56 protein-coding genes, 3 pseudogenes and 1 riboswitch are annotated in these 54,478 nt (G+C 62.9%); of the genes and pseudogenes, 20 read left to right on the top strand and 39 right to left on the bottom strand.

Annotated elements, in window-relative coordinates:
- Nucleotides 1-62: 62 nt before the first annotated feature.
- Entirely contained in the window at nt 63-650 is a 588-nt protein-coding gene (locus ACQ4MM_RS10540) for a YcbK family protein (protein WP_431477344.1), read from the top strand.
- A 107-nt stretch (nt 651-757) separates the two neighbouring features.
- On the opposite strand, the gene ACQ4MM_RS10535 is transcribed toward ACQ4MM_RS10540, so the two are convergent.
- On the bottom strand, nt 758-943 hold the full coding sequence (locus ACQ4MM_RS10535) for a DUF3460 family protein (protein ID WP_431477319.1): 186 nt from the start codon (nt 941-943) through the stop codon (nt 758-760).
- A 35-nt stretch (nt 944-978) separates the two neighbouring features.
- On the opposite strand from ACQ4MM_RS10535, the gene ACQ4MM_RS10530 reads away from it, so the two are divergent.
- From ACQ4MM_RS10530 to ACQ4MM_RS10515, 4 genes are read left to right on the top strand one after another with little or no spacing between them, the layout of a single operon-like run.
- Nucleotides 979-1,383: a hypothetical protein gene (locus tag ACQ4MM_RS10530; protein WP_431477345.1), complete on the top strand. Its 405-nt coding sequence runs from the start codon at nt 979-981 to the stop codon at nt 1,381-1,383.
- 10 nt (nt 1,384-1,393) lie between these two features.
- Entirely contained in the window at nt 1,394-2,164 is a 771-nt protein-coding gene (locus tag ACQ4MM_RS10525; protein WP_431477318.1) for a transporter substrate-binding domain-containing protein, read from the top strand.
- A 2-nt stretch (nt 2,165-2,166) separates the two neighbouring features.
- Nucleotides 2,167-2,829, top strand: a complete 663-nt coding sequence (locus tag ACQ4MM_RS10520; protein WP_431477317.1) for an amino acid ABC transporter permease — start codon at nt 2,167-2,169, stop codon at nt 2,827-2,829.
- 42 nt (nt 2,830-2,871) lie between these two features.
- Complete coding sequence (locus ACQ4MM_RS10515) at nt 2,872-5,088, top strand: putative bifunctional diguanylate cyclase/phosphodiesterase (protein ID WP_431477316.1); 2,217 nt, start codon at nt 2,872-2,874, stop codon at nt 5,086-5,088.
- 12 nt (nt 5,089-5,100) lie between these two features.
- Here ACQ4MM_RS10515 and ACQ4MM_RS10510 read toward each other — a convergent pair whose 3' ends face one another.
- The 14 genes and pseudogenes from ACQ4MM_RS10510 to flgB form a co-directional block, all read right to left on the bottom strand.
- A complete protein-coding gene (locus ACQ4MM_RS10510; RefSeq protein WP_431477315.1) occupies nt 5,101-5,943 on the bottom strand; it encodes a transposase in 843 nt (280 codons plus the stop codon).
- A gap of 93 nt (nt 5,944-6,036) precedes the next feature.
- Nucleotides 6,037-7,071: a hypothetical protein gene (locus tag ACQ4MM_RS10505; protein ID WP_431477314.1), complete on the bottom strand. Its 1,035-nt coding sequence runs from the start codon at nt 7,069-7,071 to the stop codon at nt 6,037-6,039.
- 5 nt (nt 7,072-7,076) lie between these two features.
- Nucleotides 7,077-7,661, bottom strand: a complete 585-nt coding sequence (locus ACQ4MM_RS10500) for a hypothetical protein (RefSeq protein WP_431477313.1) — start codon at nt 7,659-7,661, stop codon at nt 7,077-7,079.
- Nucleotides 7,591-7,989, bottom strand: coding sequence for a hypothetical protein (locus ACQ4MM_RS10495; protein ID WP_431477312.1), 399 nt, complete (start codon nt 7,987-7,989; stop codon nt 7,591-7,593). The genes ACQ4MM_RS10500 and ACQ4MM_RS10495 overlap by 71 nt, the downstream gene beginning before the upstream one ends.
- 11 nt (nt 7,990-8,000) lie before the next feature.
- Complete coding sequence (flgK, locus tag ACQ4MM_RS10490) at nt 8,001-9,383, bottom strand: flagellar hook-associated protein FlgK (protein ID WP_431477311.1); 1,383 nt, start codon at nt 9,381-9,383, stop codon at nt 8,001-8,003.
- 82 nt (nt 9,384-9,465) lie between these two features.
- The gene (locus ACQ4MM_RS10485; protein WP_431477310.1) at nt 9,466-9,630 is read right to left on the bottom strand and encodes a hypothetical protein; all 165 of its coding nucleotides are present in this window, start codon (nt 9,628-9,630) and stop codon (nt 9,466-9,468) included.
- Nucleotides 9,631-9,891: 261 nt separating this feature from the next.
- Nucleotides 9,892-11,000 (bottom strand): annotated as a pseudogene (locus ACQ4MM_RS10480) (flagellar basal body P-ring protein FlgI).
- 110 nt (nt 11,001-11,110) lie between these two features.
- A complete protein-coding gene (gene flgH / locus ACQ4MM_RS10475) occupies nt 11,111-11,677 on the bottom strand; it encodes a flagellar basal body L-ring protein FlgH (RefSeq protein WP_431477343.1) in 567 nt (188 codons plus the stop codon).
- A 94-nt stretch (nt 11,678-11,771) separates the two neighbouring features.
- A pseudogene (gene flgG / locus ACQ4MM_RS10470) lies at nt 11,772-12,568 on the bottom strand (flagellar basal-body rod protein FlgG).
- Between the two features lie 13 nt (nt 12,569-12,581).
- A complete protein-coding gene (locus tag ACQ4MM_RS10465) occupies nt 12,582-13,310 on the bottom strand; it encodes a flagellar basal body rod protein FlgF (protein ID WP_431477309.1) in 729 nt (242 codons plus the stop codon).
- 13 nt (nt 13,311-13,323) lie between these two features.
- Complete coding sequence (locus ACQ4MM_RS10460; RefSeq protein WP_431477308.1) at nt 13,324-14,571, bottom strand: flagellar hook protein FlgE; 1,248 nt, start codon at nt 14,569-14,571, stop codon at nt 13,324-13,326.
- A gap of 15 nt (nt 14,572-14,586) precedes the next feature.
- Nucleotides 14,587-15,255, bottom strand: coding sequence for a flagellar hook capping FlgD N-terminal domain-containing protein (locus tag ACQ4MM_RS10455; RefSeq protein ID WP_431477307.1), 669 nt, complete (start codon nt 15,253-15,255; stop codon nt 14,587-14,589).
- Entirely contained in the window at nt 15,255-15,671 is a 417-nt protein-coding gene (gene flgC, locus ACQ4MM_RS10450; RefSeq protein ID WP_090436448.1) for a flagellar basal body rod protein FlgC, read from the bottom strand. The genes ACQ4MM_RS10455 and flgC overlap by 1 nt, the downstream gene beginning before the upstream one ends.
- A gap of 11 nt (nt 15,672-15,682) precedes the next feature.
- Nucleotides 15,683-16,045, bottom strand: coding sequence for a flagellar basal body rod protein FlgB (gene flgB / locus ACQ4MM_RS10445; RefSeq protein ID WP_431477306.1), 363 nt, complete (start codon nt 16,043-16,045; stop codon nt 15,683-15,685).
- A 60-nt stretch (nt 16,046-16,105) separates the two neighbouring features.
- On the opposite strand from flgB, the gene flgA reads away from it, so the two are divergent.
- Nucleotides 16,106-16,822, top strand: a complete 717-nt coding sequence (gene flgA, locus ACQ4MM_RS10440) for a flagellar basal body P-ring formation chaperone FlgA (protein WP_431477305.1) — start codon at nt 16,106-16,108, stop codon at nt 16,820-16,822.
- Here the strand turns inward: flgA and ACQ4MM_RS10435 are convergent.
- From ACQ4MM_RS10435 to ACQ4MM_RS10355, 17 genes are all read right to left on the bottom strand, one after another.
- On the bottom strand, nt 16,782-17,615 hold the full coding sequence (locus ACQ4MM_RS10435; RefSeq protein ID WP_431477304.1) for a glycoside hydrolase family 73 protein: 834 nt from the start codon (nt 17,613-17,615) through the stop codon (nt 16,782-16,784). The two genes, flgA and ACQ4MM_RS10435, sit on opposite strands and share 41 nt — an antisense overlap.
- Nucleotides 17,602-18,030 (bottom strand): flagellar export chaperone FlgN, encoded by a 429-nt coding sequence (gene flgN, locus ACQ4MM_RS10430; RefSeq protein ID WP_431477303.1) that lies wholly within the window; start codon nt 18,028-18,030, stop codon nt 17,602-17,604. Before flgN ends, ACQ4MM_RS10435 begins: the two co-directional genes overlap by 14 nt.
- Nucleotides 18,027-18,299, bottom strand: coding sequence for a flagellar biosynthesis anti-sigma factor FlgM (gene flgM / locus ACQ4MM_RS10425; RefSeq protein ID WP_431477302.1), 273 nt, complete (start codon nt 18,297-18,299; stop codon nt 18,027-18,029). The genes flgN and flgM overlap by 4 nt, the downstream gene beginning before the upstream one ends.
- Nucleotides 18,300-18,321: 22 nt before the next feature.
- Complete coding sequence (locus ACQ4MM_RS10420; protein ID WP_431477301.1) at nt 18,322-19,308, bottom strand: flagellar motor protein MotB; 987 nt, start codon at nt 19,306-19,308, stop codon at nt 18,322-18,324.
- Entirely contained in the window at nt 19,292-20,206 is a 915-nt protein-coding gene (motA, locus tag ACQ4MM_RS10415) for a flagellar motor stator protein MotA (RefSeq protein WP_431477300.1), read from the bottom strand. Before motA ends, ACQ4MM_RS10420 begins: the two co-directional genes overlap by 17 nt.
- A gap of 40 nt (nt 20,207-20,246) precedes the next feature.
- On the bottom strand, nt 20,247-20,963 hold the full coding sequence (locus ACQ4MM_RS10410) for a FliA/WhiG family RNA polymerase sigma factor (protein WP_431477299.1): 717 nt from the start codon (nt 20,961-20,963) through the stop codon (nt 20,247-20,249).
- A 5-nt stretch (nt 20,964-20,968) separates the two neighbouring features.
- On the bottom strand, nt 20,969-21,424 hold the full coding sequence (locus tag ACQ4MM_RS10405; protein WP_431477298.1) for a flagellar basal body-associated FliL family protein: 456 nt from the start codon (nt 21,422-21,424) through the stop codon (nt 20,969-20,971).
- A 7-nt stretch (nt 21,425-21,431) separates the two neighbouring features.
- Nucleotides 21,432-22,691, bottom strand: a complete 1,260-nt coding sequence (locus ACQ4MM_RS10400; protein ID WP_431477297.1) for a flagellar hook-length control protein FliK — start codon at nt 22,689-22,691, stop codon at nt 21,432-21,434.
- A gap of 2 nt (nt 22,692-22,693) precedes the next feature.
- Nucleotides 22,694-23,005, bottom strand: coding sequence for a hypothetical protein (locus ACQ4MM_RS10395; protein ID WP_431477296.1), 312 nt, complete (start codon nt 23,003-23,005; stop codon nt 22,694-22,696).
- Entirely contained in the window at nt 22,998-23,384 is a 387-nt protein-coding gene (gene fliS, locus ACQ4MM_RS10390) for a flagellar export chaperone FliS (protein ID WP_090436437.1), read from the bottom strand. The genes ACQ4MM_RS10395 and fliS overlap by 8 nt, the downstream gene beginning before the upstream one ends.
- A 13-nt stretch (nt 23,385-23,397) precedes the next feature.
- On the bottom strand, nt 23,398-24,789 hold the full coding sequence (gene fliD / locus ACQ4MM_RS10385; protein WP_431477295.1) for a flagellar filament capping protein FliD: 1,392 nt from the start codon (nt 24,787-24,789) through the stop codon (nt 23,398-23,400).
- Nucleotides 24,790-24,876: 87 nt separating this feature from the next.
- The gene (locus tag ACQ4MM_RS10380) at nt 24,877-25,308 is read right to left on the bottom strand and encodes a flagellar FliJ family protein (RefSeq protein ID WP_431477294.1); all 432 of its coding nucleotides are present in this window, start codon (nt 25,306-25,308) and stop codon (nt 24,877-24,879) included.
- Nucleotides 25,305-26,615 (bottom strand): flagellar protein export ATPase FliI, encoded by a 1,311-nt coding sequence (gene fliI / locus ACQ4MM_RS10375; RefSeq protein ID WP_431477293.1) that lies wholly within the window; start codon nt 26,613-26,615, stop codon nt 25,305-25,307. Before fliI ends, ACQ4MM_RS10380 begins: the two co-directional genes overlap by 4 nt.
- Nucleotides 26,612-27,322, bottom strand: a complete 711-nt coding sequence (fliH, locus tag ACQ4MM_RS10370; RefSeq protein WP_431477342.1) for a flagellar assembly protein FliH — start codon at nt 27,320-27,322, stop codon at nt 26,612-26,614. The genes fliI and fliH overlap by 4 nt, the downstream gene beginning before the upstream one ends.
- On the bottom strand, nt 27,322-28,350 hold the full coding sequence (locus ACQ4MM_RS10365; RefSeq protein WP_431477292.1) for a flagellar motor switch protein FliG: 1,029 nt from the start codon (nt 28,348-28,350) through the stop codon (nt 27,322-27,324). Before ACQ4MM_RS10365 ends, fliH begins: the two co-directional genes overlap by 1 nt.
- Nucleotides 28,331-30,097: a flagellar basal-body MS-ring/collar protein FliF gene (fliF, locus tag ACQ4MM_RS10360; protein WP_431477291.1), complete on the bottom strand. Its 1,767-nt coding sequence runs from the start codon at nt 30,095-30,097 to the stop codon at nt 28,331-28,333. Before fliF ends, ACQ4MM_RS10365 begins: the two co-directional genes overlap by 20 nt.
- A 36-nt stretch (nt 30,098-30,133) precedes the next feature.
- Entirely contained in the window at nt 30,134-30,484 is a 351-nt protein-coding gene (locus ACQ4MM_RS10355) for a flagellar hook-basal body complex protein FliE (protein ID WP_431477290.1), read from the bottom strand.
- A gap of 386 nt (nt 30,485-30,870) precedes the next feature.
- Here ACQ4MM_RS10355 and ACQ4MM_RS10350 point away from each other — a divergent pair, with 386 nt between their 5' ends.
- The 10 genes from ACQ4MM_RS10350 (at nt 30,871) to ACQ4MM_RS10305 (ending at nt 40,584) form a co-directional block, all read left to right on the top strand.
- Nucleotides 30,871-31,725: a FliM/FliN family flagellar motor switch protein gene (locus tag ACQ4MM_RS10350; RefSeq protein ID WP_431477289.1), complete on the top strand. Its 855-nt coding sequence runs from the start codon at nt 30,871-30,873 to the stop codon at nt 31,723-31,725.
- Between the two features lie 2 nt (nt 31,726-31,727).
- On the top strand, nt 31,728-32,102 hold the full coding sequence (locus tag ACQ4MM_RS10345; protein WP_431477341.1) for a FliM/FliN family flagellar motor switch protein: 375 nt from the start codon (nt 31,728-31,730) through the stop codon (nt 32,100-32,102).
- A complete protein-coding gene (fliP, locus tag ACQ4MM_RS10340; protein WP_431477288.1) occupies nt 32,099-32,845 on the top strand; it encodes a flagellar type III secretion system pore protein FliP in 747 nt (248 codons plus the stop codon). The genes ACQ4MM_RS10345 and fliP overlap by 4 nt, the downstream gene beginning before the upstream one ends.
- A gap of 11 nt (nt 32,846-32,856) precedes the next feature.
- Nucleotides 32,857-33,129: a flagellar biosynthesis protein FliQ gene (gene fliQ / locus ACQ4MM_RS10335; RefSeq protein ID WP_057262806.1), complete on the top strand. Its 273-nt coding sequence runs from the start codon at nt 32,857-32,859 to the stop codon at nt 33,127-33,129.
- 6 nt (nt 33,130-33,135) lie between these two features.
- Nucleotides 33,136-33,918 (top strand): flagellar biosynthetic protein FliR, encoded by a 783-nt coding sequence (locus ACQ4MM_RS10330; RefSeq protein WP_431477287.1) that lies wholly within the window; start codon nt 33,136-33,138, stop codon nt 33,916-33,918.
- Nucleotides 33,911-35,056 (top strand): flagellar type III secretion system protein FlhB, encoded by a 1,146-nt coding sequence (flhB, locus tag ACQ4MM_RS10325; protein ID WP_431477286.1) that lies wholly within the window; start codon nt 33,911-33,913, stop codon nt 35,054-35,056. Before ACQ4MM_RS10330 ends, flhB begins: the two co-directional genes overlap by 8 nt.
- Nucleotides 35,053-37,146 carry a flagellar biosynthesis protein FlhA gene (locus ACQ4MM_RS10320; protein ID WP_431477285.1) on the top strand — a complete coding sequence of 698 codons (2,094 nt, stop codon included), beginning with the start codon at nt 35,053-35,055 and terminating at the stop codon, nt 37,144-37,146. The genes flhB and ACQ4MM_RS10320 overlap by 4 nt, the downstream gene beginning before the upstream one ends.
- A gap of 176 nt (nt 37,147-37,322) precedes the next feature.
- Nucleotides 37,323-37,473, top strand: a riboswitch (FMN riboswitch).
- A gap of 102 nt (nt 37,474-37,575) precedes the next feature.
- The gene (gene ribB, locus ACQ4MM_RS10315; protein ID WP_431477284.1) at nt 37,576-38,217 is read left to right on the top strand and encodes a 3,4-dihydroxy-2-butanone-4-phosphate synthase; all 642 of its coding nucleotides are present in this window, start codon (nt 37,576-37,578) and stop codon (nt 38,215-38,217) included.
- Nucleotides 38,218-38,496: 279 nt separating this feature from the next.
- Nucleotides 38,497-39,564: an NAD-dependent epimerase/dehydratase family protein gene (locus ACQ4MM_RS10310; protein ID WP_431477283.1), complete on the top strand. Its 1,068-nt coding sequence runs from the start codon at nt 38,497-38,499 to the stop codon at nt 39,562-39,564.
- 60 nt (nt 39,565-39,624) lie between these two features.
- Complete coding sequence (locus ACQ4MM_RS10305; protein ID WP_431477282.1) at nt 39,625-40,584, top strand: AraC family transcriptional regulator ligand-binding domain-containing protein; 960 nt, start codon at nt 39,625-39,627, stop codon at nt 40,582-40,584.
- Here the strand turns inward: ACQ4MM_RS10305 and ACQ4MM_RS10300 are convergent.
- From ACQ4MM_RS10300 to ACQ4MM_RS10275, 6 genes are all read right to left on the bottom strand, one after another.
- Nucleotides 40,514-41,215: an aquaporin gene (locus tag ACQ4MM_RS10300; protein ID WP_431477281.1), complete on the bottom strand. Its 702-nt coding sequence runs from the start codon at nt 41,213-41,215 to the stop codon at nt 40,514-40,516. The genes ACQ4MM_RS10305 and ACQ4MM_RS10300 overlap by 71 nt on opposite strands.
- A complete protein-coding gene (xdhB, locus tag ACQ4MM_RS10295; protein WP_431477280.1) occupies nt 41,212-43,557 on the bottom strand; it encodes a xanthine dehydrogenase molybdopterin binding subunit in 2,346 nt (781 codons plus the stop codon). Before xdhB ends, ACQ4MM_RS10300 begins: the two co-directional genes overlap by 4 nt.
- The gene (gene xdhA, locus ACQ4MM_RS10290; RefSeq protein ID WP_431477279.1) at nt 43,554-45,041 is read right to left on the bottom strand and encodes a xanthine dehydrogenase small subunit; all 1,488 of its coding nucleotides are present in this window, start codon (nt 45,039-45,041) and stop codon (nt 43,554-43,556) included. Before xdhA ends, xdhB begins: the two co-directional genes overlap by 4 nt.
- An 18-nt stretch (nt 45,042-45,059) precedes the next feature.
- A complete protein-coding gene (locus ACQ4MM_RS10285) occupies nt 45,060-46,361 on the bottom strand; it encodes an NCS2 family permease (RefSeq protein ID WP_431477278.1) in 1,302 nt (433 codons plus the stop codon).
- A gap of 144 nt (nt 46,362-46,505) precedes the next feature.
- On the bottom strand, nt 46,506-48,257 hold the full coding sequence (locus ACQ4MM_RS10280; protein WP_431477277.1) for an allantoate amidohydrolase: 1,752 nt from the start codon (nt 48,255-48,257) through the stop codon (nt 46,506-46,508).
- 129 nt (nt 48,258-48,386) lie between these two features.
- Nucleotides 48,387-49,322, bottom strand: a complete 936-nt coding sequence (locus ACQ4MM_RS10275; protein ID WP_431477340.1) for a LysR family transcriptional regulator — start codon at nt 49,320-49,322, stop codon at nt 48,387-48,389.
- Nucleotides 49,323-49,554: 232 nt separating this feature from the next.
- Here ACQ4MM_RS10275 and ACQ4MM_RS10270 point away from each other — a divergent pair.
- The 4 genes and pseudogenes from ACQ4MM_RS10270 to ACQ4MM_RS10255 all read left to right on the top strand — a co-directional run bounded on the left by ACQ4MM_RS10270 (nt 49,555) and on the right by ACQ4MM_RS10255 (nt 54,256).
- A pseudogene (locus tag ACQ4MM_RS10270) lies at nt 49,555-50,812 on the top strand (urate hydroxylase PuuD).
- Nucleotides 50,813-50,823: 11 nt separating this feature from the next.
- Nucleotides 50,824-52,446 carry an HAL/PAL/TAL family ammonia-lyase gene (locus ACQ4MM_RS10265; RefSeq protein WP_431477276.1) on the top strand — a complete coding sequence of 541 codons (1,623 nt, stop codon included), beginning with the start codon at nt 50,824-50,826 and terminating at the stop codon, nt 52,444-52,446.
- 78 nt (nt 52,447-52,524) lie between these two features.
- Entirely contained in the window at nt 52,525-53,760 is a 1,236-nt protein-coding gene (locus ACQ4MM_RS10260) for a hypothetical protein (protein ID WP_431477275.1), read from the top strand.
- Between the two features lie 31 nt (nt 53,761-53,791).
- Nucleotides 53,792-54,256 (top strand): hypothetical protein, encoded by a 465-nt coding sequence (locus ACQ4MM_RS10255; RefSeq protein ID WP_431477274.1) that lies wholly within the window; start codon nt 53,792-53,794, stop codon nt 54,254-54,256.
- Here ACQ4MM_RS10255 and ACQ4MM_RS10250 read toward each other — a convergent pair.
- Nucleotides 54,249-54,478: hypothetical protein (locus ACQ4MM_RS10250; protein ID WP_431477273.1), on the bottom strand; the 230-nt coding region annotated here is incomplete at its 5' end. The genes ACQ4MM_RS10255 and ACQ4MM_RS10250 overlap by 8 nt on opposite strands.

Genomic DNA, 54,478 nt, shown 5'->3' with positions numbered 1-54,478 from the left:
TAGTAATCGTTATTGCAATTGCTGGAATCGCCATGACAACACGCAGAGACTTCCTCCATATGATGGCGGGCACCACACTGGCCGGCTTGCCGCTGATTGGCCAGGGTCGCCCGCAGTCGGAGCCGGAACCTCCGCCCGATATTTTCGATGCCCAGATGCTGGACCTGGAGTTCTGGATCAAGCCGCGCACCCTCAGTGTGATCCGGCCGCAGAGCGGGGAAAAAGCCCGGCTGACATACTGGAAGGATGGCGAGATCATCGATTCGGCTTATCAGGAACTGTGCCACTTGCTGCGCGACGTGAATGGCAAGGAGACCGCGCCGATCGACCCGAAATTGTTTGAAACCCTGTGGGGAGCGCAGGCCTTCGTGCAGCGTTTCGGGATCGAGAGCCCGCTGGAGATTCTGTCGGGGTATCGCACGCAGGCTTCCAACAAGCGCTTGATCGAACAGGGCATTCCCGCAGCGCGCCAGTCGTTGCACATGAGCGGCAAGGCGGCCGATATCCGGATTCCGAACTTGAATGCGGAGGTGCTCGGGAGCCTAGTGCAGAGTTTCCGCCAGGGCGGCGTTGGCTTCTATTACCGCCAGGGCCCGCGCGGGGGCTGGATTCATGCGGATACGAGTTTGCAGCGGAGCTGGAAGGGCTAAACCGGCAAATCTGGGTCAGACCCAAGGGTCTGACCCAGTCTGAGCTTGGGCCTGCGGCGTTGACCGGTCGGGTCTGACCCTTGGGTTAGACCCTGGTTTACCGGTTCTCAATGGTAGTAGTAAGCCGGCGTCGGCACCGCATCCGTCCGCGCCAGCCTTTCCGCCTCCAGGTCCACCCGATGATCCCACCAGATATTCCAGCCAACCCGCTGGTCTTCCACCATCTCCGGATGTTCATCGAGCAGCTTGCCGAAGAACGCATCAAACTCAGATACATATGCGATTACTTTCATACCGCCTCCCAACGTTTCGGTTACACTCCTGACCCATGTTTACTCACGATGACGATGCGGCCAAGCCGCGCTTTCGCCCGGTGCCATGGACCGCACTGGAAACGCCCCAGGATGTGGAACTGTGGATTGCCGAGCACGACCTGGCGCTGAAGGAACACGTCGCACCGCAGGAAACCGGCTACGGCGTGTGTTTCAGCCTGGCCGAGGGCGGCGACATTTACATGCAGACCACCGAGGGCGCCGTTATCCTCGATGTTACACCTGAAGGCGATTGGGTGGAGCCCTTGCTGTGCGCCATCGCCGGCTGCGAGCCGCCCAAAGGCCGCCTGTGGACCCTGCCCGAGGATAAGCTGGTGCAGCTCATCCTTGGCTTGTCCGTACTGATCGCCACCACCACCCTCGTAGTAGGCCACAATTTCGGCCGTCGCCGTTCTTACTAAAGGATTCCTGATGCGCAAACCGTTGATCGCCCTCCTGCTGGCCGTGGCCGCGCTGCACGCCAATGCCGCCGACCTGCTGCAAACCGTCAAGGCGCGCGGCACGCTGAAAGTGGCCATGGAAGGCGTCTACCCGCCATTCAACTTCAAGCAAAAGAACGGTGAGCTGGCGGGTTACGACGTGGACGTGGCGCGCCTGGTGGCCAGCAAACTGGGGCTGAAACCGGAATTCGTCACCACCGAATGGGCCTCGATCCTGGCCGGCCTGGCCAGCAATAAGTACGACGTCATCATTTCCCAGGTCGGCATCAATCCCAAACGCGAGCAAGCCTTCGATTTCAGCGCGCCCTATATCTACTCATCGCCGATGCTGATCGTGCGCAAGGACGACAAGCACGATTGGACCTCGCTTGAGCAGCTGAAGGGCAAGCGCGTCGGCGCCGGGCAGGGCAGCGTGTACGAGATGCAGTTGAAGGCCGTGCCCGGCATTGACGTCAAAGGCTACCCGGCAGCGCCGGAAAACCTGACCGACCTGGCGCTGGGCCGCATCGACGCCGCCCTCAACGACAGCCTGATGACGGCCTACCTGCTGAAAACCACCAAGCTGCCGATCAAAGCGGGCGCCCGCGTTGGCGCCATCGAACGCATGGGCATTCCTTTCCAGAAGGGCAATCCCGAATTCAAGGCCGCGCTCAACAAGGTGCTGGCCGACGCCGCAGCCGACGGCAGCCTGAAAGCCATTTCCGTGAAATGGTTCGGCACCGACGTCAGCAAAGCGCCGTAAGCATGGATTGGCTGGAGCTGCTGCACGAGGCGGCACCCGTGATGTTGAAGGGCGCCGGCTACACGCTGGTGTTCGCGGTGGCCGCGATGGTAGGCGGGCTGGTGCTGGGCTTCCCGACGGCAGTGATGCGCATCCTGCCCTGGAAAGTGCTGCGCTGGCCGGCCAATGTGTACGTCAGCATGATGCGCGGCACCCCGCTGCTGGTGCAGATGTTCGTGATCTACTACGGCCTGCCTTCGGTCGGCATCGAATTCACGCCGGTCACTGCCGGCATCCTGGCGCTGAGCCTGAACGCCGGCGCCTACCTGTCGGAGAGCTTGCGCGGCGCCATCCTGTCGATCCACAAGGGGCAATGGTCGGCCAGCTTCAGCCTCGGCATGGGCTATGGCCAGACCTTGCGCTACGTGGTGATGCCGCAGGCCCTGCGCATCGCCGTGCCATCGATGAGCAACACCCTGATCAGCCTGATCAAGGATACTTCGCTGGTGTCGGTCATCACCATGACGGAACTGATGCTATCGACGAAGGAAGTGATTGCCACCACGTTCCAACCGTTGCCGCTCTACCTTGCGGCGGCCGTGATTTACTGGATTCTCAGCCTGGCGTTCGAGCAATTACAACGCTTTGCCGAGCAACGCTTGAACCGCGCGCATCGGCAAAGTTAGCTGCTCGACATTGTCACAAGGGCATGCTAGGCTGGAACCAATATGGATAAAGACCAGCATGCCAGGCAGGCGGAGCAGGTGACCGCCATCCGGCCGGCCGTCCCCGGCCTGGCTGGGATCGATGCGCTCTTGCCCGGTGAAGCCGTGCTGGCCGCCATGGGTGGCACCCCGCCCGCAGCCTACAGCGGCATGCAGCGCGCCAGCGGCGAACTGCAGCTGACCAACGACCAGGACTACTTCAACGATCTCTACCTGCTGGCCCCGGTCGGCTATTTCGTTCTCGCCAGCGACACCACCATCCTGCAGATGAACCTGGTCGGCGCCGACCTGCTCGGGCTGCCGCGCCAGAATCCCGAGGGCGTCCCGTTCCGCAACTATGTCGCGCAGCGCTTCATGGCGGATTTCGACGCTTTCGTCAGCAACAGCCTGGCCAGTGAAGAGCCGCAGCGCCTGTCGCTGCAGATGACGCGCGGACGTGGTGACCGCGGCTTTGCCGTCACCCTGCTGGGCAGCGGCACGCCCGGCATGTCGCAATTGCGCGTGGTGCTGGAGATGGCCGAGGGCAAATTGGCCGCGCTGGAACGAAGCGAAGAACGCTTCCGCCGCATTGTGCATAGCGCGGAGGAAGGCATCTGGGAAATCGACGCCTCGGCGCGCACCAGCTTCGTCAATCCCAAGATGGCCGCCATGCTCGGCTATACGATCGAGGAGATGCTGGAGCAGCCGCTGGTCACCTTCATGGACGATGAAGGGCGCGCCCTGCTCGAGCGCAATATCGCCCGCCGCCAACAAGGCATGGCCGAGCGCCACGAATTCAAATTCCTGCGCCGCGACGGCAGCGATATGTGGGCCACGCTGGCCACCAACCCGATCTTCGACTCCGACGGCAGCTACCTCGGCGCGCTGGCGCTGGTCAGCGACGTCACAGAGCGCAAGCTATCGACGGAGTTGATCTGGCACCAGGCCAATTACGACTCGCTGACAGCGCTGCCCAACCGCAATATGTTCCAAGACCGGCTCTCGCAGGAAATGAAGAAAGCCCGCCGCGAGGGGCTGTTCCTGGCATTGCTGTTCATCGACCTTGACCAGTTCAAGGAAATCAACGACCGCCTCGGCCACGAGATGGGCGACGCGCTGCTGGTGGAAGCGGCAGGGCGTATCGGCGCCTGCGTGCGCGCCTCCGACACGCTGGCGCGGCTGGGCGGCGACGAGTTCGTCGTAATCCTGCCGGGCCTCGACCATGTCACCAGCGCCGAGCGCGTGGCGCAGCAAATCATCGCCAGCCTGAACCGGCCTTTCATGTTAGGGGAGAGCACCGGATCGGTCTCGGCCAGCATCGGCATTGCCCTGCACCCCTCGGACGCCAACGACCCCGAGCAGCTGCTGCGCAACGCCGACCAGGCCATGTACGCCGCCAAGAATGCCGGCCGCAACCGCTACAGCTACTTCACGCCCGACATGCAAGCCGCAGCCCAATTGCGCCTGCGCATCACGCGCGACCTGCAGATGGCTGTCGCCAACGAACAGTTCGAACTGCATTACCAGCCCATCGTCAACCTGCATAGCGGCGCCATCGAACGCGCTGAAGCGCTGCTGCGCTGGCGCCACCCCGAACGCGGCATGCTGAACCCGGTCGACTTCATCGGCAGCGCCGAAGCCAGCGGCGTCATCCTCGAAATCGGCGACTGGGTGTTCCGCCACGCCGCCGACCAGGCCAAGCGCTGGCAGGACGAGCTGGGGCGCCCGTTCCAGATCAGCGTCAATCAGTCGCCGATGCAATTCCGTACCGGCCCCGAAGTGTTCGAAAGGTGGATGCAATACGTCGAACAATTGCACCTCGCGCCGCGCAGCATCGTGATCGAGATCACCGAACGCCTGCTGCTGGACGACAGCGCGCCCGTGGTCGAACGCCTGCGCCAGTTCAAATCGATGGGCTTGCAAGTTGCGCTGGACGACTTCGGCACCGGCCACTCGGTGCTATCGCACCTCAAGAATTTCGACATCGACTACCTGAAGATCGACCGCAGTTTCGTGATGGACCTGGCCGGCGACTCCGGCGACCTGGCGCTGTGCGAAGGCATCATCGTGATGGCCCACAAGCTCGGCCTGAAGGTAGTGGCCGAAGGCGTCGAAACCGAAACCCAGCTCAACCTCCTGAAAGCCGCCGGCTGCGACTACGCCCAAGGCTTCATCTACGCCCGCCCCATGCCCCCCGCCCAAATGGGCACCATGGCCCGCGGCCCCGCACAACTTGCTTGATTAAAGTCGGGGTCAGCTCTGGCAATCGGACATTTTCCGGTACGCACTGACTGCGCGGCTGACAGTTCGTACCGAAACTTGGCAGAAGGACGCGATCTCGAGCATCGTGTAATCATGAGAAAGATAGGCTTGCGCCATTGCTGCGTGCCGGTCCTGATAAAGCAGGAAGTAATCCGCCAATGGCCGCACGATTGCGTGCCGTTGCGTGCGTTTAATTTCCATTAAGTCGCCGCGGACTTGGTCTTGGGCTGCAAGCTCGCAGAACTCGTCGCTGCCTAGGAATAGCTGGTTGCGTACTGCGCGGAAGGGATTTTCTTGCCCTATGCCGGCCAGGACAAAGTCTTCAAATGTGCGGATTGCTTCTTCGCGACTATTGCCGAATTGTGCCAGCACGACATCGCGCTCGAGCCAGGTAGGCGCGTCAACTGATCCAATCAACGCGCCGTAGCTGCTCCAGAGCCAGTGGCCTGGGTGTTTCACGAGTCCGGCGCGCACGGGATTGAGGACAGTGTAGCGCGACAGTTCCATCAGGTATTCGCTCTCCTGGCAGAGGATGGCGTGGTAGCGTCCTTGAAATACGTGCCCAACCAATCGGTGTTGACGATTGAAATACTGCGAATAATTGCCATTGAGGTAGCGCATGCCGCGCGATAGCTTTCCTTGCCGGGTCGTCAAGACTAGGTGATAGTGATTTCCCATTTGGCAGTAGGCCAGGACACGGAAGTCGAAACGCTCGCAGGCTTCACCGAGCAGTGCAAGCCAGGTTAAGCGATCGCTATCGGTGCGAAAAATGGTGGATCGCCGGTCCCCACGTGCGGTGACGTGGTAGCAGGCATTGTCGTGCTCGATTCGCAAAGGTCGGCTCATGGACCAATTTTAGGCCCGGCCATTGAATAGAATTTTGCGTCCGCGCAATAAATGGCGGATTGCCAGAGCTGACCCCGACTTTTAACTTAGTCGTAACAGGGAGACGACGCGGTCGCGGTTGATGCCGACCAGGGCGGAGGTGAGGGAGACCAGGGCGGTGTAGCCGGGCTCGTTGGCGACGTTGGCGAATACTTCGGCCATCTGGCCCATGCCGACTACTTCGATTTCGGGCAACTCGCTTTGTACGCGCTGGGTGGCGACGGCCAGTTCCATGCGCACTTTGGTCAGGGCGGCTTCGACGTGGGCCAGGGCTTGCGTCACTTGCTGCAAGGTGGCGCGCATGGCTTCGGTGTCGCTGGTGCCCCAGCCTTCGGGCATCACCACCGGGGTTTCGGCTTCGGCCTTGATGCGGTTGAGCTGGCCGGCCGGGAAGCGGATGCCGGAGCCTTGCACGGCCAGCGAATCGCGCACGCCGGGCCAGGCGCTTTCCGGCGTCGTGAACACCAGCTCGCCATCCTTGTTGACCGAGACGCGCACGCCGGCCGGTGCCATCGCTTGGTCGAAGCGGGAAATGATCTCGGCGTCCAACAGGCCGGGCGCCAGGTGCACCGAGCGCAGGCCGGCCGTGCCGCCGCCGACCGAGATCGCCAGGGTTTCGCGGGCGCCGTTGCGCAGGTTGGCCAGTGTCATGCCGCGCACGGTGAAGCGCTGGGTCGATGGCTGGTTGGAGAAGTTCAGCTGTGCGTCGAGCGTGCCGCCGGAGGCTTGCGTGCGGCTGCGCCAGGTCTCGCTGAACTGGCGCACCCGTTGTTCCACCTGGCCGTCGCGCATGGTGCGGGTGGCGAGCTTGGCGGCGATGTCGCTTTTCAGGGCGCGCAGCTGGGCTGCACTCTGCTCAAGGAAGTCGATCGCTTGTTGGGCGCCCGAGACGTCGTTCTGCAGCGGGGCGTCCATATTGCTCAGGCCGCGGCGCAGCGGCGTCGGGGCTTTGCTGGGGGCGGGCTGGTCGATCGCCGTGCTTGCGTCCGCCAGCGTCGTCTCAGGCTGGCCGGCCGCCGGATTGGCGGTGGCGCGGGCGGTGAGGCCGGTAGTGCTGGGGCGCTGGGCGATTTCCATGATATTTACAGTACGTTAAACAGCGACAGGCCGCTGACCTTCGAATACGCCTGGTAGGTCGCTTGTAGGGCGCTATTGTAACCAGACAGCTGGGTGGCCGCGAGGCCGTAATCCAATTGTGCGATATCGGTGATGGCGATCTTGTTCGACAGGCTGACGTTGCCGTGGTTGTTAGCCAGGGTTTCCATCACGTTCTGGGCGCCGCCGAACTGAGCGATCTTGCCCGCGATCAGTCCCAGCGCCGTGTCGCTGCCGTCCAGTGCAGTTTTCAATACGCCTTGCAGGATCGGGTCGCTGGCGCTGACAGTTGGGCTGGCCAGCATGCTGATGGCGACATCGAGCTGGTTCAGGTAGTCTTCCATGCCGTCCACGGTGACATTGGCGGGCTGGGTGATGCCGTTGCCGACCACCACTTCCTGGGTGCCGTTATTGCCGGTGAAGCTGTAGCGAGCGCCGGGGGCGGCGGCGGCATTCAGGGTCAGCGCGGGACTCGAGGTCAGGGTGCCGGAGAAGATGTACTTACCTTCCTGGTCCTTGGTATTGCCGTTGAAGTACAGCGAGTCGCGCAGTGCCACCAGGCTGTTGACCATGGAATTCAAGTCGGCAGACGTGTTGGAGCCGTCCGAGGCCCAGACGAACAGGTCGCGCGCGGGCGCCCATGTCGTCCACCATCGAGCTCAGGTAGGTTTCGTTCTTGGACAGGCGGATTTTCACCGCGCTGATGTTGTCGACGTATTGGCTGACGATGTTCTCTTCACGGCGCAGGCGCGACAGGCGCACATTGGCAATCGGCTCGTCGGATGGCACCTGGATCTTGTTGCCAGTGGCCATCTGCTCGGTCAGCTTGGCGATCACCGTCTGGTTGATCTGCAGCGAGCGGTTCATCGATGCCTGAAACTGGCTGGAAGCGATACGCATTTCAATAATCCTCAGAACAGCGCCAAGGTGGCGTCAAACAGGGTGTTGGCCACGGCGATCACTTTCATGTTCGCCTGGTACATATTCTGGAACTCCACCAGGTTGATCGCTTCCTCGTCCTTGTTGACGGAGCTGGTTGCGGCCCAATCGTCTTCCGACTGCTGGCGGATGGTGCTGGCGGTTTCCAGCAGCGACTGGTTCTGGCCGCTGTCGATCGCCAGCTTGCCTACCAGCTGGGTGTCGGCATCGCCCACCAGCACGGTGCCGATCGAGGCCAGGGTGATCGGCTGGCCCTTGATGGCGATCAGGTCTTGCAGGTTCTTGCTGTCGCCTGGCGCGCCGTTGGACGAGAAAGCCAGGTCCTGGGCCTGGATGCCCGGCACCAGGCCGAGGATGCCGCCGGTGCCCGTGGCGTTGAACGAGAACAGGGCGGTGCCCGGCGTGGCGGTACCTGGCAGGCCGTCGGGCTTGTAGCCGGCGGCGAGGGTGGTATTGACCTTGGTTGCGAGCTGGTTGGCCATATCGAGAAGCGATTGCTGCAGTGGCTGCAGGGTGTTCTTTTCAAAGTCGCCGATGCCGCCGAGCTGGCCGCCCACCTTGGTGTCATCCAGGCCGAACGTGGTGCCGGCAAATTTCAGCTCCAGCGAGGCGGGCGTGGTCGAGGTGTTCATGGCCATGGTGCCGGCCAGGTTGCCGACCACCAGCGGCTGGCCGCTGCGCAGGGACACGCTGCGGCTGCCGTCGGGCTGTTCCAGCACTTCCACCGACACCAGGTTGGCAATCGAGTCGATCGCGCGGTCGCGCTCGTCGACCAGGGCCGAGGTATTGGTGCCGAGCGAGGCGGCCTGGCTGATGCGGTTGTTCAGGGCGGCGATATTGGCGCTCAGGGTGTTCAGTTGCGGCAGCATGGCGTCGCGCTGCTGCGTGATCGAAACCTGCTGCTGGCGCGTGACGTTGTAAATGCTGTTGAACGATTGCGCCATGGCGTTGGCGGCCGTCAGGACCTGCTGGCGCAGCGGGGTCGACACCGGGTCGACGCCGGCCGCATTCAGGGCGCGGAAGAACTGGTCGACGCCATTCGACAGGCTGGTCTGTTCATCGCCCATCACGCGCTCGAGTTGCGTGAAGTAGGGCTGGGATTGGGTGCGCAAACCGAGTTCGGAATTGGCGCGCCACAATTGCTGGTTCTTGTATGAGTCCGAGTAGCGCAGCAGCTTGCTCACTTCGACGCCGAAGCCTGGGCCGCCGGAACCGGTGGCGGGGGCCACTGCCGACAGCAGTACGCCCTGCCGGGTATAGCCCTTCGTTTGCAAGTTTGCAATGTTCTGGCTGGTCGTGTTGATGGCTGCTTGGGCGGCCAACGATCCCGACAGTGCATTGTTGATAATCGACATGGTGCAATCCCTTTGGCTGGACCGTTGCTCAATGGCATCTTTAGCCCGTTAACGAGTAAAGGCGACCGCGCCGGTGGGGAGATTAAGCGTCGGTCGGGTTTTTCTTGGATAAAACTGGAATTTCTTGTGGGGAAGCTCCCGCGGCCGTAGCCGGCGGGGCGGATGGCTGCGGGGCCGGCAACAGCTGGCGCAGGATGGCGTCGGCGATGCCGAAGGCACGGCGGCCGGCCAACTGGTCGGCCACCATATTGTCCTGCCATGTCCAGCATGTCGCTGTTGATCGAGTCTTTATAGATGCTGTCGTCATCGGCCATGGCCTTGGTGGCGTCGCGCATCTTGTGCAGGGTCTGGGCGATGAAGAAGCTCTCGAACTTGACGGCGGCACCGGTGGCCTTGTCGCGGTAGCGCGCTTCCTCGGTCTGCGGGGCAGGGGCGGCCTGGCCGAGCTTGGCGTCATCGGTACCGATGTCCAGCTGGCGCACCGGCAGGGGCAGGAAGCGGCTGTCCATCAGATCACCACCAGTTCGCCTTCGATGGCGCCGGCCTGGTCGAGGGCTTGCAAGATTGCCATGATGTCGTCCGGCGTCGCGCCCAGGCTGTTGACCACGTCGATGATGGCTTGCAGCTTGGCGCCGGCCGGCCATTTGAACATTTGCGGCTTGGCTTCGTTCACCGCCACATTCGATTGCGGGGTGACCACCGTCTGGCCCTGGCTGAATGGCGCCGGCTGGCTCACTTTCGAACTTTCCGAAATGACCACCTTGAGCGAGCCGTGGGTCACGGCGGCCGCCTTCACGCGCAGGCCGTCGGCGATCACCACGGTACCGGTGCGCGAGTTGAACACCACTTTCGGGATGTCCTGGCCGACCTCGATCGGCAGCGCTTCCAGCTTGGCCATGAAGGCGACGCGCTGGGTAGGATTGTCCGGCGCCAGGACGTCGAATGCCGGTGCCGTCTGCCGTGCTGGCCACGTTGCCGAACTTGCGGTTGATGGCTTCCACGATATTGGTCGCGGTTTCAAAGTTCGGCTGCTTCAGCGACAGGTGCACCGATGGTTTGCTGGCGAAGTCGCTGGCGATCTCGCGTTCGATCATGGCGCCGTTCGGGATCCGGCCGGCCGTCGGGGTATTGACGGTGACCGAGGAGCCGCTCTTGCCGGCAGCCGACAGGCCGCCCACCACCACATTGCCTTGTGCCAGGGCGTAGACTTCGTTGTCGGCCGCCTTCAGCGGGGGTCAGCAGCAGCGAGCCGCCGCGCAGGCTCTTGGCGTCGCCCAGCGAGGATACCGTGACGTCGATCGGCTGGCCGCGCCGGTAGCCGGGCGGGAACACGGCGGACACCATCACGGCCGCCACGTTCTTGGACTTGGCGTCGGCGCCGTCCGGCATTTTCACGCCAAATTGCTTGAGCATATTGACCACCGACTGGCTGGCGAACTTGACCTGGGTCGAGTCGCCGGAACCGTTCAGGCCGACCACCAGGCCATAGCCGACCAGCGGATTGTCGCGCACCCCTTCGATGGCGACCAGGTTGCGCAGCTGCGGCGCGGCGCTGGCGGGGAGGGCGATGGCCAGCAGCAGCGCTGCCACAAACCGGTAAACCTGGGTCAGACCCAAGCCGGATGGGCCGTCCCGTCTGACCCGCTCGAGCGGGCCGTCGCGTGTCGGGTCTGACCCTTGGGTCAGACCCTGGTTTGCCGGTTTTGAAACGGAACATATCCATCACCTCAGAAAGGCATCAAAGGGCCAAGGAAGAAGCGCGTCAGCCAGCCTGGTTGGTTGGTCTCGGCCAGGGTGCCCTGGGCGCCGTAAGCGATGCGCGCATTGGCAATCCGCTGCGACGACACCTGGTTGTTGGCATCGATATCGGCCGCACGCAGGAAGCCGCGCAGGCGCACGAATTCTTCGCCCTGGTTCAGGGTCAGCACTTTTTCGCCGGCCACTTTCAGCAAGCCGTTCGGCATCACTTCCTGCACGATCACGGTGATCGCGCCGCTCAGGGCATTCTGCTGCGTGCTCTGGGCATCGCCCTTGAAGCCGCGCTCGGCCGAAATATCGACGCCGGCCTTGGGGAAAGTCTTGCCCAGCAGGCCAGGGGAGGCGATGCCGACGCTGGAATCCTTGGCCAGGGTGGTGCCGGCACTCTTCGATGCCTGCGTGGTTTCCAGCAGGATCACGGTGACGATGTCGCCAACGCGGAAGGCGCGGCTGTCCGACACCAGCGAGATGCTGCTGTCCGGATTGAAGACGCCGCCCGAGGTGCCGCGCGGCAGCGCGGAACGCGAACAGGGCAGGCGCTTCGTCGTAGGGCGCTGGGCGCACGGTCGGTTGCAGGCTGGAGCAACCAGCCAGCAGGGACCAGGGCCAGCGCGGGCAGTGCGGTTTTCATCAGCGTGCGGCCTGTGCCAGGTACTGCAGCATATTATCCGCTGCTGTCAAAACTTTGGGTGTTCATTTCGTAGGTGCGCTGGGCAGCGATCATGTCCACCATCTCTTCCACCACCTGCACGTTGGAGCCTTCCAGCGCGCCCCTGCTTGAGCTTGCCGAACTGGGCGTCGCCTGCGCGGCCTTCGGTGGGGGGCGCCGGAAGCCGGGGTTTCGGCGAACAGGTTTTCACCCAGGGCCTGCAAGGCCGGTCGGGTTGATGAACGAAGTCAGGGTCAACTGGCCCAGTTCGGTCGGCGTGGCATTGCCTGGCACCGTGGCCGACACGGTACCGTTTTTCGCCAATGGTGATGGCGGTGGCATTGGCCGGCACGGTGATTTGCGGCACCAGCGGCAGGCCGGAGGCATTTACCAGCACGCCGTCCTTGTCGACCTGCAACTGGCCGGCGCGGGTGTAGGCCGGTTCGCCGTTCGGCCGGCGCACCTGCAGGAAACCATTGCCCATCACGGCCACGTCGAGCGCGTTATTGGTGGTTTGCACATTGCCGTTGGTGAAGATCTTCTGGGTGCCCACCAGGTGGGTACCGTTACCCATCTGCACGCCCGATGGATTCAGGGTGTTGTTGTCGGCGCGCTGGGCGCCCGGCTGTTGGTCGATCGAATAGAACAGGTCTTCGAACACCACGCGGTCGCGCTTGAAGCCGACGGTATTGGCGTTGGCCAGGTTGTTGGCGATAGCTTGCAGCTTGGCGTCTTGCGCCTGCACGCCGGTCTTGCTGATCCACATTGCTGGATTCATCGGGATTCTCCTGTTAGCCGCTAATCAGTTTATTGCCGACCGAGGTCATGTCGTCGGCGGCCTTGAACAATTTCATCTGGATTTCAAAGGTGCGGTTCAGGCTCATGACGGCCACCATCTCTTCCACGGCGGTCACATTGGCGCCTTCCAGGTGGCCGGCCCGCACTTGCACGCTCGGGTCGGTGGCCAGCAACTGGCCGTCGCGCGCCACCAGCAAGCCCGCTTCATTCTTGGTCAGCTCGGACGCTTCGGCGCGCACCAGCTTGAGCTTGTCGATCACCTGCATTTCGGCATTGGCGGTCGGGCCCAGGATGGACACGGTGCCGTCCTGGCCGATCTCGACCTTGCGGTGCAGCGGCAGCGTGATTGGGCCGCCTTCACCCAGCAACTGCATGCCGTTGACGGTCAGGGTGCCGTCGGCGTCGAGGGTGATGGCGCCGGCGCGGGTATACGCCTCGCCGGTCGGGCCCTGCACGGCCAAGTAGCCGGGGCCGGAGATCGCTACGTCCAGGTCGCGCCCGGTCTGGCGCAGCACGCCCTGGCGGTCGGTCACGGCATTCGACTGCATCTGCGACATGTGGCGGTCGTCGTAGCCGTAGCCGGGCAGCTTGGCAGCCTGCGCCAGCTCGAGGTTGGCGCGGAAGCCGTTGGTGTCGAGGTTGGCGAGGTTGTTGGCGTGCACCTGCTGGCCACGCATGGCCCGCTCGGCGCCGCTCATCGCGGTATAGATCAGCGCGTCCATTCAGCGGCCTCGCTTACAGGGCTTGCATCAGCGACTGCAGCATCTGGTTCTCCGCGGTGATGACCTTGGAGTTGGCCTGGTAGTTGCGCTGCGACGTCATCAGGCTGACCAGTTCCGACGTCACGTCGACGTTGGAGGTTTCCAGCGAAGCGACGGTCAGCGCGCCGGCGATGCCCTGGCCCGCTTCGGACAGGTTGGCGTTGCCGGACTGGACGTTCGCGGTCCAGGACGTTTCGTTGACCGGGGTCAGCGAGTCTTCGTCAGGGAAGGTGGCGATGGCCAGGCGGGCAATGGCTTGTTTTTCGCCGTTGGAATACTTGGCCACTACATTGCCGGCCTGGTCGAGTTCCACGCCCACATAGCTGCCGGCCGCGTAGCCGTCGGCGGCGTTGGTCGAGGTGGTCGATTCGCCTTTCTGGAAGGTGGTGCCGGTGTAGTCGATCTCGACCGTCATGGCGGCGGCCGGGGCCGCGCCAAAGCTCAGGTTGTGGGCATAGGAGGCGCCGCCGTTTGCAGTCAGGTCGAGCTGGCCGTTGGTGTCGAACACCAGGGTGTAAGGCGAGCCGCCGCCGGCGCCCAGGTCGGTGCCGTCCACCGCCGAATACACTTTGACGGTGCGCGCGGCCGGGTCTTTCACGAAGTACTGGGTCACGGTGTGTTCATTGCCCAGCGAATCGTGCAGCACGGTGACCTTGGACATGTTGTACATGTTTGCGTCCGGCACCACGGCTGGAACGACGGTGGCGTTCGGCAGCTTGGTGGTGATATTGCCGGTCGGTACCGTCCAGTCGGCCGACATATTGGCGACGAAATCGATATTGGTGGTGGCCTTGGCGGTCAGCAGGTTGGTCGGCACCTTGATGTCGCCCATCGGGCCGGCCAGCAGGCTTGGCGGGGTCAGCTGGAAGCCCTGCACCTTGCCGCCTGCGCTGTTGACCAGGAAGTCGGTGGCATCCTTGGTGAAGATGCCGACGCGGGTGTAGTTGGTCTGGCCGGTGGAATCCTTGGCCACGAAGAAGCCGCGGCCATTGATCAGCGCGTCGAGGCCGCGGTTGGTGGCCTGGATGCCGCCGTTCAGGCCGATCGACTGGGTGGTCGAACCGATGTGCACGCCGGTCGGCTGCGCGCCCGCGTGCAGCGACGCGAAGTTGGCGCGGCTGGACTTGAAGCCGTAGGTCCCGGCGTTGGCGATATTGTTGGAAATCGTACCCAGTTGCTCGTTAATGGCCTGGATGCCGGACAAAGCGATATCGAAACTCATGGCGAGGACCTTTCGTTAAATGACGGTAGTCGGGGCTTTGCCCCGGAATGCGGTAATGGCCGAGGGCGATACTTCGCCCACGGTATCAATCTTGACGGTAACGCTACCGGCGGCGCCGACTTGAACACTGTCGAGGCGGCCCAGCACGGCCACCGGCGCGCTCGGGTTGCTTTCGCTGGCAATGCGCATCGAGTAGCTGCCGGCTGGCAGGCCCAGCGCGGCCGGGTCGATGCTGAACTGGTGGGTGCCTGCCGGCAGGGTGCCCATCACCACTTCGTACTGCTGGCCGTTGCTGCCGGTCAGGACCAAGCTGGTCTTGGTCGAGTTGTTGGCCAGGGTGGCCTCGCCCGTCACCTTGTGGCCGTCGATAGTCACCTGGCTGGACTGCACCATCACGTCGGAGCCGACCTGGGCACCCATCGCCAGCACCTGCATCGATTGCAGTACGGAGGCGTTGGCGGTGGTCAGGTTGGCCAGGTTCTGCAGCGCTTCGGTCTGCGACAGCTGGGTCAGTTGCTGGACGAACTGGGCCGGGTCTTGCGGCGACAGCGGGTCCTGGTTCTGGATCTGGGCCACCAGCAGCTTGGTGAACATGTCGCGGCCCTCGTTGGAGGCGCCGTTCAGGGCCACGCCGGCCGGGTTGCTGTTTTGCGCAGCCGCGTTAGTGAACAGGTTGGTTTCCATCAGGATTCACCGAGTTTGAGCAGGGAAGCTTGCATGCCGCGGATGCGGCCCAGCACTTCCACATTGGTTTCAAAAGCGCGCGATGCCGACATCATGTCGGTCATCTCGGCCACCTGGTTGACGTTGGGGTAGAACACCATGCCGTCGGCATTGGCCAGCGGGTTGCCCGGTTCGTACACCTTGCGCAGCGGCTCGGCCGATTCGACCACGTCCAGCACCTGCACCCGGCCGCCGGCCGCGGCGTCGAGGTTGTCGTCCATCACGGTGGCAAACACCGGCTTGCGGGCGCGGTAGGTTTCGGCCTCGCTGCCGGCCACCGAGTCGGCATTGGCCAGGTTGGAGGCAACCGTATTCAGGCGCACTGTCTGCGCCGCCATCGCCGATCCGGCAATTTGCGCAATGTCTTTGAAACTCATGGGAGATCCCCTTATTGACCGTTGATGGCCTTGGCGATGCCGCGCAACTTCATATTGATGAAAGTCAGGCTGGTTGCGAAGTCAGTTGCATTTTGCGAGAAAGCGGCTTGCTCCACGCCGATTTCGACCGTGTTGCCATCGCCGCTAGGGTGGTAGGGCACGCGGAACTTGGTCTCGCCGTCACCGTCCAGAACCGGCTCGCCCGCCAGTTCTGCCTCTACGCGCGCCAGCGATTCCTTGAAATCGATATCCTGTGCTGAGTAGCCGGGCGTGTTTTCGTTGGCGATATTGGAGGCCAGGACGCGGGTGCGCTGTGCACGCAATTGCAATGCATCCGCATGCAAACCTACTGCGTCCTTGAAATTGATAGCCATCGTTTCTCTCCTCTGGTAATGTCCCAGCGAATTCGAATTTACATACTAAAGGTATTGCCCATGTCCAACAATCCTATTGTACAGGTTTTCGGCGGACTATTGCTCATAGGAATTTTAAATTGCCGTGTTGCAACTGCTTCAACAATGGAAGAATTGCTAAGCAAAGTGAAACTAGCTGCAGAAAATCAATTGAAAAACAATGCAGAAAGTCAACGCTGGTCGGAGCCGAAGTTCGATGTCGAAGTGGTAAGGACAAATCGCGCGATTCCCGACTGTCCCTCTGAAACGCGGGTCGAGAGCCTGGACCGGCGCGGCATGGCGCGCATGCGCTTCGTGGTGATTTGCCCAAGCTTGCAAGGTTGGCGTTATGAGTTCATTGCCAAGGGCAAGGTATCGGCAAACGTTGCAGTGGCGGCCACGGATTTAATTTCCGGAAAAATTCTGTCGCCTTTAGATTTGTTGCGGGTGCGCCACGATATCAGCTTGATTCCCGATGCTTTTTCGGAGCTTGGCGAGTTGGAAGGGATGGCGGCGCGGCGCAGTATCCGCGCCGGCGAAGTGATCCGGCCGAATATGTTGGCAGCGCCACAACTGGTCAAGCGCGGCGACCAGGTGCGCATCGTCGCCCGGCGCGAGCAGATCGAAGTGTCGATGGCGGGCGAGGCGCTGGACAATGGCACGCGCGGCGCCATCATCCGGGTCAAGAACAGTAGCGGCACCCAGATCCGGGCGCGCGTTATTGAGGCGGGGACTGTGGAGCCTGCTGACTTGCCTTGATGCTGGCCGCGACGCGGCCCAGCTTATCGGCGTAGGCGGGATCGGTGGCATAGCCGCCGGCCTGCAGCGCGTGGGCAAAGGCTTGCGCATCGCTGCCGGTATTCAGGGCGCGCCGGTAGCGTGGATTGTCGAGCAGCAGGCCGGCATAGTCTTCGAACGAGCCGGCCAGATCGCCATAGCCGCGGAAGCGTTCGTTGCGGGCGTGCGCCACGCCGTCTTCCACTTCCAGCGTGTCCAGTGCCTGCACCGCGCCTTGCCAGTTGCCGCCAGCCTTGATGCCGAACATATTGTTGCCCGGCGCATGACGGCCCCAACCTGATTCCAGCGCCGCATGGGCGGCCACCAGTTCCGGCGCCACGCCAAGGCGGGCCGCGGCGGCTTCCGCATGGGGCCGGATCGCTGCCAGGAACGCTTGCTGGGCTTCGTTGGGAACGCTGCCTTCGGCGATTGCTTCGCTGCCGCCCATGGCGCGTGCGGCCAGGCGGGCGCGCAGGGCGGCGCCGTCGGCCGTCAGGCTATTGCCGGCGCCGGCGCCGGCTGCGGCGCCAGACGGGGCGTCGGCCGAGGCGATGTAGCGCGCCACGTCGGCATGCACCTGGCGGAAAGTGGCGCTGCCGGCGCCGTTGGCTGTCGCTGCGCCGGCCATGCCGGCATTGGCGGCCAGCGCAGGGCTGAAGGCGGCCGGCAGCGCAGGGCGCGTGGCGCTCATATTGCTCACGGTGGCCGCAGTCGCCCGGGTCGGCGCTGTGGCGGCTGTAAACGCCCGTAAAGGCGTGAATTCAGACCGGCTCATAGGTTTGATCGTCGCCATGCAGCACGCGCTGCATGATGGTGTATTGCTCCGCCAGCAGGTCGGCATTGCGGCGGCCCATTTCGCGCGCCGTCTGCACCATGCCTTCCAGTTGCGCCCAGTCGGCCTCGAGGCGCGCACGCGCTTCGGGCTTGAGCAGGGCGAACACTTGCTCCATGGAAGGCTGGGGGCCGATCAGGCGGGTCGCCAGGTCGACCCGCTGGGCGCGGCGCGCTTCCAGTACATCGACCAAAGCGCCGATTTCTTGAGCGATTTCGCCCAGGCGTTCGCTCTGGTGCCGGATCGCCGCTTCAAACTGCTGGGCGATCAGGTCCAGCATCTGCTGGTAACTTTGCAAGTCCGCCTTGATGCCGTCGAGCAGCATCTTCATGGCGTCCTGGCGTGACAGGTCTTTCACTGCTCGCCCCGGTGGAACTTCTGGATCAGGCCGGCCAGCTTGCCGGCGTCGAACGGTAGCTCGCCCTTGGCCAGGGCGTCGCGCAATTGGGCCACGCGCTCGTGGTCGATGTCGCCCATTTCCTGCATCGCTTTCATGGCAGGCTGCAGCACGGCCGATTCCAGCTCGCGCTGGGCGGCCGGGGCGGTGGACGGGCGTGCCGCTTCGGCCGGCGCGCCGTCGGCGACGGTCTGCACCGGGGTGCCTGGGGTGGAACCGGAAATCCTCATACGGTTTCCTCTTGACTTAACATTAATTGCCATTGCTCTTCCCCTTGCCAGGCAGCAGTTGTTGCCGCAATTGCTGCAACAGGCCGGGTGCGGGTAAATCCGATTCCCCGATGATAGCAGTCTTGCTGCTTGGCATGCCAAACATATCGGCGATGGCTTTCGCCTGCGTGTTGGTCAGGATCAGCAATTCGATCCGGCGGTTGACACCAGCATCGGCCCGTTTGGCATCGAGCGGCGCACGGTCGGCCATGCCGACCACCTGCAGCACGCTGTCCTGCGGCATGGTGCCGGCCAGTAATTGCGAACGGGCCGCCATGGCGCGGTTGCTGGACAGGTTCCAGTTGGAGAAGGCTTTGTAGCTGGTGTCGGCGTACTGCGCAGAGTCGGTGTGGCCGACGATCAGCATCTGGTTTTCCATCTTGGCGAACAGCGGGCCCATGCTCTGCAGCAGGCGCGCGAACTTGTCGGTCGGGATCGCCGAGCCGCGCACGAACATGCCCTGGCTGTCGGTATCGTGCAACATCACGCGCAAGCCATACGGCGTGACCACCGATTCAAGATTGCTGGCCAGGCCAGTTTCCTCGCTCATCCTGGTGAGCGTCTTGGCCAGCAGTTTGAGGTCTTCCGGCGATTCGTAGCGCACCCGGTTTTCGGCCGTATTGGTGGGGCTCTTGTTGAAGCCCTGGGTGGCGTTGCCATCCACGTCGGTATTGCCGGTGCGCGGCATCGGGAAGCGTTCGATCAGGCTGCCGCGCGGGCCGCCCACCTGTTCCGGCATCACGCCCTTGCCGACGTCGGTCTTGCTGCCGTCGGCCTGGGTCAGCACGTGTTCCAGCGTTTCCTGGTTGCGCACGGCCATCAGCCACAGCACCAGGAACAGGCACATCAGGGCCAGGCAGAAGTCGGCAAACGCGACTTTCCAGGCGCCGCCATGTTCATCGTGCTTGTGCTTGCCACCGCCGCGCTTGACGATGGTTTGCTCATGGTGCTTGTCATGCGGCTTTAGCACGGCCACCTCCCCGGCGCGAGTTGGACTCCGGCTCGTCGCCGCCTTCCATGGCATTGATCCAGCCTTCGAGCTGGGCGAAGCTTGGCTTGATGTTCAGCTGCACCAGGCGGCGCCCGGCGTCGATCGCCAGCAGCGGCGGCTTGCCGGCGACGTGGGTTACCAGCACCACTTTCACGCATTCCATGGTGGAGGCTTCCTGGCTGACCAGCTGCTTGAGCATATTGGAAATCGGGTCCAGCACGCCGTAGCAGAAGAAGATACCGATGAAGGTGCCGACCATGGCGGCGCCGACGTGCTCGGCGATCTCGGCCGAGGTGGCGCCTTCGCCCACCGTGCCCATGGTGATCACGATGCCCAGCACCGCGGCCAGGATACCGAAGCCTGGCATCGCTTCGCCGATCTTGCCCAAGGATTTGGCCGGCTGGGTCAGCTCTTCATGGATGGCTTCCAGCTCCTGCTCCAGCACGCCCTCCAGTTCATGGGCGTTGATCTTGCCCATCGCCATCAGGCGGAAGTTGTCGACGATGAAGGCCAGCAGTTTGGGTTCGTCCAGGATCAGCGGATAGCGCTGGAACAGCGGCGATTCGCGCGGCGCTTCCACGTGGGCGTCCAGGGCCTTCAGGCCGCCGGCGGCCAGCTGCAGCAGTTCATACATCAGCAGCAGCAACTGGCGCTGGAATTCGGAGTCGTACTTCTTGCGCGACATCAGGTGCTTACACTGTGTCATGGTCTCGGCCAGCACGTGGCGCGGGTTGCCGATCACAAAGGCGCCGATGCCGGCGCCGGCAATCACCAGCAGTTCCAGCGGCTGCCAGATCGCAGTGAAGTGGCCGCCCATCATGGCGTAGCCGCCAAACACCGAGCCAAACACGATCATGATGCCGAATAGTTGCTGCATGGTTTATGCCTTTCGATAGATCTTTGAGGTGGGCTGCGGCTCAGGCCGCCAGCACCGCTTTCATCTTGTTCAGGGCCTGCTTGTTCAACTGGCAGACGCGGGCGTCGGTCAGGTCCAGCACGGCGGCGATTTCTTTGTAGCTGAGCTCGAATTCGTAATACATCTGGATCACGCGCTGCTCGCGTTCGTCGAGCCCGGTCAGCGCCTGCTCCAGGCTGCGCCGTATCATCAATTGTTCTTCCGGGCCGGCCACGCTGCCGGTGTCGGCAAGCGTGTCTTGCAGGATCTCGTCGAAGCTGGCGATGGTTTCCGCATTCTCGTCCAGCAGGTAAGCCTGGTAGCTTTCGGCATCGAGCCCGAGCGCGCCCATGATTTCCTGTTCGCCCGGCTCGCGGCCCAGCTTGCGCGTCAGCTCGCGCACCGCATCGCGCATCTTGTGGCTTTGCTGGCGCACCGCACGCGGGCGCCAGTCCTGCCGCCGCAGCTCGTCCAGGATGGCGCCGCGCACGCGCAGCGAGGCATAGCTGCCGAAGCCGGTGTCCGGCGCGCCGTAGCGGCGCAGGGCTTCGAGCAGGCCCATCAGGCCGATCTGCTCCATATCGTCACGGTCGATCGCGCCCTGCACCTGCGAGTTCAGCTGGCGCACGATGCGCTTGACCAGCGGCGCATAGGCGAGCAGGTGCTTCTGCTCGTCGGCTGCGCTGACGGCGCCGTAGCTCTCGGCATATGGCTCTGCAACCGTGTCCACCAAGCCCATGGCCTTTACTCCAGGATCAACTTGCCGATCATCACCTGCTCGAACGGGCGTTCGCGCGCCTCCTTGGCATAGGCTTCATCGTAAGCCTTGTTCAATTCTTCGACAAACTGGTCAATGGTCATCATGGAAGCTTTTTCCATCGGCAGCGCCGACAGCGCGCGCACGGCAACGCTGCGCAGCAGCGGCAAGGCTTCCTTGGCTTCCTTTTCCTGCTTGGCCGTGGTCGAGATGACGAGGTCGGCCGACATATAGTGCGGCACGGTGTCGCCCGGCTGGCGGCGCAGCATGACAATCACTTTCTCAATGGTCAGGTACTTCAGCGGCTCGCCCGGTTTTTTCTGTTCGGCCGCCGCCTTGGCTGGCTCGGCGCTCTTGCCTTTCATGAACCAGACCGCGCCACCGGCGGCGCCCGCGCCTACCAGCAGCGCGACGGCTGCGATCAGAACCAGTTTCTTATTCATCTAATGCTTACTCCCGTTCGCCCAACATGGCAAAAGTGGTGGTGACGGCATCAGCGTCGTCCAGGGCGCGGCCTGGCTGGCGCTGCTGCTCGCGTTGTTGCTGTGCTTCCTGTTGGCGCTGCTGTTGGCCACCATCGGCCAGGTTGCGCGCGGTACTGGCCGAAACCGTGACGGCCACGTCGCCGAACTGGCGCTGCGACAGGTCCTGGCGCACGGCGTCGCCAATGGTGTTGAGCTGGCGCAGCACTTCGCTGTGGCTGGCTGCGATGGTCACTTGCAGCGCGCCGCCGCTGTGGCGCACGGAAATTTCCACGCTGCCCATATTCGGTGGTTCCAGGCGGATCACGGCGCGTTCGTCGTTGCGCGCCAACTGCAGTTGCAGGCGGTCGCCCAGCGCGGCGCGCAGCGGTTGCTGCCATTGCTCCGGGCTGCCGCCCAGTTTCAGCGAGTCGCCCTGCGGCGCCGCGGCGGCATTGGCCAGCACGCTGCGGAAGCCGGGCAGGGCGCCGGCATCGGTGGGCTGGCGCTGGCTGTCGGCCAGCAAGCTGGCGCTGTCCTTGGCCGCGATCGGCGCGGCAGTGCTGTCGGCGGCCTGGCCTTGCAGGGCGTTCAGCGCGGCCACCCGCACCTCCGCCAGTGCTTCCCCGGCGGAGGTGCGGGTGGCCGCGGCCGGCGTGCTGGCTGGCAGCCCATTGCCAACGGCAGGACGGGCTGCGGCGGCGAGCATGGCGGCGCGGGCGTCCAGCAAGGAGGCTTCGGGCGCCTTGGCCGCTTCGGTTTGCGCGCCGGCGCCGGCGTCGCGCGCGGCCAGGGCGCTGGCCTGGGCCTGTTGGCGCAGCAGCAGGGCGCTGTCGCTGGCGGACGGCTTGGCGGCAGGGGCGGCGGTCAGGGCGGCGGCCACGGCTGCCACGCTGTCCGGGGTGGCGCCCGGCGCGCTGCCGGCCAGCGGCAGGTTGCCCATGGCGGGCAGCATGGTGGCCACGGCCTGCGCGGCGGCAGTCGTGTCGTCGGCCGCTTCGGCCGGTGCGGCCTGGTCTTCGGCAAGCTGGCCGGCCATGGCGTCCAGCAAGGCGCCAAACGGCGCCGGTGCGCTGGCCGCTGCGGCATCCAGCAGCGCGCCGGCCAGCGCACTGGCGGGTGCCGCGCTGTCATGCGCGGCGGCGGCAGGCGTGGCGTCGGCAGCGCCATTGGCGGCTGGCGGCGGCAGGCCGGCCGCGCTGGTGGCTGGGGGGACGGTGGCGGCAGGCGCCGCAGGCAGCTTGATCATGCTCAGGTTCCGGTAGCAGCGTTAGCGCTGTCGAGGGCATAGGCAAGCCAGCCCTCTCTGTTGTTCGTCATATCGTTCAGGTGCTGGCCGGTCTCGACGGTGGCGCTATCGACTTTTGCCACTGCCGCGACGTGCAAATCACGCAGCGCCGCCAGCGCTGCGCTCTCGGCCGGCGTCCACGCACCCTGCGCCGCCAGCGCCGGCAGGGTGGAGCCCATCAAAGTATTAATCGCCGCCAGTGCCGCCCAGTCGCTGGCGGCAGTGGCGGCGCTCAGCTGCTGCGCAAGCTGCAGCAGCGCCGGTTGCCTATCCATGCTTGTCGTGCACGCCCTGCCAGCCGGCGCGGATCGTGGTCAGCAGGCCCACCACCTCGTCGATGACGGCAGGGTCCATGTCCACGCCGGCACGGTACAGGCGGGCAGCGCAATAGTCGTACAGGCGGCCCAGGTTGGCCACCACCTCGCCGCCTTGCTCGAAATCGAGCGAGCTGGCGAGGCCGTTGATGATTTCCGTGCACTTGTCGAGGCTGAGCGCCTTTTGTTCGTAGCGCTTGCCGACGATATGGCCGCGCGCACGGGCCAGCTCTTCCAGCAGGCCGTCGGTCAGTACCAGCACCAGTTCGATCGGCGTGGCGCGGGCCGTCTGTGCTTCCAGGTTGGTGGCGTGATAGCTGCCGTAGGCGTCGTGATCCATTGTTTACAGGCTTTCAGGAATCGGATTTGCTGAACATCGCATCAAACATGCTGCTGGTTCCGCTCATCTGGGACTGCAGGGCTTGCAGCTGGGTGAACTGGGTCAGGTAGCGCTTGTAGGCGTTGTCGTATTGGGTTTCCAGCACGGCCTGGCGGGCCACCAGCTGGGACTGCAGTTTGGTGTTGGCGTCCTTGCGGGTGGCAAGCTGGCCGGTGCCGGCCTTGGTCCAGCTATTCACCAGGGTATCGAGATTGCCCAGTACACCGGTCGGCGCGGCGCCGGTCTTGCCCAGGATCGCATCGAGACCGCTCGGGTTGGTGGCCAGGGCCTTGTCCAGGCGCGTCTTGTCCAGCGCCAGGGTGCCGTCGCGCTGGGCGGTGACGCCATAGTTGACCAGGCTGACGCCGCCGACCGCAGTGCGCAGCAGCGACTGCATGCGCGACTTCAGCGAAGCGAGGCCGGCGTCGGAAGCATAGATGCCGCTGGCCGCGCCCTTGGTGGCGTCACCGGCTGCCGTCAATTCGCCGATCGAGGTCAGCATCTTGTTCCACTGGTCGACGAAGTTCTGCACATTGGTGGCGGTGGCGCTGCTATCGCGGGCGACGTTCAGCGTCACCGGCACGCCGCCGGTCTGGGCTTTGGTAAACGTCATCGCCACCCCATCGACCACGTTGAAGGTGTTCGAAGCCTGCGTGATCTTGTTGCTCGGATCGCCACCCGGGGCGCCGACCCAGACCACGGCGTCGGTGCCGGCCTGCAGGACACGGTTGGCATCGGCCAGTTGCGCCTGCAGGGCCGGATCGCCCAGATTGGTGGTGTCGATGCCGGCCACGCCGTTGGCCTGGCCGGTCAGGTTGGAGGTCAGCACCAGGCGGGTCTGGCCGTTGACGGTCAGGGTCGAGGCGGTGACGCGCGAGTTATTGGTCGCTTCCATATTGATGGCTGCGGCAATTTCTTTCGCGCTCAGCACATTGTTCAGGTCTTTGTCGCCATTGGCCAGGCTGACGGTGAAGCTGCTGCCGTCGGCCAGTTTGACGGCCAGGGTGCCGGCAGCAGCGCCGGTCACGCCGGAATTGCTCATGCCGCTGTACGACACCTGGCCGACCGTGGCCAGCTGTTCGACGTAGAACTGGTAATTGCCGGCCGCAGCCGTGGCAGTCGCGGTGGCAGTCCCGACATCGGAGCTGAAGCTTGCCTTATTGGCCACTACCGAGCCGGACGCGGTGGTGCTCGACAAAGTGCTGCGGAAGGTGCTCAAGGCCGAGCTGAGCTTGGTCAGCGCCTTGCCGATCGCGGTCGCGCTGGCGGACTGGCTGTCGAGCATCGACTGGCGGCCCTGGATATACATCTGCGCCAGTTGGGTAGCCGTGGTCTTGGGATCGTAGGTAGGGACAGAAGTAGCCATTTCTCGTGCTCCGAGGAAATTAAATGAAGTGTACCAAGGTAAGAGGCGACCAAAGTGATGACTTCATGAAATATTCGGTTCAGCCTTTCATTTATGTCCGCGGAACCACAGTTGGGTTGCCAGTTCATCATGCCGCTTGCGCTCTTGCACGCGCTGCGCCGTGACTGCGGCATCCTGGTGGCGCTCGAGCACCTGGCCCAGCACCTCGCGCTTGACGTAGGCGGCGGTCAGGGCGCGCTGCGACACGACCATGTCGGCCTCATGCATGTGCAGGTTGAGGCGCTGGCTGTCGGCCAGCGCCATCACGCCCTGCTTGTAGTCGCCGCAGTTCACCGCCAGCGCCATCGGCAGCCGGCCGGACGGGCCGCTGCTTTCGTACAAGCCGGTCAACTTGTCGAGGGTTTTCTTGTAGCGCTCGCGCACACTTTCCTTGGCGGCCATTTCGGTCTGCAGTTTGTCGACTTCATTGCTGCGCATGTCGACCAGGGTCGACAGGCTGCGGATCGTGGTAGTGGTCATGCCATCAACCTTTCAAGTTGGTCCACGCAGTTGGCATAGGGGGCCGCTTCCTTGGTCCCCTGGCACAGGAATTCTTCGATATGCGGATGCAGGTTCACTGCCTTGTCGGTGACCGGGTCGGCGCCGGGCACGTAGGCGCCGAGCGGGATCAGGTCGCGCACCCGTTCATGGCGCGCCATCGAGGCTTTCAAGGCGCGCGACGCCAGCATGTGCTCGCGCGTGATCACATGGTTCATGCAGCGGCTGATCGAAGCGGCAATATTGATGGCCGGGTAATGGCCGCGCTCGGCCAGCTCGCGCGTCAGCACGATGTGGCCATCGAGGATGGCGCGCGCGGTGTCGACCACCGGGTCTTGCTGGTCGTCGCCTTCAGCCAGCACGGTGTAGATCGCGCTCATGCTGCCGTACGGGTTCTCGCCGTTGCCGGCCGATTCCACCAGCTGGGGCAGGGCCGAGAACACCGACGGCGGGTAGCCCTTGGTGGCGGGCGGCTCGCCCAGCGCCAGCGCCACTTCGCGCAGCGCCATCGCATAGCGGGTCAGCGAGTCGACCAGCAGCAGCACGTGCTTGCCCTGGTCGCGGTAGTGGGCCGCGATCGAGTGGCACAGCTCGGTTGCCATGATGCGCATCAGCGGCGATTCGTCGGCCGGCGCAATCACCAGCACGGCTTTCCGCAAGCCTTCCGGGCCCAGCGACATTTCGATGAACTCGCGCACTTCGCGCGAACGTTCGCCGATCAGGCCCACCACCACCACGTCAGCCACGGTCTGGCGCGTGATCAGGCCCAGCAGCACGGACTTGCCGACGCCGGAGCCGGCCATCAGGCCGACGCGCTGGCCCTTGCCCAGCGTTAGCATGCTGTTGATGGCACGCACGCCGACGTCGAGCGCATCGACCACCGGTTGCTTCTTGAGTGGGTTGATGCGCGGCGGCTGCGCGTCGAGCGGGTGCTCGCCGCCCAGCTTGCCGAGGCCATCGATCGCTTCGCCGATGCCATTCACCATGCGGCCCAGCCAGCTGTCGCCAATCTGCAGGCTTGATTTTTCGACCGTCGGCAGCACGCGCGCGCCGGTGGTCAGGCCGGAGGCTTTCTTGAACGGCATCAGGAAGGTCAGCTTTTCGCGGAAGCCCACCACTTGCGCGTCCAGCCACTCGCCGTCGATTGTCTCGATCTGGCAACGCTGGCCGGTATGCAGCTTGCAACCCGTGGCCTCCAGCAGCAAGCCGGAAGCGCCCACCAGGCGCCCGGTCGGGGTCGCCAGCGGCACCTCATCGAGTTCCAGTTTGCGCAGTGCGTCGGCAATCATTCTTCACTCTCGGCATCGTCGCCGCCATCGGCGGCCTGCAACTGATTATCGACCTGTTCCATGACAGCGGCAAGACGCTGCTGGCAGCCGGCATCGACTTCACTGTCGCCGGCGCGGATGCGGCATTCGCCCAGGTCGAGGCGGGCATCGCCGATCAGGTTCCAGCGCTTGGCGCGCTTCGGATCGACTTCCATGATGCGCTTCACTTCTTCCGGATTCAGGTAGACATCGATCTCGTCGCGGGTCGGCGGCAGCGACGCCAGGGTCTCGTCGACCAGGGCCATGATCTGTACCGGCTGCAAGGCGAGTTCGGCGCGGATCACATTGCGCGCCACTTTCGCCACCAGGTCCACCACTTCCTTGCGCTGCGCCGCGCGGTAATCGGCGCGCAGCTTCTTCAGCGATTTCAGCATGCCGTCGACCGGACGCGCCAGGTGGTCGAAGCCGACCAGGGTTTCCTGGCGGCCTTCTTCGCGGCCCAGCTCGACGCCTTGCTGGCGGCCTGCTTCAAAACCGTCTTCCTGGCCGCGCTGCAAGCCGATTTCGTAACCGTCGCGCTGGCCTTGTTCAAAGCCCTCGCTGACCGAAGCCTGCCATTGCGCGCCATCGGCCATCTGGCCCTGGCCGGCGACGCGCTGGCCATTGGCGCCATGCGTATGCACGTACTGCTGCAAGGGCGGGAAACGGAAGGGGCGGAACTGTTTCATCATTCGACCACCGTTTCAGCGAACAGCTGCACTTCGACTTCGCCGGCATCGGCCAGGGCCTTGACGGTGGCCATGATTTCCTGGCGCGTGGCGGCGATGCGCGACATCGGCACCGGGCCGGCGCGGCGCATCATGTCTTCGAACGCCTGCGCCTGGCGCTTCGGCATGGTTTTCAGCACCGCATCGCGGATCGCCTGCTCGGCGCCCTTGAGCGCGATGGCCCACTGCTCGAGCGGCACTTCCTCGATGATGCGGGTGAGGGTGACTTCGGTCTGGGTCGACAGGATCAGGAAGTCGTACATCTGCATCTCGATCTGTTCCACCATTTCCGGGTCATGGGCGCGCAGCAGTTCGACGATCTGGGCGCGGTTGCCCGGCAGGCGGTTCAGGATCTCGGCCACCTGGCGCACCCCTTCCACGCTGGTCGACTGCGAATCGAACGATGACAGGCAACGGTTCACCAGCTCTTCCAGTTCCAGCAGCAGGTCGCGGTCGATCTCGTCCAGGCGCGCCATGTTCAGCAGCACCAGGTCGCGCCCTTCCAGCGGCAGCGCATCGAGGATCTGGCCGGCCAGCGCCGGCGGCAGGAAGGCCAGGAACACCGCCTGCATCTGCACGTGTTCGTTGGCGATATAGTCGGCCAGCCACTTCGGCGAGGCCCACTGCAGGCGCGCCATTTTCGGGCGCAGCTCGTCGCCGTAGATGTTGTTCAGCACGGTGTTCGCGATATCGCCGCCCAGCGCCAGGTCGAGCGAGCGCTTGAGGAAGGAGCGCGACGCGCCGTGCACGCCGGATTGCTGGCGGTAATCGTCGAAGAAGGTCTGCATCGCCGTCTTCACTTCTTCCACCTTGATGCCACTCATGCGCGACATGACCTGGGTCACTTCCAGCAACTCTTCGCGCGACAGGCAGCGCAGCACGGCAGCAGCCGGCTCTTCGCCGATCGACAGCAGCACAATGGCAGCTTGCTCGACCGGGCTCAGGCCCTGCTCGTGGTCGTTGTCCAGGTTATTGTTGATGTCGGCCATTTTTCTGCATCCATTGTTTGACGACTTCGGCTACGCGTTCCGGCTCTTTCTCGGCCAGCACCTTGAGGTGATCCACCATCACGTCGACCGGCGAGCCGGCCGGCGGCAAATCGTAGTTCTCCAACAGCGGCACCACCGGCATCTGGCGGCTTTCCAGCGGGCCCGGCTTGGCGCCTGCATCCTGCGCTTCCGGAGAGCCTAGTGCAGCCGCCACCGCAGCGGCGCCCGGCACGGCACTGCCAGTGCCCGGGATCGGGGTAGCCTCGGCCTGGCGCGCGGCTGCGCCGGCCAGGGCCGGCTTGGCGGCGTGCGCCGGCGCGGCCGGGGCAAAGCGTGCGGTCAGCAGGCGCAGCAATGGGCGCGCCAGCAGCAGGTAAGCCAGCAGCAGTGCCACCGCGTAACCGAGCCAGCCGGCCGAATCGACCACCGTGTCGCGTTCCTGCCACCATGGCACTTCGCTGGCCTTGGACGGGAAATTCATGGCGCTCACCACCAGCTTGTCACCGCGCTCTTCATTGATGCCAAGGCCGCTGCGCAGCACCTTCTCGATGTTGGCGATTTCAGGTGCGGTCCAGCCGGTCTTGGGGAAGGGCGCCGCAGCCTGGGCCAGCACCACCGCCACGTTCTGGCGCACCAGGCGCCCGCGCGCGCGCTTGGTCTGGGTGATGCTGCGGTCGTAAGCGTATTGGCGCGTGGTGGCGTTCTTGCGGGCGCTACCATCCGGCGCCTGGCCCGCTGCGGCGGCGCCGCCTTGCGCTGCCGCGGCATCGGCTGCCTGCTGCTGCGGCGGCCGGTTGGACAGGGTGCCCGGCACGCCCATCGCGATGCGGTTGCGGTCCTGTTCTTCACGCATGGCTTCGCTGGTCACCTTGGGCTCGGCGCCATATTTCTCAACGGTTTCCTCGACCTTGTCGTTGTCGACATCGGCGGTCACGCTGACGCGGAAGTTGCTGTCGCCGACGATCGGGCCCAGCAGGCCCTTGATATTGCCCCGGATTTCTTCCTGTTGGCGCTTGGCGTTTTCGTTGCTCGAGGTTGAAGCATCGAAGGCTTCGCTCAGGTCGACATGCGACGACAGCAGGTTGCCCGACTGGTCGACCAGGCTCACGCGCGCCGGGTTCAGCGAGGCAACGCTGCCGGCCACCATGTTGACGATGGCGGCAATGTGTTCCGGCGCCAGCGTGCGTCCTGCCTTGGTAGCGATAACTACGGAAGCCGACGATTTGTCGCCATCGCTCGATACGAAGGAGGTCGACTTGGCGATCGACAGGTGCACGCGCGCATGCGCGATCGCATCGAGCGTCATGATCGATTGCGCCAGCTCGCCTTCCAGGCCGCGGCGGAAGCGCACGTCCTGCACGAATTGCGACACGCCAAGCGGATCGTTCTTGTCCATCAGTTCCAGGCCGGCCGGCAATTGCGCGGTCACGCCTTTGGCCGCCAGCAGCATGCGCACCTGGCCCAGCTTGGCTTCCGGCACCAGCACCTGGCCGGTTTCCGGATGAATGCGGTAGGAAATTTTTTCCGCGTCGAGCACGGTCATCATGTCGGCGGTCGCGACTTTCTCGCGCTGGCCGAAGACCGGCTTGTAGCCGCTCTGGTCCTTCCACAGGAACATCAGCACCAGCGCCGTCACGCCGATAGCCAGCAGCAGCAGGGGATACAGGTTCTTCAGGACGGCCGGCGGCACCGTTGGTGCCGCAGCGCCCCGCCAGCGTCCGAAGGCGGACTTGAGGTTAGCAATCACGTCAGGTCTTTCAAGAGGGAAGGCGGAGATAACAGCTTACAGCGGAAGCTTGATCAATTCATCGACCGCACCCATCACCTTGTTGCGGACCTGCATCAGCATCTGGAACGACAGGCTGGCTTCCTGGCTGGCCAGCATGGCACCGACCAGGTCGTCGCTGCGGCCGGCATCGACATCGGCCATTTTCTGGCCCGCATCAACATCCTGCGCGTTGACGCCGGCCACGGCGTCTTGCATCGTCTGGGCAAAGGAGAAGGTGGCGCCGGGTTGCCCAGCGTTGAACTGGGCGGCCGGTGCAACGAGGTTGGCGTGTTGCGTGAGCTCGGCGGCCGCATTGTTCAGGGATGCCAGGTCGGCCTTGATCAGGCTAGCGAATTCATTTGCCATAGAACACCTCAGGTTGGTTGCGTCAGGACACGCGTTCGATACCAATACAACAACAAGATTAACTTCCAGTTACTAACTGACAATCTGGACTAAATGTTAAATGGTGCCGTACGGGAACATGCATAGTAACCCGATTTCTGGATCGTAACAACCGCTTGTGAATTGCAAAACTTCTTATAAATCATGCACTAAGAGTAGTTTTTGCAACCAACTGATGTTGCCTTGCACTAATGAAGCTTACGATGTGGAAACTTTTATGTAAAGTCTTTTTGACCAACCAGGTACTTGATTCATGGCAATACTGAGGGAATTGAGTTATTCTACGCTTCCAAGATCATCCTGAGCGTATAACTTTGCGATAGGATTGCAGCAGACGGATGGCCACTATGACTACCTCTCAAAGCACTGTGCGATACGAAGTACTTGACCCTTGCTTGCTGGGGCGGCCGGTGCACCGGCTGCCTGAGTTTGCCGCGCAGCTGCGCGAAGACCTGGCCCAGGCCATGCGCCTGAATGTGCATCGCCGTTACTGGGGTACATTCCAGGTCGACGAGGTCTCCTTCAGCCGCCTCGACGGCAGTGAGGCGCGCCAGCGCTGGCTCGGTTTTGCAGCGCCTTCCGGGCAACTTGGTTTTGCCCTGGAGCGTAAGATACTTCTCAATGTATTGAATTACCGTTATGGGCGCGCCACCCGCGCCGAGCCTGCGGTTGACGAACAGGCCGTGCGCGTTACCGCTACCGAGGAGCGCCTGGCTGTGGTTCTCGGGCAACAGTTGGTCAGCATCCTGGCAGCGCGGATTGAAAGTAACCTGCCCGCGGGCGGCCGCGAACTTAGCGAAGAAGAAAGCATCAAGGCAGGCAACGGCACCCAGCCTGGCAAAGGCAGCTGGGTAATCACCATTGCGCTGAGCGATGGCGAGCTGCAGGGCAAGGCCTGGTTCGCACTCGACAAGCAAGTGATGGGCAATGTGCTGGGCGGACTGATGCCCGAGCGCGATGCCGGCAAGAAGGGCAGCAAGAATCCAGGGCCGCTGGCGGCGCGGCTCCAGGTTGGCCTGAGCGGCCGGCTGGTTTCCAAGGAAACCACGCTGGGCGCCATGTTCGACTTGCGTGTGGGCGATGTCATTCCAATCAGCCTGCACAGGGCAGACGTTATGCTCGAAGAATCCCGCCTGTTTACAGCCGCGGTAACTGAGCACAAGGGCAAACTCTGCTTAACCTCTTTTGAAGATATCGAATGAACATGATGAATAACCCGAACGGTTCCAACGACGCCATGCTGGACGATATGTCGGAAGAAATGATCATCGACCAGGTAGCGCAGGATTTGAGCGATGTGCCGGCGCCGCGTGCCGGCCGGCGCGACCTGCCTGCCATGATGCGCAAGATTCCCGTCACGCTGACGCTGGAAGTGGGCTCGGCCCGCCTGTCGCTGCAGGACCTGATGCAGATCGGCCCGGACAGCGTGGTGGAGCTCGACATGCTGGCCGGCGAGCCGCTGACCATCAAGGTCAACGGCACCGCGATCGGCCGCGCCGAGGTGGTGGTGGCCGGTGAAAACTACGGCCTGAAGGTCATCGATCTGGATGGTTTGAATCTGGACATGATGGCGCCATGACCGCGCGCCGCCTGGTGCCCGGCCTGGCGGCCGGTATGGTGTTGCTATGTGCCTGCGCCCCGGCGTGGGCCCAGGACTTGCTGGCCGGCGTGGTGCCCGGCGCCAAGACCGACTTGTCGGTGAAGATGCAGATCCTGATCATCATGACCCTGCTGGGCTTGCTGCCCATCATGGTGATGATGATGACCAGCTTTACCCGTTTCGTCATTGTGCTGTCCCTGCTGCGCCAGGCGCTGGGCCTGCAGCAAGGCTTGCCTAACCGGATCATCACCGGCGTGGCGCTGATCCTGACCCTGCTGGTCATGAAGCCGATCGGCGACGCCGTGTGGCGCGATGCCTTCGTGCCCTACGACCAGGACAAGATCGGCTTGCAGGATGCGCTGAAGATCGCCGAGAAGCCGATTTCGCGCTTCATGCTGGCCCAGACCAGCAAGGCCTCGCTCAAGCAGATCGCCCACCTGGCGGGCGAGGATGCGATCAGCAACCCGGCCGACCATGCATTCACCGTTAAGCTGGCCGCGTTCGTGCTGTCGGAATTGAAGACCGCCTTCCAGATCGGTTGCCTGCTGTTTATTCCGTTCCTGATCATCGACCTGGTGGTATCGTCGGTGCTGATGGCAATGGGGATGATGATGCTGTCGCCGCTGGTGATTTCGCTGCCGTTCAAGTTGCTGCTGTTCGTGCTGGTGGATGGCTGGACATTGACTGTCAATACGCTCGTGACGAGCATACAGGCCTATTAGGGGACTGCAAGATGCTGACGCCCGACGTGGCCGTCGACCTGATTGTCGAGGCCCTGCATATCGTAATGGTGATGGTGATGGTGCTGGTGGTGCCGGGGCTGGTGGCGGGCCTGCTGGTGGCGCTGGTGCAGGCCGCGACGCAAATCAATGAGCAGACGCTGAGCTTCCTGCCGCGCCTGCTGGTCACCCTGCTTGCCATCGTGCTGACCGGGCGCTGGATGTCCAGCTACCTGATGGACTATTGCGTCTCGATCTTCCAGCGCGCAGCAACACTGGTCGGGTAGCCAGCCATGGAACAGGTCCTGGCCAACCTCCTGCTGTGGCTGACGGCAATCTGGTGGCCCTTCGTGCGCTGCATGGCCATGCTGAGCGCGGCGCCGGTACTGGGCGAGATGATGGTGCCGGTCACGGTGCGGCTGCTGGTGTCGCTGGTGCTGGCGATCATCCTGCTGCCGGTGACGCAAGGGCAGGTAGTGCAGGGCATCGATCCGGTTTCGGTGCAGGGCATAGCGGTGACGCTGGAGCAGGCCGTGGTCGGCGGCGCCATCGGGCTGGCTTTCCATTTTTCGATGTCGGTGATCGGCGTGCTGGGTTACCTGGTGTCAAGCCAGGTCGGTTTCTCGATGGCGGTCATGAATGACCCGCTGAACGGCACTTCGTCCGACGTGGTGTCGGCGCTGCTGTCGATGCTGGCCATCGTGATCTTCTTTTCGATCGACGGCCACCTGGTGCTGGCAGGGGTGATCGGGCAAAGCTTCAAGGCCTGGCCGCTGGGCGGTGGTTATCCGGCCTTGCTGCTGCAGACAGTGGCCTGGAATGTGGCGTGGATTTTTTCGGCCGCCATGCTGTTAGCGATACCGGTGGTGTTTTCCGCGCTGGTGGTGCAGCTTGGTTTTGGTTTCCTGAACCGCGTGGCGCCGGCGCTGAACCTGTTTGCGTTGGGCTTTTCGGTGATTACCATTTTCGGCCTGCTGATGCTGGGCCAGGTGGTCCGTTTCATCCCGCAGCATTACATCCGCATGTCGGCGCGCGTGCTCGACATGATCCAGCAACAGATGGTGCCACATGGCTGACGACAGCGGCGGCGACAAATCAGAGAAGGCTTCAGCGCAGAAGCTGAAGAAGTCCCGCCAGGAAGGCCAGGTGGTGCGTTCGCGCGACCTGGCGACGGCAATCGGCATCCTGGTTTCGCTCAAACTGTTCGTGTACATGCTGCCGGCGTATCTGCTGGATTTTCGTGAGATCTTCCACCAGGCCTTCGCGCCGCTGGAAGGCGAGGGCGCGCTGGATAACGTGATGAGCACCGTCTGGCTCAGTTCCGCGCTGCTGCTGGTGAAGATGCTGGTGCCGCTATTCGTGGTGCCGCTGTTCATCGTGCTGGGCGCCATGGTGCCGGGCGGCTGGGTGATGAGCGCCAAGAACCTGGAGCCCAAGTTGGAGCGCTTCAACCCGGTGACCAACCTGGGGCGCCTGTTTTCAAAGAAGCACGGCTTCGAACTGCTGATTTCGATCGGCAAGGCAGCGGTACTGGGCTGGGTGCTGGTGCATATCGGTACCAGCACGGTCAATGAATACACCCGCCTGCAGGGGCTGGGGCTGAACGAAGCCCTGATTTCCGGCGCCAGCCAGATGCTGAATGGCGTAATGGCGATGGTGGCGGTGTTCATCATCTTCGCCATCATCGACGTGCCGGCGCAGGCTTACTTCTTCGCCGAACAGCAGAAGATGTCCAAGCAGGAGCTGAAGGAAGAGTACAAGTCGCAGGAGGGGCGCCCTGAAGTGCGCCAGCGCATTCGCCAGCTGCAGCGCGCCATGGCGGAACGCTCGGCGCGCAAGATCGTGCCGGGTGCCGACGTGGTGATCGTCAATCCGGAGCATTATGCGGTGGCACTGAAATACGACGAGAAGCGCGCCGAGGCGCCATACGTGCTGGCCAAAGGCGTCGACGAGATGGCGCTGTACATCAAGCGCCTGGCGCAGGAGCACGGGGTTGAAGTGCTTGCGCTGCCGCCCTTGGCGCGCGCAATCTACAATACCAGCCAGGTCAACCAGCAGATTCCCGTGCAGTTGTACCAGGCTGTTTCCATGGTCCTGCATTATGTGCTGCAGCTGAAGGCGTTCCGCGAAGGACGCCGTCCATCGCAGCCCAATCCGCTGGAAACGGCGCAGGTACCGGTTCCAACTTCCATGAGTGAGGCAGCAACCATATGAATTTCCTGAAGGGCTTGTTCGCAGAAGCGGGACGCCACAAACTCGCCACGCCGGTCTTCCTGCTGGCGATCCTGGCGATGATCATCCTGCCATTGCCGCCTATCCTGCTGGACGTCCTGTTCACCTTCAATATCGTGCTGGCGCTGATCGTGATCCTGGTCAGCGTGAACGCCAAGCGGCCGCTGGATTTCTCGGTGTTTCCGACGGTGATCCTTGCCACCACGCTGATGCGCCTGACGCTGAACGTAGCCTCGACCCGCGTGGTGCTGCTGCACGGGCACGAGGGCACGGATGCCGCCGGTAAGGTGATCGAAGCGTTTGGCCAGGTGGTCATCGGCGGCAACTACGTGGTCGGCATGGTGGTGTTCGTGATCCTGATGATCATCAACTTCGCCGTGGTGACCAAGGGCGCCGAACGGATCTCCGAAGTGTCGGCGCGCTTCACCCTGGACGCCTTGCCGGGCAAGCAGATGGCGATCGACGCCGACCTGAATGCCGGCTTGATCAACCAGGAAAAGGCCATCCAGCGCCGCAAGGAAGTGTCGACGGAGGCCGACTTCTACGGCGCCATGGACGGTGCCGCCAAGTTCGTGCGCGGCGATGCGATTGCGTCGATCCTGATCCTGATCATCAATATCGTCGGCGGCGTCGCCATCGGCACCGTGATGCAGGACATGAGCTTCGGCGACGCGTTCAAGCAGTACGCGCTGCTGACCATCGGCGACGGCCTGGTGGCCCAGATCCCGGCGCTGCTGCTGTCGGCCGCTGCGGCGATCATCGTCACCCGTGTGTCGGAGACCGAAGGCGCCGATTTCGAAGCCCAGGTGGGCCAGCAGCTGCTGGCATCGCCCAACGTGCTGTTCAGCGCCGCGGCGGTAATGGTGATCCTCGGCCTGGTGCCGGGCATGCCGAAGCTGAGTTTCCTTACCTTCGCGGCGGTGCTGGCTTATGTGGGTTGGCGCCTGTACCTGCGGCAGGGCGTGCCGGTGGTCGACAATATCGCCGCCATCGAAGCCGCGCTGCGAGAAGAAAAGGTGCCGGAGCTGGAATGGCAATCGCTGCCCGTGGTGCAGCCGCTGCAAGTTTCGCTTGGCTACAAGCTGGTCGCCATGATCGACAAGGCGCATGGCGAGGTGCTGACCAAGCGCCTGCGCGGCGTGCGCCAAAGCCTGTCCGAGGCGATGGGCATGGTGCTGCCGCTGATTAATGTGCGCGATGACCTGGGCCTGAAGCCATCCCAATACGCCGTGGTGCTGGGCGGGTCGACAATTGCGGTGGCCGAAGTATTCGCCGAGCGCCTGATGGCGATTCCGTCGCCGAACGTGTATGGCCAGATTGACGGCATTCCCGGCGTGGAGCCGGCCTACGGCATGCCCGTGACGTGGATCGAAACCAAGGACAAGGCGCATGCGCTAGGCCTGGGCTACCAAGTGGTGGAAGCGCCAAGCGCCATCGCGACCCACGTGTCGAAACTGGTTCGCGAGTACCTGCCGGAACTGTTCCGTCACGAGGACGTGGCGGCGCTGATGGAGCGCCTGAACGCGCTGTCGCCCAAGCTGGCCGGTTCGCTGGACAAGGCGCTGACCCATACCCAGTTGCTGCGCGTGTTCCGCGTGCTGCTGCAGGAATCGGTATCGCTGAAAGACATCGTGCCGATCGCCACGACCTTGCTCGATTCGTCGGAGACCACCAAGGATCCGATCCTGTTGGCGGCTGAAGTACGCTGCGCGCTGCGGCGCCAGATCGTGTCCGGCCTGTTCGGACAGAAGAACGAGATGTTGGCCTTCAACCTGGGCGGCGAGCTGGAAAACATGCTGCTTGGGTCCCTGAACCAGGCGCGCCAGTCGGGCAAGGTGGTACTGGACAACTATCCGATCGACCCGCACCTGCTGGCGCAGCTGCAGGTGAATATGCCTGTGGCGCGCGAGCAGATGAAACAGCAGGCAACGCCGCCGCTGCTGCTGGTGCTGCCGCAGATCCGTCCGCTGCTGGCGCGCTACGCCCGCCTGTTTGCGCCGGGGCTGCATGTGCTGTCGTATAACGAGGTGCCGGAAAACCGCGAGGTGTCGATTATTGGCACGGTCGGCTAAAACCGGTAACCCGGGGACTGACCCACAGGGTCAGACCCCGTACGGTCTCCCAGCCGCGGACCAAAGCCCCCAGCAGGTGAGTAGACTGGGTCCGACCCTGCGGGTCAGACCCAGGTTTACCGGTTTTAAGGAACACTGCTACAATCCCGCCGTCCTGCATCCTGCAGGCAAAATAAATACGTCTTCGGGGCGGGGTGCAATTCCCCACCGGCGGTAAGAACGGCAACGTTCAAGCCCGCGAGCGCCTGCCTGGCAATATCGGGCAGGGACAGCAGACCTGGTGTGACTCCAGGGCCGACGGTATAGTCCGGATGAAAGAAGATGTGCGCTGTCGCGCGTGTTCCCGGTCCGCTTTGGTGGTGCGGGTAGCCGCGCCTATTCGCTTGCCCTGGAGCGTTTTTCGTTAACTGTTAGCGAGGAGCGTTTCCTATGTTGTCCCCTGAATTGTCCCTTCAAAGTACCGACCTCGAAGCCCGCATCCACGCGGCGCTGGAAGCAATGAGGGCTGGTATCCCCGTAATCCTGCAAGACGACTTCGACCGCGAGAACGAAGCCGACCTGATTGTTGCCACCGACCGCTTGACGGTGGAAACCATGGCCCTGATGATCCGCGAATGCAGCGGCATCGTGTGCCTGTGCCTCACCGCGGACAAGGTGCGCGAGCTCGAACTACCGCCGATGGCCGCGGAGAATGGCAGCAAGTACGGCACCCCGTTCACGGTCTCCATCGAAGCCCGCCATGGCGTGACGACCGGGGTTTCGGCCGCCGACCGTGTCACCACCATCCGCGCCGCCGCCGCGCCGGATGCGCGCCCGGAACACGTGGTGCGTCCCGGGCACGTGTTCCCGCTGCGCGCCACGCCTGGCGGCGTGCTGATGCGGGCTGGCCATACCGAAGGTTCGGTCGACCTGGCGCAGATGGCGGGCCTGTCGCCGTCCGCTGTGCTGTGCGAGTTGATGAACCCCGACGGCAGCATGATGCGCGGCGAAGCGATCGAACAGTTCGCCCAGTTGCACGGCATGCCAATGCTGACGATTGCCGAGCTGATCGAATGGCGCAAGCGTGGCTAAAATTCGGTGCCAGGTCTGTCATTCGGACACCTAGCTGACACTTTTGATGTAAATCAAAACACCCGCTCTGACGTAATCCGCCAGCGGGTGTTTTCTTTTAGTGGGGAAAGTACTGATAAAGATCAAAAGTGTGTCGTGCGTGTCCGAATGACAGACCTGGCACCGAATTTGGCACCGAATTTCGGCACACTTTGCGAGCGGATTGGCGCGGTTTGCTAGTGACCTTGGCGCGTGGCAGCGATAATCTCTCTCTATCGTCGATCACTTAGGAACTACCCAATGAGCAAGTTGGAAATTGATAAGTCCAAGCCCGTTTTAGTCACCGGTGCCACCGGTTATGTTGCCGGCTGGATCGTGAAGCGTTTGCTGGAGGAGGGCGTGACCGTCCATGCGGCGGTGCGCAATCCCGATGACCGCAACAAGATCCGGCACCTGGATGAGATCGCGGGGAAGCTGCCCGGCACCATTCGCTACTTCAAGGCGGACCTGCTGGATCAGGACTCGTTTGCCGAAGCCATGGCGGGCTGCGGCATTGTCTTCCACACGGCATCGCCGTTCACGCTGAATATCCGCGATCCGCAGAAGGAATTGGTCGATCCGGCCTTGCTGGGGACCCGCAATGTGCTCGAAACGGCGAACCGCACCGCGTCCGTCAAGCGCGTGGTGCTGACCAGCAGCTGCGCTGCCATCTATGGCGACAACGCCGACATCGATCGGACTCCGGAAGGTGTGTTCACCGAAGAAGTGTGGAACAGCAGCTCGTCGCTGGACCACGCTCCGTATTCCTATTCGAAGGCGGTGGCAGAGCGCGAAGCCTGGGAAATCGCCAAGCGCCAGTCGGCATGGGAGCTGGTAGTGGTCAATCCAAGCCTGGTGATTGGCCCCGGCGTGAATCCGCACGGTACTTCGGAGAGCTTCAACATCGTGCGCCAGATGGGGGATGGACGCATGAAATCCGGCGTCCCCGACCTTGGCCTGGGCGCGGTGGACGTGCGCGACCTGGCTGAAGCACATTTGCGCGCCGCCTACCTGCCGCAGGCAAAGGGCCGCCATATCATCTCCGGCCATAACACTTCGCTGCTTGGCATTGCAAAAGCGCTCTTGCCGAAATTTGACGACTACCCGGTGCCGCGCCGTACCTTGCCGAAATGGCTGGTCTGGCTGGTCGCGCCGATGGTGGATAAGTCCACCACGCGCAAGTTCGTATCGCGCAATGTGGGCTTCTCGTGGTTTGCGGACAGCAGCAAGAGTGCGCGCGAGCTCGGCATGGTGTATCGTCCCTTGGAGTCGTCGATCCGCGATATGTTCCAGCAGATGATCGACAATGGCCTGATTCCTAAACCTTAGAGCATGAGACATCCCTCGCACTTTGCCATCCAGCCTGGCTGGAAACTGCTGCTCGCCGACATGGGCATCGATCCGGCGCAAGTTTTGCGCCTTGCTGGCCTCCCTGCGGACCTGTTCGCACGCCAGGACGCTTCGATCTCGCCGGCGCAGTTCTTCCAGCTATGGCAGGTGATCGAGGATACTGCGGGCGATGACATGGTGCTGCCGCTCAGGATTGGGCAGGCGATTTCGGTGGAAGCGTTTGATCCGCCGATCTTCGCCAGCTTGTGTAGTCCTAACCTGAACATCGCGTTCCAGCGTCTGTCTGTGTTCAAGAAGCTGTTTGGCCCAATGGCCTTGCTGGTCGATATCACGGAAAGCCACACTTCGGCGACATTGGAGTGCTACGCGGATGCGGGCCCGATCCCGCGCAGCATGGCCGCTGCAGAGTCGGTATTCCTGACCCAGTTGGTGCGGCTCGCGACGCGCCATCGCGTGGTGCCGATTGCGGTCACGATGCCGGAACTGCCGGATCGCATCGAGGACTACAGGGAATATTTTGGCGTCATGCCGAAGGCTGGCAGCGGGGTCACGGTCACTTTCTCGAAAGAGGACTCGGTCCGGCATTTTCTCACCGCGAACGAGGCGATGTGGGCGTTTTTTGAAGTGGGCTTGCGCGAGCGCCTCGGTAATCTGAATGCATCGGCGACGATGAGTGAGCGGGTCAAGGCTGTGTTGCTGGAAGGCCTGCCAGCTGGCCAATACACCGTTGACGATGTCGCTAAAAACCTGGCGGTGAGTAAGCGTGGCTTGCAGCGGCAGTTGAGCGTGGAGTCGGCGACATTCAAGGGCATCCTGAACGCGACCCGGCAGCAGCTTGCCGTGCACTACCTCCAGAAGCCGGGCATTGCGCAAGGGGAGATTGCGTTCCTGCTCGGCTTCCAGGATGTCAATTCCTTCATCCGGGCCTTCAAGGATTGGCAGGGTGTGACGCCTGGTGTATTCCGTCACGCGTCTTCGCCGGACTATGCAGCCATGTGACGAGCACGGTCGCCGCGATCGCGCCGAGCATCTGGGCGGCGACGTAGCCTGAAACGTCTTCCAGCCGGATGCCGGCCACCGTAGCCGTGGCGGCGCGTGCCAGCGTGAGGGCAGGGTTGGCGAACGAGCTCGATGCGGTGAACCAGTAAGCGGCAAGGATGTATGACGCGACGGCAAAGGGCGTAATCGCCGGGCGGCTCCGCGCGCAGCCGCTGATGACGAGAATCAGGCCGAAGGTTGCCACGAATTCGCTCCACCATTGCGTCGCGCCAGTCCTGGCGTGGGTTGCTGCGGCAAAGTAGGGCTCACCAAACATCGCGTGCGCGGCAGCCACGCCGGCGAAGGCGCCCAGGAACTGCGCTGCGGCATAGGGTAGCGTGTCGCTCCACTTCATGCCGCCTTGCCATGCTTCCGAGAGCGTGACGGCGGGGTTGAAATGCGCCCCGGAGATGGCCCCGAACGCCAGGATCAGCGCCAACAGCCCGCTGGCGCTGGCCACCGAATTGGCAAACAGTGCGATGGCGGCATTGCCGCCTGCCAGGCGGTCGGCCATGGTGGCGGAGCCCACCACCACGGCCAACAACAGCGCTGTGCCAAGGGCTTCGGCGGCAAGGCGTCTGGCGAGCCTCATGCCCGGGCGCGAACAGCGTCCACCGCGTCGAGGATTGCTTCACCGGTGGCAGGGGCGCGCAGCGGCGGGTTGATGCGGTAGTTGCCGACTGATGCGATGGCGTCGCGAATGGCCAGGAACACGGAGAACGGCAGCAGCAGCGGCGGCTCGCCGACCGCCTTGGAACGGTGGATGCTGTCGAACGGGTTGCGGTTCTTGAACAGGCGCACGTTGAACTCTTCCGGGCAGTCGGAAACGCCGGGAATCTTGTAGGTGGATGGCGCATGCGTCATCAGCTTGCCCTGCTGGTTCCACCACAGTTCTTCGGTCGTCAGCCAGCCCATGCCCTGCATGAAGGCGCCTTCCACCTGGCCCACGTCGATGGCGGGGTTCAGGGAGTTGCCGGCGTCGTACAGGCAGTCGGCTTTCAGCAGTTTCCATTCGCCGGTCAGGGTGTCGACGATGACTTCGGATACCGACGCGCCGTAGGCGTAGTAGCCGAAGGGATTGCCGCTCATGGTTTCGCGGTCCCAGCTCAGACCCGGGGTGGCATAGAAGCCGTCGGACCAGAGCTGTACGCGCGCCAGGTAGGCTTTCTGCACCAGGTCGGCGAACGGAATGACGGTTTCGCCGGCGAACACGGTGCCGTTGGCGAGGATGACTTCTTCGGCCGTTACGCCGAAGGACTTCGCAGCGAACTGCACCAGGCGCTGGCGCAGCGTGTGGGCAGCGTCCTGCGCGGCCTTGCCGTTCAAGTCGGCGCCGGTCGATGCGGCGGTGGCCGAGGTGTTTGCGACCTTGCTGGTGTCGGTGGCGGAGGCGCGCACGCTGGATAGCGGAATACCCAGTTCATGCGCCACCACCTGGCACACCTTGGTGTTGATGCCTTGGCCCATTTCAGTGCCGCCGTGGTTCACCAGCACCGAGCCGTCGACGTAAATGTGCACCAGCGCGCCGGCCTGGTTGAAGTGGGTGACGTTGAAGGCGATGCCGAATTTCACAGGCGTCAGCGCCAGGCCTTTCTTCAGCACCGGGTTGGTGGCGTTGAATTCACGGATTGCTTCGCGGCGGGAGCGGTAATTGGTTTCGCTTTCCAGTTGCGCCACCAGTTCGTGGATCACGTTGTCGACCACCTTCTGGCCGTACTGGGTGATGTTGCGGCCTTCTTCATCATTGCGGCCGTAGAAGTTCAGCTTGCGAACGTCGAGCGCGTCCTTGCCCAGGTTGCGGGCAATTTCGTCGACGATGTATTCGATGGCAATGGCGCCTTGCGGGCCGCCGAAGCCGCGGAAGGCGGTGTTGGACTGGGTGTTGGTCTTGCCCGCCATGGCCCGGATGTCCACGTCCGACAGGTAGTAGGTGTTGTCGAAATGGCAGATGGCGCGCGTTGCGACTGGTGCGGACAGGTCGGCCGAGAAACCGGCGCGGGTCACCATTTGCACCTTGGCAGCGGTGATCAGGCCCTGGTTGTCGTAGCCGATCTCGTATTCGTAATAGAAGCAGTGGCGCTTGCCGGTGACCATCATGTCGTCATCGCGGTCGGCGCGCAGCTTTACCGGGCGTTTCAGATGCACGGCGCTGACGGCGGCGCAGGCCGCCCACAACGCGGACTGCGACTCCTTGCCGCCGAAGCCCCCGCCCATGCGGCGGCATTCCACCACCACTGCGTGCGACGGGTAGTGCAGGGCGTGCGATACCACGTGCTGCATCTCGGTCGGGTGCTGGGTGGAGCAGTAGATGTGCATGCCTTTGCCTTCCTTCGGCAGGGCATACGAAATCTGGCCCTCCAGGTAGAACTGCTCCTGGCCACCGACGTGCAGCTTGCCTTTCAGGATGTGCGGGGAGCGTTCAAATGCCGCCTGCGCGTCGCCGCGCGTCAGGCGCATGGGTGGGACCACGAAGGATTCGGCGTCGCGTGCCGCCTCCGGCGTCAGGATGGCGGGCAATTCTTGATATTGGATGTCGGCCTTGCGGGCCGCGCGGCGGGCGTTGTCGTGGGTGTTTGCGACGACGATGAAGACCGGCTGGCCGACGTATTCGACTTTCTCTTCGGCGAGAATAGGGTCGTCGTGGATGATCGGGCCGCAATCGTTGGTGCCTGGGATGTCCTTGTAGGTGTAGACCGCCACGACGCCGGGCATGGCCTTCACTGGCTCCAGGTTGAGCGACAGGATGCGTGCGTGGGCTTTTGCCGACAGGCCCAGTGCTGCGTGCAGCGTGCCTTGCGCCTCCGGGATGTCGTCGGTGTAAACGGCTTCACCCAGCACGTGCAGGATGGCCGATTCGTGCGGATGGCTCTGGCCCACTTCGGACCAGCCTTTGGCGGCGCCCAGCGTCATGAACTGTTCTGACTTGCTGTTCATGCGGCGGCTCCTTCCTTGAATGCGTAAGCATTGACGCGGGTGTTCGATACAGCATCCTCCGGGTGGGTCTCCATCCAGAAGCGGCGCAGCAGGTTCTGTGCGGTGCGCATGCGGTAGTTGGCGGAGGCGCGCATATCGGTCAGCGGCGTATAGTCCTTCGCCAGCGCTTCCATGCCGGCGCGCAGGGTGGTCTCGTTCCATGGCTGGCCGTTGATGGCAGCTTCGGCCAGCGGTGCTCGGCGCGAGGTTGCAGCCATGCCGCCGTAAGCGATGTGGGCGTTGCGGACTACGCCGTCATCGAGTTCTAACGAGTAGGCGGCGCAAACGGCGGAAATATCCTGGTCGTAGCGCTTGGCCAGCTTGTAGGTGCGGAATCGCTGGCCCGCTTTCGGAGCTGGGATGCGCACTGCTTCCACGAATTCGCCCGGTTGCCAGTCCTTTTTCATGTAATCGAGGTAGAAGTCCTGCAACAGCAGCACGCGCTGGCCTTTGTCCGAGCGCAGCACAATTTCGGCGCCGAGCACGATCATCCAAGGTGCGGAGTCGCCGATCGGCGAACCGTTGGCGACGCTGCCGCCCAGGGTGCCGGTGCTGCGGATAGGCTGGGAGGCGAAGCGTTGCCACAGTTCGTGCAGCGAGTCGTTCGGATACAGTTCCAGCACAGCTTTGTAGGCGTCGTCCAGCGATACGGCGGCGCCGATTTCCAGCTTGTCGTCGACGCTGACGATGCGGTGCAGCTCCTGCACCTGGCGGGTGTAGATCACGTCGCCCAGGTTGCGCATCTGTTTGGTGACCCACAGGCCGACGTCGGTCGAGCCGGCAAGGATGGTGGCGCTCGGCTTGGCGGCGCGCAGGGCGCTCATCTCGGCCAGGGTGCGCGGTGCGTGGAAAGTCTGGCCGTCGTGGGTGTAGCTGAACATGGTGTCGCGTTGCAGGTCCTGCAGGACTGCTTTCAGTGCTGCGCGGTCGAAGTCGACCGCCGGCAACTCGCCCATGCGGGCGGCTGCATCAATAATCGGGCGGTAACCCGTGCAGCGGCACAGGTTACCGGATAGTGTCTCATCGATCGTTTTGCGGCATGGCGGCGCGCTCCGGCCTTCCTGTTTCAGGTACAGGCTCCACAGCGACATGGCGAAGCCGGGAGTACAGAAACCGCATTGGGAACCATGGCATTCCACCAGGGCTTCCTGCACCGGGTGCAGGCCGCCGTCTGGCTGTTTCAGGTCTTCCACCGTGAACACTGCCTTGCCGTCCAGGGTTGGCAGGAACTGGATGCACGAGTTCACGTTGCGCATTTCCAGTTCGCCGTCCACCAGCGAGCCGATCACCACGGTGCAGGCGCCGCAGTCGCCTTCGGCGCAGCCCTCCTTGGTGCCGGTGCAGTGCAGGTCTTCCCGCAGGTGTTGCAACACCGTGCGGGTCGGGGCGGCGGAATCGACTTCCTGCACGCGCCCCTGGTAGAAGAAACGAATCGGTTGGGACATCTTTTGCTACTCCTTACTTCATCCTGCGATGTAAATTGTTTTGAACAGGAACACGCCAGCGACACACCAGATCATGGCGCTGACTTCTTTGTACTTACCGGTCAGCAGTTTCAGGGCGGCGTAGCTGATGAAGCCCAGCGCCAGGCCGTTGGCGATCGAGTAGGTGAACGGCATGACCAGCGCGGTGACGACGGCGGGCACGCTTTCGGTGGTCTCGGCCCAGTTGATCTCCGACATTTCGCGCAGCATCAGGCAGGCGACGAAGAACAGGGCTGGTGCGGTGGCGTAGGCAGGTACCACGCCGGCCAGCGGCGCGATGAACAGGGCTGCCAGGAACAGCAGTGCCACGATGACTGCGGTCAAGCCGGTACGACCGCCTGCCTGGACCCCGGCCGCGCTTTCGATGAAGGCAGTGGTGCTCGAGGTGCCCATCACGGCGCCGGCGATGATGGCGCCGGAGTCGGCCAGCAGGGCCTTGTTCATGTTGGCCGGCAGTTTGCCGTCTTTCATCAGGCCGGCGCGCTGGGCCACGCCCATCAGGGTGCCGGTGGCGTCGAACAGTTCAACCAGGAAGAACACCAGCACCACGTTGAACAGGCCGTGCGATACCGCGCCCATGATGTCCAGTTCGAAAGCGGTAGGGGAGATCGAAGGAGGCACCGATACGATGCCGTGGAATTCATTACCGCCGAAGAAGAAGCTCAGCACGGTCACGGCCATGATGCCGATCAGCAGGGCGCCGGTGACCTTCAGGCGGTCCAGCGCGACGATGACCAGGAACCCGACGATGGCCAGCACTGGGGCCGGCTTGTGCAGGTCGCCCATGGTGACGAAGGTGGCAGGGCTGGAGACCACGATGCCCGCGTTCTTCAGCGAGATCAGCGCCAGGAACAGGCCGACCCCGGCCGGAATCGCGATACGCAGCGAGGCCGGAATGGCATTCATGATTTTTTCACGGATGCGCAGCAGGCTGACGATCATGAAGCAGCAGCCGGAGATGAACACCGCGCCCAAGGCGGCTTGCCATGGGAAGCCCATGCCTGCCACCACGCCGTAGGCGAAGTAGGCGTTCAGGCCCATGCCCGGCGCCAGGCCGATCGGGAAGTTGGCGTACAGGCCCATGATCAAGGTGCCGACGGCCGCCGCCACGCAGGTGGCCACAAAGACCGAGTCTTTCGGCATGCCAGCATCGCCCAGGATGGATGGGTTGACGAAGATGATGTACGCCATCGTCAGGAAGGTGGTAATACCGGCCAGCACCTCAGTGCGCACGTCGGTGCCGTGCGCACTGAGCTTGAAATATTGTTCCAGGAATTGCATTTTGGTGTCTCCGTTTAGTTTTTAGCGCCCGAAATTCCGCCTCTCCGGGCGGACAAATATGGCGTCCTCGTTCTCTTTGTTTTAACAATATCGTTGATGGCCTCCCATTCGGCTTATATGCCGTGGCATATCATCTATCTCGGTTCAGTTATAGTTGCGCAGGAAGCTGAGCAGGATGCGGGCCGACAGGTCGGCGTCATCGTCGGTCATGGTCTCCAGCGGGTTGTGGCTGATGCCGCCGTTGCCGCAGCGCGTGAACAGCATGGCGACGTCAGTGACGCGGGCCATCAGCATGGCGTCGTGGCCGGCGCCGGAGGCGAGCTGGAAGGCTGGGATGCCATGGCGCTCCACGGCCGCTGCCAGTTGCTCCATCAAGCGTGGTGCGCATGGTGCGCAATCGGCTGCCACTGTCTGTTCGACCTGGGCCGTGATGTGGCGTTTTTCGCACACTTTTTCGATGTGGGCGAGGATGTCGTCCACGGCGGCATCGCGCGCAGCGTTGTTGGCGGCGCGGATATCGAGTGACAGGGTGCAGGCGCCCGGAATGACATTGGTGGAGCCGTTTGGCACCTGCAACTGGCCGACGGTGCCGACCAGGGCTGAATCCTGGTCCTGCGCACAGCGCTGCTCCACGTACAGGATGATTTCTGCGGCTGCGGTGGCGGCGTCCTTTCGCATCGGCATAGGCGTGGTGCCCGCGTGGCTGGCAACGCCTTTCAGTTCCAGCAGATACCGCTTGCTGCCCGCGATGGAGGTCACCACGCCGACCGGCAAGCCGCGCTCCAGCAATACCGGTCCTTGTTCGATATGGATTTCGACGAAGCCAAGCAAGTCGGCCGGATCGCGCGCGATGTCGGCAATGGCGTTGACGTCATGGTCGGCGTCGGTCAGCACGTCGCGCAGTAACTGGCCGTCGCGGTCGCGCACCTCCAGCAGCTTCGGATCGAACTGGCCGATCACGGCGCTGCTGCCGAGGAAAGTGCTCTTGAAACGCACGCCTTCCTCTTCAGCGAAGCCGATTACTTCGAGGTGGAAGGGCAGGGTTTCGCCGGTTTCGTGCAAGTGCTTGACCACGGCAATGGCGGTCAGGATGCCCTGGCGGCCATCGTACTTGCCGCCGTTGCGCACCGTGTCGTAGTGCGAACCGGTGAGCAGGGTGCGTGCCTGCGGATCGGTGGACAGGTAGCGGCCCACGACATTGCCCACGGCGTCGATATGGGCGTGCATGCCCGCTTCGCGCATCCACTTGGCCAGTTGGTTGGCGGTGCGGCGATGCGTTGGCGTCATGTAGGTGCAGGTGAGGCCTTGTTCGTCCTCGCTCATCACGCCGATTTCTTCGGCCCATTCCATGATGTCGCGGCCCATATGCGGCACGTAGGAAAGCAGTGCGTTCAGGCGCATCTCGGCGATGCGGTGGATCTGGCGCAGTGCTTCGCGCTGTTCGTCGTCGGCCTGGTTGCGCAGGCGTCGGCGGAAGGCAGCAATGATGGCCTGGCGCGACAGGCCTTTGCCGTCGCCGCCCTTGACCGCCAGGATGAAGGGGAAACCGAACTTGCTGTTGTAAGCGCCGTTCAGTTCCTGCAGTGCCGCGAATTCTTCTTTGGTGCACAGGTTCAGGCCAGCCTTGGCCTGTTCGCCGGTGGACTCCGGCGTCAGTTCGCCCGCCACAGCGGCTTTGCCTGCGAGTTCCGGGTGGGCGCGGATCAGGCCAAGTTGTTCGTCGTTGCTGGCTTCCGTCACAACCCTTTGCAGGCCGAGTTTCAGTTCGTCGATGCTGCGGAATGGACGCTGCTCTGCGGCGCGCTGGGGAATCCATGGGGAATGCTCATACAGGCCGTGCAGGATCTCGGTAAAAGTCCCTGCGTCGCAGGTGTTCAGTCGCTTCAGGCTCGTCATCGTGCTTCGGGCCGCCGCCTGGCGACGGCCCGCTCCAAGTAAGGTGTTCTGGGGAATGGCGAATTGATAATAGGGGCCCGGCAGGCGTGAGATATAACGCTGGGCCGATATCAGCTATCTGGGGCGGTTCTATTTCACCAGCAGGCGGGCCGCTGCACTGACCTGGGCGCGCAGCCATTTGTGCTCGGTGGCGTGATGGGCACGCTCGTGCCATAGCTGGTAGAAGCTCAGCGGCGGGAAGTCGAGCGGCACTTTGTAGGATTTCAGCCCCAGCAGATTCTCGTAGAAATACGCGAATTGTTTGCCACTCGTCAAAACCAGATCTGTCTGCTGAACTATGTAAGGCAGCATGCGGAAGTGTGCCGATTCCACAACAATATTGCGCTCCATATCGCGCTCCTCGAGGAAGGAGTCGATGTTGCCATGGTAGCCCGGCAGGATCTGGGCCGGGGCGACGTGCGGCAGGGTGAGATATTCCTCGGGCGTCATGCCGTCTTTCGGTGTGCGGCGGGCATAGGCGCTGTTGGCGCGCATCAGGCACACGATCGGGTCGTCGAACAGCTTGGAAATGTGCAGGTGCTGGGGCGGTTCATCCCAGTTGCCGACCACCAGGTCCAGGTCGCCATCCGACAGCAGGCGCACATAGTCGATGTCCGGGCCCAGCGAATGGATCACCAGGCGGCTGCGCGGCGATTCGCGGCGCAGGCGGGCGATCACCTCGGTGAAGAACTGGGTGTTCATATAGTCCGGCGCAGCGATATGGAAGGTGCGCGCCTCATCCTGCGGCACAAACGCAGTTTTTGGGCTGAACAGGCTTTCGGTTTCGTCGAGGATGCGCTTGGCGGTCTTCAACAGGCTCTCGCCGTGTTGTGTCGGCACCATGCCGCGGCCGCCGCGCACCAGCAGCGGATCGCCGGTCAGGTCGCGCAGCTTGCGCAATGAGCCGGAAATGGAGGGCTGCGGCTGATTCAGTTTAAGGGCCACGCGCGATACGTTTTTCTCCACCAGCAGCAGGTACAGAATACGGATCAGGTGGATGTCTAAGTGTTCTGGCAATCTGGACATCATGGTCTCCGAATATTATTTATTTAGATTTATCCATGAGAGGTTCGCACCTTCCGGGCCGCGAAACTATATCTCCAGGACTATGCGAGTTATATAGGAAATGGAAGGTCTCCCGCGCCCGCAACCGATATCGTTCCATCCACGCAGGTCGTAGCGGCGGCGGTATGACGACCGTTTAGTTCATCTGAAGTGCCCGCCAGAGGCAGGTGAACGGACTTAATGGATAAAAATCATGGAGACATTGTTCGGCCCTTATGGGGTGGAATGGCTTAATTTGCTGGTGCGCTGGCTGCACCTGATCACCGGGATCGCCTGGATTGGCGCCTCGTTTTACTTCGTCTGGCTGGACAATTCGATCAGGCCGCCCAAGCCCGGCAGCGCGCTCGCCAAGAAGGGTGTGATGGGCGAGCTGTGGGCGGTGCACGGCGGCGGCTTCTATAACCCGCAAAAATACCTGGTCGCGCCGGATGAACTGCCGGCAGACCTGCATTGGTTCAAATGGGAAGCCTATGCCACCTGGCTGAGCGGATTTGCCATGCTGATCATCGTTTACTACTTCAACGCGTCGGCGATGATGATCGATAAGAACGTGGCCGACCTGTCGTCGCTGCAGGCGGTGGCAGTGGGCCTGGGCACGCTGGCTGGCGGCTGGCTGGTGTACGACACCCCTGTGCAAGACCGCTTTGGCCGAAAAGCCCGCCGTGCTGGGCACCGTGATGTTCGTGCTGATCGTGGGCGCGGCTTATGTGCTGACCCATACCCTGAGCGGCCGCGCTGCCTACATCCACGTCGGCGCCATGATCGGCACCATGATGGTTGGTAACGTGCTGTTTGTGATCATCCCTGGCCAGCGCAAGCTGGTGGACGCGATGGCCAAGGGCCAGTCGCCCGATCCGGTCTACGGCAAGCGCGCCAAAGTGCGCTCGGTGCACAACAACTACTTCACGCTGCCTGTGCTGCTGATCATGATCAGCAACCACTACGCCATGACCTACAGCCACGCCTATAGCTGGCTGGTACTGGCCGCCATCATGGCTGCCGGGGTGCTGATTCGCCACTTCTTCAACCTGCGCCATGCGGGCAAGGTATCGCCGGCGTTTCCAATTGCCGGCGTGATCCTGCTGGCTGGGGTGGCTGTCGCGATTGCCCCTGCGCCGCGCAAGGCAGTTGCAGCGCCGGCGAGTGTCGCCGCCGCCGTGGATGCCGATGGCCATGCCGCCGCTCCGGCTGGACAGGCCAGCCTGGCCAGCGTACAGCAAGTGGTAACGCAACGCTGCGCTTCCTGCCACTCTGCGACCCCGACCCAGGCGGGTTTCGCGTCAGCCCCGGGCGGCGTGATGCTCGATACCGAGGCCCAGCTTAAACAGCACGCGGCCAAGATCTACCAGCGTGCGGTGCAGAATAAGGATATGCCGCTGGCGAACATGACCCATATGACCGACGCTGAACGCCAGCTGATCGGCACCTGGTTCGAGACCAGCGCGAACTGAAAGGAAAAGCAATGAGTAACGTAACGATTGACGGCTTCAACCTGAGCGCCGAAGAAGTGCTGGCCGTGGCGCGCGACGGCGCCAAGGTCGAACTGTCCGCCACCTCGCGCGCCGCGCTGAAGGAAAGCCGCGACTTCATCGAATCCACCTGGATGCACGACGAAGCGCCGATGATGTACAGCTTCAATACCGGCGTGGGCCTGCTGAAGGATACGCGCATCAAGGTCGAGCACATCGAACTGTTCCAGACGCAGCTGATCAAGGCCCATAGCGGCGGCATCGGCGAGCCATTTTCGGAAGAGGTGAGCCGCGCCACCATGCTGTTGCGCGCGAACGCCTTCGCCAGCAACTACTCCGCGCCGCGCGCGGAAGTGGTGGACCGCCTGCTGGCCTTCATCAACGCCGGCATTCACCCGATCATGCCGCAGAAGGGCTCCGTGGGCGCATCCGGCGACCTGGCGCCGCTGGCCTACCTGGCAGCCGCCATCGCCGGTTTCGATGAAGCGGAAGTGATGTATAAAGGCGTACGCATGCCGGCCGCCGAAGCGATCACGAAGGCCGAAGTCGGCCCGGTGAAGTTCGACCTCAAGGCCAAGGATGCATCGGCCCTGATCAACGGTTGCACCGCCTCACTGGCCGTCGCCGTTCTGGCCGCCAAGGATGCGCGCGACCTGCTGACCGACGCCTGCCTTTCGCTGGGCCTGACACTGGAAGCCATGCGCGCCGAGATGGCTGCCTTCGACCCTCGCATCCAACAAGCGCGCCCGCATCCGGGCCAAATCAAGACCGCTTCCGTGGTGCGCAAGCTGCTGAAAGGTTCCACCCGCACCACGCACGAAGCGCGCGCCGTGCAATTTCCGGACGAACTGCGCCGAACCGACATCCCCTATACCCCGCGTATCCAGGACGTGTACTCGCTGCGCTGCACTCCGCAAGTCTACGGTCCCGTGTTCGATGCACTGGACTACATTGATACCATCGTAAAGAACGAGATCAACTCGGCCACCGACAACCCGCTGATCTTTGGCAAGGACAGCGGCGGTTTCGAGATCATCTCCGGCGGCAACTTCCACGGCCAGTACCTGGCGCAGGCGATGGACTTGCTGGCGATGGCAATCACGGACCTGGGCAGCATCTGCGAGCGCCGCGTAGCGCGCCTGATCGACCCCACGCTGTCGTGGGGCTTGCCGCGCAACCTGATGTCCGGCCTGCGTGGCGTGAACACAGGCTATCCGGTGGTGCAATGCTCGCTCAGCTCCCTAGTGATGGAAAACCGCACACTGTCGATGCCTGGCAGCGTGGACTCGATTCCATCGAAGGCCAATAGCGAAGACCACATCTCCAATTCCACCTGGTGCGCGCGCAAGGCACATACCGTGGTGCAGAACACGCAATACATCGTGGGTGTGGAGATGCTGTTGGCAGCGCAAGCGCTGACCATGACCGAGCACCTGCTGCCAGGTTTCAAGCTGGGGGAGGGCACGCAAGCCGCTTACGACGAGATCCGCAAGCAGATCCCGGCCTGCCTCGACGGCGACCGCTGGTTCCACAACGACATCCAGGTCGCACACAGCTTCGTCACCAGCCGCTCGGTGCAGGAAGCGGTGACAGCGAAGGTTGGCGAATTCGTCTAACGGTTCGCTGTTCCCAGGAAAACGGCCCGCATGGGCCGTTTTTTGTGCCGCGCTTCGAAAACGATGGAGTAGATCTGAATGACAAATCTGAAGTTGTTGTTAAAGATGGTGGCAAGCTTTCTTGCGTTGCTCCTCCTGTTAATCGCATTCGTGTTCTTCGTCAATCGCGAAGACAAGCCACCATCCGAGTCGGTCGTCAAGTTGCAGGGTATTGCGAAGGCCACGAAGCCCGTCGGGGACCGTGACAATGCCTACGTCTATGTCATGGGCTTCTCCGCATCGGACAATGCCGATGTGATGTCGGAAGGCGCCGCGCGGGTCGAACAGATACGAAAGTCCTTGGAATCTTCCGGGGCGGACGCGATCGCCGAAATGCCTGGCGAGGGACAGCTTCAGCGAGATCCCATCCAATTGATTGAACGATATGAGCGCCTGCTGGAATTCAAACTGTGGCGCGAAATCTGGTCGGGTGACGCGCGCTCGCCGAATGCAGTATTCGATCTGGTCTTTGAAGCGCAACGCCAGATGTATTTAAAGGCCTTGGCGCTGGATGTTAAAGGAGATGCATCCGATTGCAAACGCATGCTGGAAAAGGATTATCGGTTCTGGCGGATGGTCCTGGCCGAGAGTGTCAGCGCGAATGTGAAGATGATCGCAGCCCGCAGCATTGAGCTGCATTTTGAAATGGGCAATCTTGTGGTGCGCCGTTTTCCACCAGCGCTGACAATGACGGCGATTCCGGATGGCTGGCGGGAGCCGTTCTCCAGTCGCGAACGGTCCTTGGCGAAGATGATGGCCAACGAATGGACATTTTCCGACTTGCGGCCCGACGACGAGCGCTCCAATAACCTGGTGTCAATGCTTTTCGGAAGTTTCCTGTACCAGCCCCAGGCGACGAGCAATGCTAATGCCGACCGTATGCTTCGCGTAGCCGAGTTGTATGACCGCGACTACGCCACAATTCCGCAAGCCGCAGCCACTTTCCTGGCGTCCTACGGGAATGAGAAGAAGGCCGCAGCCGACATTGGCGTCTACAATCCGGTCGGCAGGATCCTGCTGAATATGGAGGGTATGGATGCATACACCGCATACGGATTTCGGGTCGTCAATCTGGAAGGAATGCGCAGGGTCGCACTGCTGGCATCCCAACTGCGAAGCAGCGGTGCCAAAGGCAACGACGTGGCCGAAGGGGTGCGAACAAGCGATCTGCGCGACCCTTACGATGACAAGGAGTTCGCCTGGGATCCGGAACACAGCTCCCTCCTGTTCAGCCGAACGCTCGAAGGGAAGCCGGATTTCAAGATCGTTTATTGAGGAGTGGTAGCCAGGATGGTATGCTGCCGCCATGAAAATCTCCAGCAACCCGACCCGCGAAGGCATACGTTTCCGCTGGCATCTGATGCGCATTGCCGCAGTCGCGGTGATGCTGGCTGCCTTCTGGTTTCGAGACAATGCGGTTAATCTGGTAGCTGCAGGCCTGGTGACACTTGTTGCAGCGTATTCATCGAAAATCAACGATGAGGACTTATTGGTAGAGGTTTTCGATGATGGCGAAAGTCTTCGGTTCCTGCTCGGAGAGCTTCACGCATCTGTTCGCATGGCAGAGATCGAGAAAGTCGCGTTCCACGACGGCGGCGACGGGACGGACAAGGTGACAGTCACGCTCGCGCAGACGACGCCATTTGGTCGAGTCATTGAATTAACCCCGGAGCCGGTTTACGTCTTCGACTGGAATGTAAAAGTATGGTTCGCCGATCTGCAACGTCGTGTAGAGGAAGCGAAATCCAACGTCGAAGAAATAGCTACGTGACATCATGCCACTGGCCGTCATCCCACCACTCGACGGCCAGGATGATCTTGACCTCGTAGGAATCGCCATCGTTTTGGCGATAGATCTCAACTCCGAGGGAACGGGCGAGTGCATTGTCATATCGCCTGAAAGCTTGCAGCACTTGCGCATCTGCCGCTTGGGGATATACCTCGAAGCAAATGAGACGATCGCACTCGTCGATGGCCACTAATTGACGGGCCA

The sequence above is a fragment of the Massilia eburnea genome, from assembly GCF_050709955.1.
Lineage (GTDB): Bacteria > Pseudomonadota > Gammaproteobacteria > Burkholderiales > Burkholderiaceae_D > Rugamonas > Rugamonas eburnea_A.
The sequence above is the reverse complement of the archived record's forward strand: the minus strand, read 5'-3'. Positions and strand labels throughout refer to the sequence as shown.

What these genes read in the sequence shown, in the direction of transcription:
- xdhA (WP_431477279.1), bottom strand. Translation starts at nt 45,041, where the DNA reads ATGTCCCAACCGATTCGTTTCTTCTACCAGGGGCGCGTGCAGGAAGTC.
- fliD (WP_431477295.1), bottom strand. Translation starts at nt 24,789, where the DNA reads ATGGCTACTTCTGTCCCTACCTACGATCCCAAGACCACGGCTACCCAA.
- fliP (WP_431477288.1), top strand. Translation starts at nt 32,099, where the DNA reads ATGACCGCGCGCCGCCTGGTGCCCGGCCTGGCGGCCGGTATGGTGTTG.
- motA (WP_431477300.1), bottom strand. Translation starts at nt 20,206, where the DNA reads ATGCAGCAACTATTCGGCATCATGATCGTGTTTGGCTCGGTGTTTGGC.
- ACQ4MM_RS10330 (WP_431477287.1), top strand. Translation starts at nt 33,136, where the DNA reads ATGGAACAGGTCCTGGCCAACCTCCTGCTGTGGCTGACGGCAATCTGG.
- fliI (WP_431477293.1), bottom strand. Translation starts at nt 26,615, where the DNA reads ATGATTGCCGACGCACTGCGCAAACTGGAACTCGATGAGGTGCCGCTG.
- ACQ4MM_RS10465 (WP_431477309.1), bottom strand. Translation starts at nt 13,310, where the DNA reads ATGGACGCGCTGATCTATACCGCGATGAGCGGCGCCGAGCGGGCCATG.
- ACQ4MM_RS10525 (WP_431477318.1), top strand. Translation starts at nt 1,394, where the DNA reads ATGCGCAAACCGTTGATCGCCCTCCTGCTGGCCGTGGCCGCGCTGCAC.
- ACQ4MM_RS10495 (WP_431477312.1), bottom strand. Translation starts at nt 7,989, where the DNA reads ATGCGTATCGCTTCCAGCCAGTTTCAGGCATCGATGAACCGCTCGCTG.
- ACQ4MM_RS10255 (WP_431477274.1), top strand. Translation starts at nt 53,792, where the DNA reads ATGAAAATCTCCAGCAACCCGACCCGCGAAGGCATACGTTTCCGCTGG.
- ACQ4MM_RS10300 (WP_431477281.1), bottom strand. Translation starts at nt 41,215, where the DNA reads ATGAGGCTCGCCAGACGCCTTGCCGCCGAAGCCCTTGGCACAGCGCTG.
- ACQ4MM_RS10410 (WP_431477299.1), bottom strand. Translation starts at nt 20,963, where the DNA reads ATGGGCTTGGTGGACACGGTTGCAGAGCCATATGCCGAGAGCTACGGC.
- flgM (WP_431477302.1), bottom strand. Translation starts at nt 18,299, where the DNA reads ATGAGGATTTCCGGTTCCACCCCAGGCACCCCGGTGCAGACCGTCGCC.
- ACQ4MM_RS10530 (WP_431477345.1), top strand. Translation starts at nt 979, where the DNA reads ATGTTTACTCACGATGACGATGCGGCCAAGCCGCGCTTTCGCCCGGTG.
- flhB (WP_431477286.1), top strand. Translation starts at nt 33,911, where the DNA reads ATGGCTGACGACAGCGGCGGCGACAAATCAGAGAAGGCTTCAGCGCAG.
- ACQ4MM_RS10485 (WP_431477310.1), bottom strand. Translation starts at nt 9,630, where the DNA reads ATGGTGGCCGACCAGTTGGCCGGCCGCCGTGCCTTCGGCATCGCCGAC.
- ACQ4MM_RS10455 (WP_431477307.1), bottom strand. Translation starts at nt 15,255, where the DNA reads ATGGAAACCAACCTGTTCACTAACGCGGCTGCGCAAAACAGCAACCCG.
- ACQ4MM_RS10395 (WP_431477296.1), bottom strand. Translation starts at nt 23,005, where the DNA reads ATGGATAGGCAACCGGCGCTGCTGCAGCTTGCGCAGCAGCTGAGCGCC.
- ACQ4MM_RS10305 (WP_431477282.1), top strand. Translation starts at nt 39,625, where the DNA reads ATGGGCATCGATCCGGCGCAAGTTTTGCGCCTTGCTGGCCTCCCTGCG.
- ACQ4MM_RS10285 (WP_431477278.1), bottom strand. Translation starts at nt 46,361, where the DNA reads ATGCAATTCCTGGAACAATATTTCAAGCTCAGTGCGCACGGCACCGAC.
- ACQ4MM_RS10350 (WP_431477289.1), top strand. Translation starts at nt 30,871, where the DNA reads ATGACTACCTCTCAAAGCACTGTGCGATACGAAGTACTTGACCCTTGC.
- ACQ4MM_RS10400 (WP_431477297.1), bottom strand. Translation starts at nt 22,691, where the DNA reads ATGATCAAGCTGCCTGCGGCGCCTGCCGCCACCGTCCCCCCAGCCACC.
- ACQ4MM_RS10535 (WP_431477319.1), bottom strand. Translation starts at nt 943, where the DNA reads ATGAAAGTAATCGCATATGTATCTGAGTTTGATGCGTTCTTCGGCAAG.
- ribB (WP_431477284.1), top strand. Translation starts at nt 37,576, where the DNA reads ATGTTGTCCCCTGAATTGTCCCTTCAAAGTACCGACCTCGAAGCCCGC.
- ACQ4MM_RS10460 (WP_431477308.1), bottom strand. Translation starts at nt 14,571, where the DNA reads ATGAGTTTCGATATCGCTTTGTCCGGCATCCAGGCCATTAACGAGCAA.
- fliQ (WP_057262806.1), top strand. Translation starts at nt 32,857, where the DNA reads ATGCTGACGCCCGACGTGGCCGTCGACCTGATTGTCGAGGCCCTGCAT.
- ACQ4MM_RS10405 (WP_431477298.1), bottom strand. Translation starts at nt 21,424, where the DNA reads ATGAATAAGAAACTGGTTCTGATCGCAGCCGTCGCGCTGCTGGTAGGC.
- ACQ4MM_RS10265 (WP_431477276.1), top strand. Translation starts at nt 50,824, where the DNA reads ATGAGTAACGTAACGATTGACGGCTTCAACCTGAGCGCCGAAGAAGTG.
- flgC (WP_090436448.1), bottom strand. Translation starts at nt 15,671, where the DNA reads ATGAGTTTCAAAGACATTGCGCAAATTGCCGGATCGGCGATGGCGGCG.
- ACQ4MM_RS10345 (WP_431477341.1), top strand. Translation starts at nt 31,728, where the DNA reads ATGATGAATAACCCGAACGGTTCCAACGACGCCATGCTGGACGATATG.
- ACQ4MM_RS10515 (WP_431477316.1), top strand. Translation starts at nt 2,872, where the DNA reads ATGGATAAAGACCAGCATGCCAGGCAGGCGGAGCAGGTGACCGCCATC.
- flgK (WP_431477311.1), bottom strand. Translation starts at nt 9,383, where the DNA reads ATGTCGATTATCAACAATGCACTGTCGGGATCGTTGGCCGCCCAAGCA.
- ACQ4MM_RS10500 (WP_431477313.1), bottom strand. Translation starts at nt 7,661, where the DNA reads ATGGTCAACAGCCTGGTGGCACTGCGCGACTCGCTGTACTTCAACGGC.
- ACQ4MM_RS10320 (WP_431477285.1), top strand. Translation starts at nt 35,053, where the DNA reads ATGAATTTCCTGAAGGGCTTGTTCGCAGAAGCGGGACGCCACAAACTC.
- ACQ4MM_RS10280 (WP_431477277.1), bottom strand. Translation starts at nt 48,257, where the DNA reads ATGACGAGCCTGAAGCGACTGAACACCTGCGACGCAGGGACTTTTACC.
- fliS (WP_090436437.1), bottom strand. Translation starts at nt 23,384, where the DNA reads ATGGATCACGACGCCTACGGCAGCTATCACGCCACCAACCTGGAAGCA.
- ACQ4MM_RS10260 (WP_431477275.1), top strand. Translation starts at nt 52,525, where the DNA reads ATGACAAATCTGAAGTTGTTGTTAAAGATGGTGGCAAGCTTTCTTGCG.
- ACQ4MM_RS10505 (WP_431477314.1), bottom strand. Translation starts at nt 7,071, where the DNA reads ATGGAAATCGCCCAGCGCCCCAGCACTACCGGCCTCACCGCCCGCGCC.
- ACQ4MM_RS10365 (WP_431477292.1), bottom strand. Translation starts at nt 28,350, where the DNA reads ATGGCCGACATCAACAATAACCTGGACAACGACCACGAGCAGGGCCTG.
- ACQ4MM_RS10380 (WP_431477294.1), bottom strand. Translation starts at nt 25,308, where the DNA reads ATGACCACTACCACGATCCGCAGCCTGTCGACCCTGGTCGACATGCGC.
- fliH (WP_431477342.1), bottom strand. Translation starts at nt 27,322, where the DNA reads ATGAAACAGTTCCGCCCCTTCCGTTTCCCGCCCTTGCAGCAGTACGTG.
- ACQ4MM_RS10540 (WP_431477344.1), top strand. Translation starts at nt 63, where the DNA reads ATGGCGGGCACCACACTGGCCGGCTTGCCGCTGATTGGCCAGGGTCGC.
- ACQ4MM_RS10520 (WP_431477317.1), top strand. Translation starts at nt 2,167, where the DNA reads ATGGATTGGCTGGAGCTGCTGCACGAGGCGGCACCCGTGATGTTGAAG.
- flgA (WP_431477305.1), top strand. Translation starts at nt 16,106, where the DNA reads ATGTCCAACAATCCTATTGTACAGGTTTTCGGCGGACTATTGCTCATA.
- flgB (WP_431477306.1), bottom strand. Translation starts at nt 16,045, where the DNA reads ATGGCTATCAATTTCAAGGACGCAGTAGGTTTGCATGCGGATGCATTG.
- ACQ4MM_RS10435 (WP_431477304.1), bottom strand. Translation starts at nt 17,615, where the DNA reads ATGAGCCGGTCTGAATTCACGCCTTTACGGGCGTTTACAGCCGCCACA.
- ACQ4MM_RS10275 (WP_431477340.1), bottom strand. Translation starts at nt 49,322, where the DNA reads ATGTCCAGATTGCCAGAACACTTAGACATCCACCTGATCCGTATTCTG.
- xdhB (WP_431477280.1), bottom strand. Translation starts at nt 43,557, where the DNA reads ATGAACAGCAAGTCAGAACAGTTCATGACGCTGGGCGCCGCCAAAGGC.
- ACQ4MM_RS10355 (WP_431477290.1), bottom strand. Translation starts at nt 30,484, where the DNA reads ATGGCAAATGAATTCGCTAGCCTGATCAAGGCCGACCTGGCATCCCTG.
- ACQ4MM_RS10310 (WP_431477283.1), top strand. Translation starts at nt 38,497, where the DNA reads ATGAGCAAGTTGGAAATTGATAAGTCCAAGCCCGTTTTAGTCACCGGT.